This is a genomic window from Streptomyces sp. NPDC046805, from assembly GCF_040645355.1.
Taxonomy (GTDB): Bacteria; Actinomycetota; Actinomycetes; order Streptomycetales; family Streptomycetaceae; genus Streptomyces.
In genome coordinates this window covers 115344-160350 of record NZ_JBEYYC010000018.1, presented here as the reverse complement: position 1 = coordinate 160350, position 45007 = coordinate 115344, and the positions used below count along the sequence as shown (strand labels likewise).

At 70.5% G+C, this 45007-nt stretch carries 44 protein-coding genes, 1 tRNA gene and 2 pseudogenes (1 of these 47 running past the window's edge); 21 read left to right on the top strand and 26 right to left on the bottom strand.

Features of this window, described 5'->3' with window-relative positions; translation table 11 throughout:
- Nucleotides 1-142: 142 nt before the first annotated feature.
- Together ABZ910_RS21080 and ABZ910_RS21075 are read right to left on the bottom strand one after the other, a co-directional pair.
- Nucleotides 143-1819 (bottom strand): penicillin-binding transpeptidase domain-containing protein, encoded by a 1677-nt coding sequence (locus ABZ910_RS21080; protein ID WP_361367065.1) that lies wholly within the window; start codon nt 1817-1819, stop codon nt 143-145.
- 102 nt (nt 1820-1921) lie between these two features.
- The gene (locus tag ABZ910_RS21075; protein ID WP_361367063.1) at nt 1922-3547 is read right to left on the bottom strand and encodes a penicillin-binding transpeptidase domain-containing protein; all 1626 of its coding nucleotides are present in this window, start codon (nt 3545-3547) and stop codon (nt 1922-1924) included.
- Nucleotides 3548-3799: 252 nt separating this feature from the next.
- Between ABZ910_RS21075 and ABZ910_RS21070 the strand changes: the two are divergent.
- Nucleotides 3800-3907: pseudogene (locus ABZ910_RS21070) on the top strand (IS5/IS1182 family transposase); the annotation flags it as partial.
- Nucleotides 3908-3990: 83 nt separating this feature from the next.
- Here the strand turns inward: ABZ910_RS21070 and ABZ910_RS21065 are convergent.
- Genes ABZ910_RS21065 through ABZ910_RS21030 form a run of 8 tightly spaced genes read right to left on the bottom strand, consistent with a single transcriptional unit; the run spans nt 3991 to nt 7579 of the window.
- On the bottom strand, nt 3991-4269 hold the full coding sequence (locus ABZ910_RS21065) for a gas vesicle protein K (protein WP_361367060.1): 279 nt from the start codon (nt 4267-4269) through the stop codon (nt 3991-3993).
- Nucleotides 4266-4496, bottom strand: coding sequence for a gas vesicle protein (locus ABZ910_RS21060; RefSeq protein ID WP_361367057.1), 231 nt, complete (start codon nt 4494-4496; stop codon nt 4266-4268). Before ABZ910_RS21060 ends, ABZ910_RS21065 begins: the two co-directional genes overlap by 4 nt.
- The gene (locus ABZ910_RS21055) at nt 4483-5316 is read right to left on the bottom strand and encodes a GvpL/GvpF family gas vesicle protein (protein WP_361367054.1); all 834 of its coding nucleotides are present in this window, start codon (nt 5314-5316) and stop codon (nt 4483-4485) included. The genes ABZ910_RS21060 and ABZ910_RS21055 overlap by 14 nt, the downstream gene beginning before the upstream one ends.
- Nucleotides 5313-5714 carry a gas vesicle protein gene (locus tag ABZ910_RS21050; RefSeq protein WP_361367051.1) on the bottom strand — a complete coding sequence of 134 codons (402 nt, stop codon included), beginning with the start codon at nt 5712-5714 and terminating at the stop codon, nt 5313-5315. Before ABZ910_RS21050 ends, ABZ910_RS21055 begins: the two co-directional genes overlap by 4 nt.
- Nucleotides 5711-5956: a gas vesicle protein GvpG gene (locus tag ABZ910_RS21045; RefSeq protein WP_361367049.1), complete on the bottom strand. Its 246-nt coding sequence runs from the start codon at nt 5954-5956 to the stop codon at nt 5711-5713. Before ABZ910_RS21045 ends, ABZ910_RS21050 begins: the two co-directional genes overlap by 4 nt.
- Nucleotide 5957: 1 nt before the next feature.
- Complete coding sequence (locus tag ABZ910_RS21040; protein WP_361367047.1) at nt 5958-6713, bottom strand: GvpL/GvpF family gas vesicle protein; 756 nt, start codon at nt 6711-6713, stop codon at nt 5958-5960.
- Nucleotides 6710-7186 carry a gas vesicle protein GvpJ gene (gvpJ, locus tag ABZ910_RS21035; RefSeq protein ID WP_361367044.1) on the bottom strand — a complete coding sequence of 159 codons (477 nt, stop codon included), beginning with the start codon at nt 7184-7186 and terminating at the stop codon, nt 6710-6712. The genes ABZ910_RS21040 and gvpJ overlap by 4 nt, the downstream gene beginning before the upstream one ends.
- Before the next feature lie 48 nt (nt 7187-7234).
- On the bottom strand, nt 7235-7579 hold the full coding sequence (locus tag ABZ910_RS21030) for a gas vesicle protein (RefSeq protein WP_361367041.1): 345 nt from the start codon (nt 7577-7579) through the stop codon (nt 7235-7237).
- Nucleotides 7580-8071: 492 nt separating this feature from the next.
- Here ABZ910_RS21030 and ABZ910_RS21025 point away from each other — a divergent pair.
- Nucleotides 8072-8167: pseudogene (locus ABZ910_RS21025) on the top strand (hypothetical protein); the annotation flags it as partial.
- Between the two features lie 48 nt (nt 8168-8215).
- The gene (locus tag ABZ910_RS21020; RefSeq protein WP_361367087.1) at nt 8216-8341 is read left to right on the top strand and encodes a hypothetical protein; all 126 of its coding nucleotides are present in this window, start codon (nt 8216-8218) and stop codon (nt 8339-8341) included.
- Nucleotides 8342-9385: 1044 nt separating this feature from the next.
- Here ABZ910_RS21020 and ABZ910_RS21015 read toward each other — a convergent pair.
- Nucleotides 9386-11167, bottom strand: coding sequence for a phospholipid carrier-dependent glycosyltransferase (locus ABZ910_RS21015; protein WP_361367038.1), 1782 nt, complete (start codon nt 11165-11167; stop codon nt 9386-9388).
- A gap of 156 nt (nt 11168-11323) precedes the next feature.
- On the opposite strand from ABZ910_RS21015, the gene rsmI reads away from it, so the two are divergent.
- The 6 genes from rsmI to ABZ910_RS20985 all read left to right on the top strand — a co-directional run bounded on the left by rsmI (nt 11324) and on the right by ABZ910_RS20985 (nt 17057).
- A complete protein-coding gene (gene rsmI, locus ABZ910_RS21010; protein WP_361367036.1) occupies nt 11324-12172 on the top strand; it encodes a 16S rRNA (cytidine(1402)-2'-O)-methyltransferase in 849 nt (282 codons plus the stop codon).
- Nucleotides 12173-12422: 250 nt separating this feature from the next.
- The gene (locus ABZ910_RS21005; RefSeq protein WP_361367033.1) at nt 12423-12848 is read left to right on the top strand and encodes a hypothetical protein; all 426 of its coding nucleotides are present in this window, start codon (nt 12423-12425) and stop codon (nt 12846-12848) included.
- Nucleotides 12849-12892: 44 nt separating this feature from the next.
- The gene (locus tag ABZ910_RS21000; protein WP_361367029.1) at nt 12893-13771 is read left to right on the top strand and encodes a TatD family hydrolase; all 879 of its coding nucleotides are present in this window, start codon (nt 12893-12895) and stop codon (nt 13769-13771) included.
- A gap of 159 nt (nt 13772-13930) precedes the next feature.
- Nucleotides 13931-15250, top strand: a complete 1320-nt coding sequence (locus tag ABZ910_RS20995) for a ubiquitin-like domain-containing protein (RefSeq protein WP_361367026.1) — start codon at nt 13931-13933, stop codon at nt 15248-15250.
- Between the two features lie 47 nt (nt 15251-15297).
- Nucleotides 15298-16167 carry a 16S rRNA (adenine(1518)-N(6)/adenine(1519)-N(6))-dimethyltransferase RsmA gene (gene rsmA, locus ABZ910_RS20990; protein ID WP_361367024.1) on the top strand — a complete coding sequence of 290 codons (870 nt, stop codon included), beginning with the start codon at nt 15298-15300 and terminating at the stop codon, nt 16165-16167.
- Nucleotides 16164-17057, top strand: coding sequence for a 4-(cytidine 5'-diphospho)-2-C-methyl-D-erythritol kinase (locus tag ABZ910_RS20985; RefSeq protein ID WP_361367022.1), 894 nt, complete (start codon nt 16164-16166; stop codon nt 17055-17057). Before rsmA ends, ABZ910_RS20985 begins: the two co-directional genes overlap by 4 nt.
- Before the next feature lie 3 nt (nt 17058-17060).
- On the opposite strand, the gene ABZ910_RS20980 is transcribed toward ABZ910_RS20985, so the two are convergent.
- Nucleotides 17061-17654, bottom strand: coding sequence for a Uma2 family endonuclease (locus ABZ910_RS20980; protein WP_361367019.1), 594 nt, complete (start codon nt 17652-17654; stop codon nt 17061-17063).
- Nucleotides 17655-17811: 157 nt separating this feature from the next.
- Between ABZ910_RS20980 and ABZ910_RS20975 the strand changes: the two genes are divergently transcribed.
- From ABZ910_RS20975 to ABZ910_RS20960, 4 genes are all read left to right on the top strand, one after another.
- Nucleotides 17812-19617 carry an ABC-F family ATP-binding cassette domain-containing protein gene (locus ABZ910_RS20975; RefSeq protein ID WP_361367017.1) on the top strand — a complete coding sequence of 602 codons (1806 nt, stop codon included), beginning with the start codon at nt 17812-17814 and terminating at the stop codon, nt 19615-19617.
- Between the two features lie 266 nt (nt 19618-19883).
- Entirely contained in the window at nt 19884-22040 is a 2157-nt protein-coding gene (locus ABZ910_RS20970) for a PQQ-binding-like beta-propeller repeat protein (RefSeq protein WP_361367014.1), read from the top strand.
- Between the two features lie 204 nt (nt 22041-22244).
- Nucleotides 22245-22952, top strand: coding sequence for a response regulator transcription factor (locus ABZ910_RS20965; RefSeq protein ID WP_361367011.1), 708 nt, complete (start codon nt 22245-22247; stop codon nt 22950-22952).
- Nucleotides 22953-23031: 79 nt separating this feature from the next.
- Nucleotides 23032-23928, top strand: coding sequence for a hypothetical protein (locus ABZ910_RS20960; RefSeq protein WP_361367008.1), 897 nt, complete (start codon nt 23032-23034; stop codon nt 23926-23928).
- 53 nt (nt 23929-23981) lie between these two features.
- Here the strand turns inward: ABZ910_RS20960 and ABZ910_RS20955 are convergent, their stop codons facing one another.
- The gene (locus tag ABZ910_RS20955; RefSeq protein ID WP_361367005.1) at nt 23982-24320 is read right to left on the bottom strand and encodes a hypothetical protein; all 339 of its coding nucleotides are present in this window, start codon (nt 24318-24320) and stop codon (nt 23982-23984) included.
- A gap of 21 nt (nt 24321-24341) precedes the next feature.
- Entirely contained in the window at nt 24342-26048 is a 1707-nt protein-coding gene (locus ABZ910_RS20950) for a sodium:solute symporter family protein (protein WP_361367003.1), read from the bottom strand.
- Nucleotides 26049-26236: 188 nt separating this feature from the next.
- Here ABZ910_RS20950 and galT point away from each other — a divergent pair, with 188 nt between their 5' ends.
- Genes galT through galK form a run of 3 tightly spaced genes read left to right on the top strand, consistent with a single transcriptional unit; the run spans nt 26237 to nt 29433 of the window.
- The gene (gene galT / locus ABZ910_RS20945; protein ID WP_361367000.1) at nt 26237-27301 is read left to right on the top strand and encodes a galactose-1-phosphate uridylyltransferase; all 1065 of its coding nucleotides are present in this window, start codon (nt 26237-26239) and stop codon (nt 27299-27301) included.
- Nucleotides 27298-28260, top strand: a complete 963-nt coding sequence (gene galE / locus ABZ910_RS20940) for a UDP-glucose 4-epimerase GalE (protein WP_361366998.1) — start codon at nt 27298-27300, stop codon at nt 28258-28260. Before galT ends, galE begins: the two co-directional genes overlap by 4 nt.
- Nucleotides 28261-29433, top strand: a complete 1173-nt coding sequence (gene galK, locus ABZ910_RS20935; RefSeq protein ID WP_361366995.1) for a galactokinase — start codon at nt 28261-28263, stop codon at nt 29431-29433.
- Nucleotides 29434-29476: 43 nt separating this feature from the next.
- Here galK and ABZ910_RS20930 read toward each other — a convergent pair whose 3' ends face one another.
- Nucleotides 29477-29932, bottom strand: coding sequence for a GNAT family N-acetyltransferase (locus tag ABZ910_RS20930; RefSeq protein WP_361366992.1), 456 nt, complete (start codon nt 29930-29932; stop codon nt 29477-29479).
- A gap of 264 nt (nt 29933-30196) precedes the next feature.
- Between ABZ910_RS20930 and ABZ910_RS20925 the strand changes: the two genes are divergently transcribed.
- A complete protein-coding gene (locus tag ABZ910_RS20925; protein ID WP_361366989.1) occupies nt 30197-30994 on the top strand; it encodes a response regulator transcription factor in 798 nt (265 codons plus the stop codon).
- Here the strand turns inward: ABZ910_RS20925 and ABZ910_RS20920 are convergent.
- On the bottom strand, nt 30953-31450 hold the full coding sequence (locus ABZ910_RS20920; RefSeq protein WP_361366987.1) for a MarR family transcriptional regulator: 498 nt from the start codon (nt 31448-31450) through the stop codon (nt 30953-30955). The genes ABZ910_RS20925 and ABZ910_RS20920 overlap by 42 nt on opposite strands.
- Nucleotides 31451-31539: 89 nt before the next feature.
- On the opposite strand from ABZ910_RS20920, the gene ABZ910_RS20915 reads away from it, so the two are divergent.
- Nucleotides 31540-32349: a trans-aconitate 2-methyltransferase gene (locus ABZ910_RS20915; protein ID WP_361366984.1), complete on the top strand. Its 810-nt coding sequence runs from the start codon at nt 31540-31542 to the stop codon at nt 32347-32349.
- A 2-nt stretch (nt 32350-32351) separates the two neighbouring features.
- On the top strand, nt 32352-32717 hold the full coding sequence (locus ABZ910_RS20910; RefSeq protein ID WP_361367085.1) for a VOC family protein: 366 nt from the start codon (nt 32352-32354) through the stop codon (nt 32715-32717).
- On the opposite strand, the gene ABZ910_RS20905 is transcribed toward ABZ910_RS20910, so the two are convergent.
- Nucleotides 32714-33388, bottom strand: a complete 675-nt coding sequence (locus ABZ910_RS20905; protein WP_361366981.1) for a TetR/AcrR family transcriptional regulator — start codon at nt 33386-33388, stop codon at nt 32714-32716. The genes ABZ910_RS20910 and ABZ910_RS20905 overlap by 4 nt on opposite strands.
- Nucleotides 33385-34392, bottom strand: a complete 1008-nt coding sequence (locus tag ABZ910_RS20900) for an acyl-CoA desaturase (RefSeq protein WP_361366978.1) — start codon at nt 34390-34392, stop codon at nt 33385-33387. The genes ABZ910_RS20905 and ABZ910_RS20900 overlap by 4 nt, the downstream gene beginning before the upstream one ends.
- Before the next feature lie 322 nt (nt 34393-34714).
- On the opposite strand from ABZ910_RS20900, the gene ppc reads away from it, so the two are divergent.
- The gene (gene ppc / locus ABZ910_RS20895) at nt 34715-37447 is read left to right on the top strand and encodes a phosphoenolpyruvate carboxylase (protein WP_361366976.1); all 2733 of its coding nucleotides are present in this window, start codon (nt 34715-34717) and stop codon (nt 37445-37447) included.
- Nucleotides 37448-37511: 64 nt separating this feature from the next.
- Here ppc and ABZ910_RS20890 read toward each other — a convergent pair whose 3' ends face one another.
- The 7 genes from ABZ910_RS20890 to ABZ910_RS20860 all read right to left on the bottom strand — a co-directional run bounded on the left by ABZ910_RS20890 (nt 37512) and on the right by ABZ910_RS20860 (nt 43194).
- The gene (locus ABZ910_RS20890; protein WP_361366973.1) at nt 37512-38210 is read right to left on the bottom strand and encodes an LPXTG cell wall anchor domain-containing protein; all 699 of its coding nucleotides are present in this window, start codon (nt 38208-38210) and stop codon (nt 37512-37514) included.
- Nucleotides 38211-38364: 154 nt separating this feature from the next.
- On the bottom strand, nt 38365-38868 hold the full coding sequence (locus ABZ910_RS20885; protein WP_361366971.1) for a hypothetical protein: 504 nt from the start codon (nt 38866-38868) through the stop codon (nt 38365-38367).
- Nucleotides 38869-38920: 52 nt separating this feature from the next.
- Nucleotides 38921-39523, bottom strand: coding sequence for an aminoacyl-tRNA hydrolase (gene pth / locus ABZ910_RS20880; RefSeq protein WP_361366968.1), 603 nt, complete (start codon nt 39521-39523; stop codon nt 38921-38923).
- 118 nt (nt 39524-39641) lie between these two features.
- Nucleotides 39642-40235, bottom strand: coding sequence for a 50S ribosomal protein L25/general stress protein Ctc (locus tag ABZ910_RS20875; protein ID WP_361366965.1), 594 nt, complete (start codon nt 40233-40235; stop codon nt 39642-39644).
- Nucleotides 40236-40429: 194 nt separating this feature from the next.
- The gene (locus tag ABZ910_RS20870) at nt 40430-41410 is read right to left on the bottom strand and encodes a ribose-phosphate diphosphokinase (RefSeq protein WP_361366963.1); all 981 of its coding nucleotides are present in this window, start codon (nt 41408-41410) and stop codon (nt 40430-40432) included.
- A gap of 136 nt (nt 41411-41546) precedes the next feature.
- On the bottom strand, nt 41547-42995 hold the full coding sequence (glmU, locus tag ABZ910_RS20865) for a bifunctional UDP-N-acetylglucosamine diphosphorylase/glucosamine-1-phosphate N-acetyltransferase GlmU (protein WP_361366960.1): 1449 nt from the start codon (nt 42993-42995) through the stop codon (nt 41547-41549).
- Nucleotides 42996-43118: 123 nt separating this feature from the next.
- Nucleotides 43119-43194: transfer RNA gene (locus tag ABZ910_RS20860), tRNA-Gln, on the bottom strand.
- Between the two features lie 230 nt (nt 43195-43424).
- On the opposite strand from ABZ910_RS20860, the gene ABZ910_RS20855 reads away from it, so the two are divergent.
- A complete protein-coding gene (locus tag ABZ910_RS20855; RefSeq protein ID WP_361366958.1) occupies nt 43425-44738 on the top strand; it encodes a histidine kinase in 1314 nt (437 codons plus the stop codon).
- A 31-nt stretch (nt 44739-44769) separates the two neighbouring features.
- Here the strand turns inward: ABZ910_RS20855 and ABZ910_RS20850 are convergent, their stop codons facing one another.
- Nucleotides 44770-45007, bottom strand: the final stretch of a protein-coding gene (locus ABZ910_RS20850) for an SUKH-3 domain-containing protein (RefSeq protein ID WP_361366955.1). It continues 296 nt past the right edge of the window; 238 of the gene's 534 nt are visible here — the last part of the coding sequence; the start codon falls outside the window, past its right edge; the stop codon is at nt 44770-44772.

Below are 45007 nucleotides of genomic sequence, written 5' to 3'. Positions count from 1 at the left end.
TTTTTGTGGCCTTGTTAGCGTGCTTGGTGTGGGTCTAACCTCTGTGGTCCGCGGAAGTCCTTACGGGTGGTTGGGTTTCCACGACCTCACCCACCCCCCCACCGGCCGTTGAGCGGCGCTCAGCCGCTTATGTGCTCGACGCTCAGCCGCCCATCTTGAGCAGCGCCGCGATGATCGGCCCGGCCGTGTCGCCGCCGTGGCCGCCCGCCTGCACGACGCCCGCGCCCGCGAGGTCGCCGCGGAAGGCGGAGAACCAGCCGTTGGGCTTCTTCTGCCCGTCGACCTCCGCCGAGCCGGTCTTGGCGCCGACGTCGTCACCGCTCACGCCCGCCATCGCCTTGGCCGCCGTGCCGTACGCCGCCGTGAACCGCATGACGTCCTTGAGCTCGGCCTGCGTCTTCGGCGACATGGCGCGCGCGGCCTTCGCCAGGGTGCGGTGGTCCACCGAAGGGGACACCAGGTACGGCTGGTGGAAGGTGCCCGCCTCCACCGTCGCCGCCACCGAGGCCATGTTCAGCGGGTTCATGCGCACCCCGCCCTGCCCGATCAGCGAGGCGCCCATCTGCGCGCCGCTCTGCACCGGGACCGAGCCGTCGAAGGTCGGGACGCCGATGGCCCAGTTGTTCATGCCGAGGCCGTAGACCTGCTGGGCCTCCTTCGTCAGGTCGTCGTTGGACAGCTTCGGCGCGAAGTTGATGAAGGCGTTGTTGCAGGAGGCCCCGAAGCTCTGCTTGAACGTGCCCTTCTTGATCTCGGAGTCGGCGTCGTTGTGGAACGTCCAGCCGGCGAGCTTGTACGTCTTGGGGCAGGGGTGGGACGCGTCCGGGGTGGTGAGCTTCTTCTCGAACAGCGTCGTCGCCGTGATGATCTTCATCGTGGAGCCGGGGGCCAGCGAGCCCTGGAGGGCCGTGTTGAAGCCGTGGCTGGTGTTGGCCACCGCGAGGACCTCGCCGGTCGAGGGCCGGATCATGACGACCGAGGCCTTCTTCTGCTTGGCGACCCGCGTCTCGGCGGCCGACTGGAGGGCCGGGTTCAGCGTCGTCTTCACCGTGCCCGGTGTGCCCTGGGTCAGCGTCAGGAGGGTCTTGTCGGACAGCTTCTCCGCCGTCGACTTCTTGCCGCGGATCACCCGCAGCTCGATGCCCGCCCTGCCGCCCGCCGTCTTGCCGTACTTCTCACGCAGCCCGTCCAGTACCGAGCCCAGGGACGGGTACTTGGCAGCGGTCAGCTCGCCGCCGTCGCGGTCGAGCGCCTTGACCGGCGGGGTGCCCGACTCGCCGGTGACCAGGGTGTCGCCGTCGCGCAGATCAGGGTGGACGACCGCGGAGTGCCAGTCGACCAGCGCCTTGCCGTCGGTCGTGCGCCGGACGACGGTGAGCGAACTGGTGTAGGTCAAGGGCTTGGTGACCCCGTCGTCCGTCACCGTGGCCTTGACCGTGAAGGGGACCTTGGTGCCGGTGCGGGTGCCGGGGGTGAGTGTGACGTCCGTTACATGGGCGCCCTTGGTGTAGTCGGTGAGCAGCGCGGTGGCGGCGCCCGAGTCGTTCGTCACAGCCGCGGCCTGCGGGACGCTGCCCTTCTGCCAGGCCGTCAAGAAGTGCGTGGCGGTGGTCCGCACCTCGTCCGCGGTCAGCGGGCGGTGGTGCGCCGCCTTGAGGTCGGCGGCCGCCTGCCGGGCCCGTTCCTCGGGCGAGACGCCGCCGCCGGACAACGCGTAGGCGCCGAACCCGGCGCCGACGGCGACGACGGCGATCGTTCCGCCGATGACGACGGGAGTGGCCTTGCTGCGCCGCTCGGCAGCGATTCTTCTCTTGCCCACGTCCTCAGATCCTCCACGAATTCCCCAGGGTCCCCGTTGCCCTCGTAGCCTCATATCCTCAACGACGCCACCACCCTAGAGTCCCCTGCGGCGGAAGTGACTTCAGCCACCGGTCCGTAGCACGGCTGCGACAATCGGGCCGGCCGCGTCGATGCCGTGGCCGCCGTCCTGGGTCATCGCGGCAGCGGCGACGTCGTCCCGGTAACCGGTGAACCAGCTGTTGGACTTGGTCTGTCCGTCGACCTCCGCCGAGCCGGTCTTCGCGCCGATGCTGCCACTCAACCCGGACATCACACCGGCCGCGGTGCCGCTGACGGCGGTGCGGTTCATCATCGAGCGCAACTGCTGGACGGTACCGGACGACAGACCACGCGCGCGTGCGGGGGCACGGTCGTCGAGACTCAGTGGCACGATCACCGGCTGCCGGAAGGCGCCGGTCATCGCGGTCGCTGTGACCGATGCCATGTCCAGCGGGCTCATCTGGACCTGCCCCTGGCCGATCAGGTCGGCCGCGGTGTCCGGGCCGCCGGCGGCGGGGACCCGGCCGTCGAAGGACGGCACGCCCACCTTCCAGTCCTGGCCGAGGCCGAACCGCTCCTCGGCCTCCCTGGTCAGCGAGTCCACCTTCACCTCGTCGGCGTACTTCACGAACGCCGTGTTGCACGAACGGGCGAAGCTGTCGGCGAGGGTGGCGTGCGGATCCTCACGCATGCCGGCGAGGTTGTGGAAGGTCTGGCTCTGCCACACCGCCTGGTCGGGGCAGGGAGCCGGGCCGCTCATCGTCGTGATCCCGTTGTCGATGAGGGTGGCCGCGCTGAGGATCTTCATCGTGGAGCCGGGGGCCAGTTCGCCGAGGAAGGCCGCGTTGAAGCCGTCCTCACGGTGGTTGGCGACCGCCAGCACCTCACCGGTGCTCGGCTTCACGGCCACCACGGACGACTCGGCGTACTTCCGCACCGCCTGCTCGGCCGCGGCCTGGGCGCTCGCGCTGAGCGTCGTGTGCAGCCGGCCCGGGGTGCCCTTGGAGAGCGTGAGCAGCGGGATGTCGGCGGAGTCGTCCTCATGCCGGATCACCAGCTCCACGCCGGGCTTTCCGCCCGCCTTGTCGCCGTACCGCGTCCGCAGCTGATCCAGGATCGGCCCCAGCGACGGGTACGCCTCCTTCGTCAGCACGGTCCCGCTGCGGTCCACCGCCTCGATCGGCGGGGTCTGCGACTCACCGGTGTAGAGGGTCTCGCCCCGCTCCAGCTGCGGGTGGACGACGGACGGCTGCCAGTCGACGAGTGCCCGGTGCGTGGTCTGCCCGCGTACGACCGTCAACTCGCTCTCGTAGGCGAGCGGCTTGGACTTCCCGTCGTACGACACCGTCGCCTTCACCGTGAACGGCACGGTGGGGCCGCTCGTCGCCGACGGTGTGATCTTCACCTCGGTGATGTGAGCGTCCTTGCCGTACGCGGTCAGCAGTCGCTCGGCGCCCTCGGGGTAGTTGGTGTACGACGCCGCCGTCGAGGCCTGCCCCTTCTCCCAGGCGGCGAAGAACTTCCGTGTGGTCTCCCGCACTTCGGCACTACTGGGCGGCCCGGTCCTCACCACCGCCGACCCGCCGCCCGCCGCCCCCGTTCCCCCGCCGTTCAGCGCGGACACGACGTTGAAGGCCCCGTACCCGGCCCCGCTCACCAACACGACGGCCACACCGCCGACGACGGCGGCCCTGACTCCCCTGCGCATGGCGCGATCCCCCTCCCCGTGACCCCGACCCGCGTCTTGTGAACGCGTTCAAAAGCCGGTGGTGATCGCACTGTAAGCGCGAGGGGAACCGCTGGTACGGAAGTTTCCGATTGTTGTCCGAACGGAGATCAGACCCACGTGTCCAGCCACATCCGCGCCCGCCACGCGTCGATCGGGATCGCCGTGCCGGTGTAGATGGGCCAGAAGCCCCGACCAGCGCGTTTCCCTCTCTCCGGGGCCGGATCAGGCGGCCGCATGAAGGGCTGGGAGATCCTCCGGGACTGCCGCCTCAAAGGCGACGGTGTCCACCACGCCATGCTCGGCATTGCCCGCCTGCACAACCTCGCCCTCACCGGATAGAGCCAGTCGACCCGCGCGGCCGACCATGCCTCCACCAACTCGAAGATCATTTACGGGACAACCTTTAGATGCTGCAGAGGTGGTCAGTCGCGCGGCAGCAGGGTTCCCAGTGGCCCGAGATCCAAGTTGAGGTCCTCTGGCCGCAGCCCGTGCTGGTCGCACAGCTCGGTCATCCGCCGCTCCAGCATCATCAGCGTCACCCCGATCCGCTCAACCTGTTCGTCGTTCAGGTCGCCCTGCTCCACCCGGCGGACCGCCTGCCGTTCCATCAGTTGCCGGAGCAGTTCGACGATGGTCAGCACCAGTGCCAGCAGGTCGCGTCCGACAGTGTCGGGGTCCACGTCGAGTCGAGGGCCCGTCATAGTGGCCCCGAGTCAGCCCAGGGGGCGGGTACCCGCTCGTTCACGGATGACAGGAGGGCGTGGAGCGACAGTCGTACCAGTGGCACGTCTGCGATTGCGATCACCAGGTCCCCGCCGATCACGACGCCGGTGGCGAGGAGCCGGTCCAGCAGATCCACCAGCGGTACGCCGATCGGCCCTTCAAGCGGCTCGGGTTCCCTCCACGGCACGGGGTCAACGATCTCCATGGGCGCCGTCCTCTCCTGCGAAGGAGTAGGGCACCCACGGGCCGGACAGTTCGATCAGTGCTCCGGTGCGCTGCCCCAGCGTGGCTACCGCTTCCGTGAATCGTGCCGTCTGGTCCTCGTCCACCAGGTAGGCGCCGTTGAGGACCTGGGCTTGGCGGCAGTCGCTCAGCTGGGGGTCTTGGAGCCGGAGTCGGCGTGCTGCTACCGACAAGCCTCGCAGTGCCCTGTCCGTCTCCTCGGCGGCTTGCAGCGCGGCGCGCCGGCTTTGCTCCCGTGCCCGGTGTGTGCCTCGCACCCGCTCCAGATAGGCGCGTCCGGCACCCGACACCGGCGGTCCGGCCGGCACGCGAGCCGGGGCGACGGTGGTGCGGTCCGCCTCAGTCGCTGCGGACGCCGAGGACACATACACCTTTACGCCCCACTCGACCCGCCCGCCGACGCGGTCCAGCGCAGCGTGGAAGCGGGCTGCATCAGCGCCCAGCGCCTGCCGGGCGCGCTCCTCGCATCTGTAGAGAGTGGCCAGCGCCATCGGCACAGCCGGCCCGTGAGCGGCAACAGCCGTCACGACCTGGTGGTGGGCACGGACGCATCGCTCCAGCTCACCCGGGTCGGACAACCGCTCGGTCCAGGACCGGCGGTCGGCCTCGGCCGCCGGCACCGCCTGCACAACGGCGTGCAACCGCTCGAACGGCAGCGTCCGCACAGGGGCCGTGGTGATCCCTGGCAACCGCGAGAGGACACCCTCGTCCACGTGACGGCAGATGGCGAAGACATAGGTTGCCGCCATGGCGGGCGGTGCTGCGGGAACGGGACGCGTCATGACACCGGTCGCTCCTCGGCTCGTCCGGCCTGTTCGCTCGGCCGGCTCTTCGTGTTGTCCTCTTTTGCTTCGGGAGCGGCCGTGCCGTCACCGGGCAGCTCACCTTGCGAGGGCCGGGGTGCCGCAAGCTGCTCGCGCAGTCGCCGGTTCTCCTCCACCAGCTCTCGGTGCGCGGCGCGGGAGGAGAGCGCCGGATCGGTCTCCCACCAGTCGATGCCCGCCTTCTTCGCAGTGTCGACGGAAGCGACGAACAGGCGAAGCCGGATGGTGAGCAGCTCGATGTCCAGAAGGTCGATTTTGATGTCGCCGGCGATGACGATGCCCCTGTCCAGCACGCGTTCCAGGATGTCGGCGAGGTTGCTGGCGGAGGGGCCCGGCCGCTGCTCGACCTCTGTCACTGGGCCACCTCCGGGCCGGTTCTCGCTTCCAGCCGATCGAGCAGCCGATCCTCTTCCCGCTCGAAATAGGCCAAGTCGATCTCGCCGTCCTCCAGCGCCTGGTTCAGCACGGCAAGTTGGGCGCGGACCGCTGCCGGATCGTTGACCTCGCGATCGGCGGCTTCAGCAAGCTGGTCGGCGACCCAGACCACGCCTCTCACGGGAGCCAGCGGCGCGCTGAGCAGTGCGGTGAGCAACCCCATGTCAGCCCCCCGTCCGCACCGCAGCTGCCGCCGCGCTCTCGGGCACTGTGAAGCTGTAGCAGGGCAGCGGCCCGGCCACGCGCAGATCGACCCGGTCCTGGTACCTGCAGGACATGCGGTCGACAGCCGCCCGGAACGCCACGATGTCCTGCCGGGCGACAAGGAACGACATGTTTAGGATGGTTCCGGCGACCTGCGGCCCCGTCGAGCGGGCGACTGCCAGCGCCGCCAGTTCCGGCACGATCTCCTGTGCGGCGACAGCCGCGCGGCGCGCCAGGGTGTGGACCACCGCCTCGCCCAAGCGCACGTTCGCCTCATACCCCGGGCGGCGGTGTGCGGCGTCGCGCAGCTGCCGGATCCGAGGCTCCTCGGCGACCAGCGCTGCGAGCGCGCCGGTGGCGGGCAGTGCCTTGACGTTCATCTCCACGCGGCCCGCCAGCCGCTCGAGCGCGCGGAGATTCCGCTCGTGGCCGGCTTCCAGTTGTTCGCGGACCGCATCGGCGTCCGGCGCCAGCATTCCGAAGCGCATCGGCAGCACCGGTCCGTCGATGGCCAGCGTGAGCAGCACTTCCTGGTGGGCCAGCAAATCCCGCCGCCGGGCACGCAGAGGGACCGGTGCGGCACTGACCACGGCTGCGGTCGCGCCCATGGGCTGCAGCTCCAGGGCCGCCGGCGGCGTGCCCACCCCGCGCAGTTCCGCCGGCATGGGGTGGTCGCAGGCCACGACGCCATAGAGGTAGGGCCCAGCCGCGGTCATTGCTCACTCTCCCGCCTGCGGCGCCCCGCTCCGGACTTCCCCGGGGCTGGGCGGCGCGTCGGTCTCGCCTCGGGCTCCCTCTCCTCCGCGCCTTCGTCGCCTTCGTCGCCTTCTTCGGCACCGCCGACGACGTCGCGAAGCTTCTCGCCCACCGACTCGATGGTCTTCTTGACCTTGCGTTTGCCCAGGCTCTTGGCCGCCGTCCCGCTGAACATCTCGGGGATGGTGGTGCTGCGCGAGGTCGCCTCCAGGTCGAGCCGGTTGCACGCTTCGGCGAACTTCAGGTACGTGTCCACGCTGGCGACCACGATGCGCGCGTCTATCTTCAGGATCTCGATGCCGACCAGGGAGACCCGGACGAAGACATCGATGACCATGCCGCGGTCCAGGATGAGTTCGAGTGTGTCGTACAGCGTCCCGGCGCGTGGTGCGTACACGACCTCGCTGCTGGAGTAGGTGGTGGTCGTGGCCATGGTCACGTGATCCTCTCGGGAGGCTTCTGGTGGGCGCCAGTAGGCCCGTCAGTGGTTGGCGCTGCCTCTGTGGTAGCGGCAGACCCTGCGGTACTCGGCAGGCTGGCCGGATTCATCGAGTTCCACCTCATACGTGGCGAGCAGGCTGGTCGTGTCGGGGATGCGAGGCACTTCCAACACGTCGACGGCAACGCACCAACCGTCCTCGGTGTGCCGCACGGCGCACACGCTCTCGATGCGGTGGATGATGAAGCTCTGGAGCCAGTCGCAGGCGGTGCGGGCGGCCTTCTCAGGTCCGACCTGTGTGACCGCTTTCCGACCGTGCCCTGAGGTATCGCGGGCATGCGCGCCCTTGGAGGGTGTACTGGTACGGGCGCGGGGTTTCTCTGGCATGACGCCAGCGTCACCGGGGCGGCCCCTGTACGCATCTTCACGGCGGCCGATCCGGCGATGGCTGTGGGAACGCGCCCACGGTTCGGGGCGTTCTCACCGTTCCGGTGGACTACCGGCAAGCACATCCTGGAGGCGCTCGTGCACCGTCTCCCGCTCGGTCATGGGCTGGGGAAACCGTGCCGGGTGGTCACCTGCGACGGCCGACCGGTGCCGAAACCTTCCTCCGCGACGGTCGCGGTGCTGGGGCGGAAGCAGGTGTTCCGTCGCTTCGGTCATGCCGACGATGGGCCTCGCCGACGAGCAGCCAACCCGGCAGTGACAGGTAGCTGCTGGAAGTCCGTGGTGCGAAAGCGCACGGCAGCAGGCGCACGCGCGGTGCCATCACGGGGAACGAGACCCCGGAGCGCATCACCTCGACCGTGCAGCGCATTGTTCGGAGTAGCGCCGTGAAGCGGCAGGTGAAGGCGTGGCACGACAACCGGTGCCAGGCCTGTGACGCGGATCGACGTCCCCGGCGGTAGCTACAGCGAAGGCGCTCACATTCGAGCCCTCGGATCCCCTCATAACGGCCCGGACGCCACCGACAATGTCCTTTGCTTGTGCCCGAACTGCCATGTGATGCTCGACGCCGGCGCCATGGTTATCGAAGATGACCTCACGGTGATGCGCGGCGGCCAGCCTGTCGGCACCCTGAGGACCGACCCGCGGCACACGATCGACCTGGAGTGCGTCCGCCACCACCGCGATCGATGGCGTCAGTAGACCATCGTCGCGCGTCGCGCCCAAGCGCGGCGGGCACGATTTGACTTTGTTTCCCCCAGGGGTTCCCCAGGATCGAGTCCGCAGCGGAAAGTCGCAGGTCGCAGGGCGTGAGCTGAGCCCGCTGTAAATCTGCCACCCAGATCAGGAGCCTGGCGCTCCCCGGCGTTAAGTGTGGCGAACCCTGGCGAACAGTGGCGTCCGGTCGTGCGGGGCCGTGGCGCGCCGGTAAGTTGCCGTAGGTCCGGTGACGTCTCTCCTGGAACGCCTGCCAGTAGAGGGCAGGTCCCAACACCGTTGGGAAGGTAGAGAGATGGGAGATCGGACGAGATGGAGCGATCGACGACGCGGAAAAGGCGCCGCAGGCAACGCCGGCGGTCTGACTGGGTGCAGTTAGCGGCCCTGTTCCTCACGGCGGTCACTGCCATTGCGGGATGCGTCGAACACTTCTTGTGAGGCGTGAAGGGTGAGCCGGACGGCTGGTCAGGGCGAGTGAGCCCGACCGCTGCGTATTCGGCCGGGCGCACCCTGGCCCCGCGCGTCGGCCTGACTTCGGGAGGCACCCCGAAGTCAGGCCTTATGCATATGCGGGGAGACCGTAGCGCCGGGCGACTGTCTCGCTTGGCGTCACCAGATGAGATAACCGCAGTCAGCGGTATTGCTCAAGCATGCGTGCGCGGCCCCAAAATAATATGCCCCACTTTGGGTGGCGAAACCGGGGGTTGCGGGTGGGGTGGCGTTTTGGGTGGCGAATCAGGAAGCGCAGGTCACGGGCGTGCGGGGGTGGCGAAACCTGGCGTATGCGCGGGGGCTCCCGATGCCGGTGAGTAGGCCTTGGGCCGTGGCGGTGTACTGGCAAGTGTCACGTTGCCTCGTCACGGTTCCGGCGGAGAAGCAAGAGGTCACCTCACCATCGCCACGGGCGCTGATCGTCTTTGCTGGGCCGCCTCCGGGCCGTCCGAAGGGAACCGGCGACGGCCAGGGAGGACCAACAACGACCACGACGGCATGGCTGTCTGTCGGGCCGTTCGTGGCGCATCTATCCAGTTAGACCCACGTATCCAGCCACATCCGCGCCCGCCACGCGTCGATCGGGATCGCGGTGCCGGTGTAGATGGGCCAGAAGTAGATGAAGTTCCAGGCGATCAACAGCACCAGGACGCCCGCGCCCGCCGCGCCGATCACGCGCCGGGTGTCACGGGAGCCGGGCGGCCCGATGATCGCGCCGATCAGCATCGCCACCGCCAGGCAGAGGAACGGCACGAAGACGACGGCGTAGAAGAGGAAGATCGTGCGGTGCTGGTAGAGGAACCAGGGCAGATAGCCGGCCGCGATGCCGCAGGCGATGGCGCCCGCGCGCCAGTCGCGGCGGAACGCCCAGCGCCACAGGACGTACAGGATCGCGAAGCAGCCCACCCACCACAGCATCGGCGTGCCGAGGGCGAGGACCTCCCGGGCGCACTTCTGGCCCGCGTTCATCGGGCAACCGGCGGCGCCGGGGGACGGCGACTCGTAGAAGTACGACACCGGGCGGCCCAGCACGATCCAGCTCCACGGGTTGGACTGGTACGTGTGCGGTGAGGACAGCCCGACGTGGAACTGGTACACCTCGTGCTCGTAGTGCCACAGGCTGCGCAGCCAGTCGGGCAGGAACGTCCAGGAGCCGCCCTTGCCGTCGGTCGCCGCCCAGGTGCGGAAGTAGCCGCCGGAGCCGTCGGTCGGGGACAGGATCCAGCCGAGCCAGGACAGCACGTACACGGCGATCGCCACCGGGACCATGGCCGCGGCGAAGAGCGCGTCCCTGATGCTCGCGGTGTACGGGTGCAGGGCGCCGGCCACCTTGCGGGCGCCGACGTCCCAGAGGATCGCCATCACACAGAACGCGGCCAGGATGTACAGGCCGTTCCACTTGGTGCCGATGGCGAGGCCGAGCAGCAGTCCGGCCGCCCAGCGCCAGGGCCGCCAGCCGAGGAAGAGGCGGTCGGCGGTGTCCGCGTCCGGGCGGACCCGGCCGTCCGCGTCGGTGGGCAGCGCGGCGGCGAGCCTCGCCCGCGCCCTGTCCCGGTCGACGAGCAGGCAGCCGAAGGCCGCGACGACGAAGAACATCAGTACGCCGTCGAGCAGCGAGGTGCGGCTCATCACGAAGTGCAGCCCGTCCAGCGCCATCAGCGCCCCGGCCAGACAGCCGAGGAACGTGGACCGAAGCAGCCGGCGCCCGATGCGGCACAGCAGCAGCACGCTGAGCGTGCCGAGCAGCGCCGTCATGAAGCGCCAGCCGAAGGGGTCGAACCCGAAGATCAGCTCGCCGATGCCGATGACGTACTTGCCGACCGGCGGGTGCACGACGTACGCCGCGTCCGTGGGGATGGGCAGGTGGCCGTGCGTCTGCAGGACCAGGTCGTTGGCGTTCTTGTCCCAGTTGACCTCGAAGCCGCGGTGGACGAGCGCCCAGGCGTCCTTGGCGTAGTACGTCTCGTCGAATATCACCGCCCTCGGGCTGCCGAGGTTCCAGAACCGCATCACGCCCGCCATCAGCGTCACCAGCAGCGGGCCGACCCAGCCGGACCAGCGGGTGAGGCGCTCGGCCAGGGCCGGCGGCACCCCCAGGGCCAGCCACAGGCGCGGACTGGGCTCGGTGTACGGCGGCACGAGGCGGTCGACGACGCCGCCGGCGTCACGGCCGGTGTCGTCGCCTTCGCCTCTGGGTCCTGCCGTGCCCGGGGTGTCCGCCGTGTAGCCGAAGCGGCGCAGCCGCTGCTGCCACGACGGCCTCAGGTCGTCCGGGGCCTGGCCCTGCCGGGTGTCCATGGAGGACGCGGTACTGGTCACCGCGCCATCGTAGGGAACCGTTCTGTGTGAGTCCCGTGCATGGCCGGTAGCCGCCGTGATCCGTCCGGTCCGGGCGCCCGGAGCGGCCCGGGCCTCACGCGGCGGAGGGCGTCGGCCGTGGCGGAGGGCTCCCGCCGCGGCTGCGAGGATGGAGGCGTGACTGGAACCCTTGTTTTGGCGGGCACCCCCATCGGCGACACCGCGGACGCGCCGCCCCGGCTCGCCGAGGAGCTGGCTAGCGCCGACATCGTGGCCGCCGAGGACACGCGACGGCTGCGGCGGCTGACGCAGGCGCTGGGCGTCATGCCCAAGGGGCGCGTGGTGTCGTACTTCGAGGGCAACGAGTCCGCCCGCACGCCCGAGCTCGTCGAGGAGCTCCTCGGCGGGGCGCGCGTGCTGCTGGTGACCGACGCGGGGATGCCGTCGGTGTCGGACCCCGGGTACCGGCTGGTCGCCGCGGCCGTCGAGAAGGAGATCCGCGTCACCGCAGTCCCCGGCCCCTCCGCCGTGCTCACCGCCCTCGCGCTGTCCGGGCTGCCCGTCGACCGGTTCTGCTTCGAGGGGTTCCTGCCGCGCAAGGCGGGCGAGCGGCTGTCCCGGCTGCGGGAGGTCGCCGGGGAGCGGCGCACGCTCGTCTACTTCGAGGCCCCGCACCGCCTGGACGACACGCTCGCCGCGATGGCCGAGGTGTTCGGCGCGGAGCGGCGGGCCGCCGTGTGCCGGGAGCTGACCAAGACGTACGAGGAGGTACGGCGCGGTCCGCTCGCCGAGCTGGCCGAGTGGGCGGCCGAAGGCGTACGGGGCGAGATCACGATCGTCGTCGAGGGCGCCCCCGAACCCGGCCCCGAGGAGCTCGACGCCGAGGAACTCGTGCGCCGGGTCCGGGTGCGCGAGGAGGCCGGGGAGCGGCGCAAGGAGGCGATCGCGGCGGTGGCGGTCGAGGCCGGCCTGCCGAAGCGCGAGGTGTTCGACGCGGTCGTGGCGGCCAAACGCTCCGCTCCGTGAGCCGGTTCCCGGGAGCGCAGTTGTGGCGCGTGCCCCGGTGCGCGCCCCATGGGAGGGCAAACGCGGTGAAGCGGTAGGCAAAGCCCAGCACCCGCGTCCGGGCCGGTACGGCAAGCGGAGTCCAAATCGCCTCCAATACTCGACAGGCCTGCTGCGCCGGCTCCGGCGGAGGCGTCCACTGGTCGAAGGGACGCACCCGTCCCTCGCCCCTAGGGGGGTGCTTGTCCGGCGGACAAGAGGAGCAGCTGGCATGAGTGAGATCACAGGGCGGACCGGTCTGCGGGGCGCCGCGACAGCCGTCGTTCACGAGTCGTACTCCTTCGCGTGCATGCGCTGCGGGCACGGCTGGGAGCAGTCGTTCGAGATAGAGCACCACATCGACGCCGACGGCGGCGAATTCGTCATGTACGTGGCCGACGGCCGGGTCGTACCGTCCCCGCTGAGCCGTCCCACGTGCCACAACTGCGACGGCCACGTCGTACGGATCATGCGGCCGGGGCAGGTCTCGTCGGTGCGCGGCGCGGCGCCGCGGCCGCATGAGGCCCGGGAGGCCACCGAGACCTCCGACACATCCGAGGCGTCCGAGGGGGGCGAGACGTCCGCTCGGGCCGAGAAGCACCACCACCACTGGCATCTGTCCGATCTCCTCCATCCCTTCCAGCACAAGGCGAGCTGACGCGGGACCGGTTTCGTGCGACCGGGGTTTCGTAGGATCGGGCCATGCCTTCGCAAGCCGACAAGAACGCGGCACCGCCGCTCCCGGAGCCCCTCCGGGTGCCGGTCGCCGACTCCCACACCCACCTCGACATGCAGTCCGGCACGGTCGAGGAGGGCCTCGCCAAGGCCGCCTCGGTGGGAGTGACGACGGTCGTCCAGGTCGGCTGCGACATCAAGGGTTCGCGGTGGGCCGCCGAGACCGCGGCGGCGTACGACGCCGTCCACGCGACCGTCGCCCTGCACCCCAACGAGGCCCCGCGCATCGTCCACGGCGACCCCGACGGCTGGTCCCGGCAGGGCGCCCGCGTGCCGGGCGGGGACGCCGCGCTGGACGAGGCGCTCGCCGAGATCGACCGGCTGGCCGGGCTGCCCCAGGTGAAGGGCGTCGGCGAGACCGGCCTCGACCACTTCCGCACCGGGCCCGAGGGCAAGGCGGCGCAGGAGAAGTCCTTCCGCGCCCACATCGAGATCGCCAAGCGGCACGGCAAGGCCCTGGTCATCCACGACCGCGACGCCCACGCCGACGTGCTGCGCGTCCTCGAGGAGGAGGGCGCCCCCGAGCGCACCGTCTTCCACTGCTACTCGGGCGACGCGGAGATGGCCCGGGTGTGCGCCCGCGAGGGCTACTACATGTCCTTCGCCGGGAACGTCACCTTCAAGAACGCACAGAACCTGCGCGACGCCCTCGCCGTGGCCCCGCTGGAGCTGGTCCTGGTGGAGACCGACGCGCCCTTCCTGACCCCGGCGCCCTACCGCGGGCGCCCCAACGCGCCGTATCTCGTCCCCGTCACGGTGCGCGCGATGGCCGCCGTACGCGGGATCGACGAGGTCACGCTCGCGACGGCCCTGGGGGAGAACACGGCCCGCGCCTTCGATTACTGACGGGATCGATTACGGACCGTATCGACGCGCCGGAAAACGACGGGTCGACGTACGGTTCGCGCAACCGTGCGTGGTCGTGTTGCTTTGGAGAGTGACAGACGCTCGGCTAGGTTCTGGGGGCCCGATCCGGACCCCTGTGGACCCCTGGAGCGTGTCGGCGTGAGCAAGTCGCAGTACGAGACGGACGAGACGTGCAGGGACACGTACCGGACCGCCTACGAGGTGCGGGCCGACCGTGTGTCCGAGCCGGTGCCGGTGACCGTGCCGATACTTCCGCGTCAGACCGGTTCCGTGCAGGAGAAGGGGGCGGAGGCGGAGGCCGGCAGGCGCGCCGGGGCGGGGCGGCGTGCCGCGCGTCGGCGCAGGGCGCGCTCCGTCTTCGAGCGTCCCGAGGCCGTCGTGCGCCGTCTGCTGCCGCGGGCGCTGATCGTCGCGTTCCTCGCCGGCGGCACCACCGCCTTCGTCGCCGAGGACAAGGCGATCGAGCTGACCGTCGACGGGAAGCCGCGCACGCTGCACACCTTCGCCGACGACGTGACCGAGCTGCTCACCGAGGAGGGCGTGGCGGTGGGGCCCCACGACGTGGTGGCGCCCGCCCCGGGTACGGCCCTCGCCAGCGGCGACGAGGTCGCCGTGCGCTACGGACGTCCCATGCGGCTCACCCTCGACGGCCGGCAGCGCGAGGTGTGGACGACGGCACACACGGTGGACGAGGCGCTCGCGCAGCTGGGGGTGCGCGCGGAAGGCGCGTACATGTCGGTCTCCCGTTCCCGGCCCATCGGGCGCGCCGGTCTCGCGCTCGACGTACGCACCGAGCGTGCCGTCACGGTGATGGCGGACGGACGCGCGCGCGTCATCCGCACCAACGCGGCGACCGTCCGCGAGGCGATCGAGGAGGCCGGGATCACCCTGCACGGCCAGGACACCACCTCTGTGCCGCCCGGCAGCTTCCCCCGGGACGGGCAGACGGTGACCGTGCTGCGGGTGACCGGCACCCGGGAGGTCCGCGAGGAGGCGATCCCGTTCCGGGTGCGGCGCACGTACGACCCCACGCTGTTCAAGGGCACGGAGGTCGTCGAACAGGCCGGACAGCCCGGGGTGCGCCGGGTCACCTACCTCCTGCGGACCGTCAACGGGGTCGGCCAGCGACCGCGCCGGGAGCGGGGCGACGTGATGCGAGAGCCGCGCACGCAGGTCGTGAGGATCGGCACGCAGTCCCCGCCGGCCTCCGTGGACGCCGCCGGCGGCCTGGACTGGCGGGGCCTGGCGGCCTGCGAGTCCGGCGGCCGGGCGGGCGCCGTGGACCCCTCGGGCACCTACGGCGGCCTCTACCAGTTCGACACGGACACCTGGCAGAGCCTCGGTGGCGCGGGACGCCCGCAGGACGCATCGGCATCGGAACAGACGTACCGGGCGAAGAGGCTGTACCTGCGGCGCGGGACGAGCGCCTGGCCGCACTGCGGGGCGCGCCTGCAGTGAGGAGTGGCCGGGCAAGGGGCCCGGTCGGCGCCCCGTACCCTTGTCCCGTGAGCAGCCCCACCCCCGACGCCCTCCTCGGCCCCGCCGACATCCGCGAGCTCGCGGCAGCGCTAGGCGTGCGCCCCACCAAGCAGCGCGGCCAGAACTTCGTGATCGACGCGAACACGGTCCGCCGTATCGTCCGCACCGCCGGCGTCCGGCCCGACGACGTGGTCGTCGAGATCGGGCCGGGGCTCGGCTCCCTCACCCTCGCGCTGCTGGAGGCCGCCGACCGGGTCACCGCCGTCGAGATCGACGACGTCCTGGCCGCCGCGCTGCCCGCGACCGTCGCCGCCCGCATGCCGGAGCGCGCCGACCGGTTCGCGCTGGTCCACTCCGACGCGATGCACGTCACCGAGCTGCCCGGCCCGCCTCCCACGGCGCTGGTCGCGAACCTGCCGTACAACGTGGCCGTGCCCGTGCTGCTGCACATGCTCGACACCTTCCCCAGCATCGAGCGGACGCTGGTCATGGTGCAGGCGGAGGTCGCCGACCGGCTCGCCGCCGCGCCCGGTTCGAAGGTGTACGGCGTCCCGTCCGTGAAGGCCAACTGGTACGCCGAGGTGAAGCGGGCCGGGGCCATCGGGCGCAATGTCTTCTGGCCCGCCCCGAACGTGGACAGCGGGCTCGTCTCCCTCGTCCGCCGGACCGAACCGATCCGTACGACGGCCTCGAAGGCGGAGGTGTTCGCGGTCGTCGACGCGGCGTTCGCGCAGCGCCGCAAGACCCTGCGGGCGGCGCTCGCGGGCTGGGCCGGCTCCGCCGCGGCCGCCGAGGCCGCGCTGGTCGCCGCCGGGATCTCGCCGCAGGCGCGCGGGGAGTCCCTGACGGTGGAGGAGTTCGCGCGGATCGCAGAGAACAAGGAGACCGGTAAGTGAGCGTCACGGTACGTGTCCCGGCCAAGGTCAATGTCCAGCTCGCGGTGGGCGCGGCCCGCCCCGACGGCTTCCACGACCTCGCCAACGTCTTCCTCGCCGTCGGCCTCCACGACGAGGTCACGGTGACCCCGGCCGACGAACTCCGCATCACCTGCGAGGGACCGGACGCCGACCAGGTCCCCCTGGACCGCACCAACCTCGCCGCGCGCGCCGCGATCGCGCTCGCCGAGCGGCGCGGCATCGAGCCGGCCGTGCACATCCACATCGCCAAGGACATCCCGGTCGCCGGCGGCATGGCGGGCGGCAGCGCGGACGGCGCGGGCGCGCTGCTCGCGTGCAACACGCTGTGGGAGACCGGCGCCTCCAGGGCCGAACTCCTCGCGATCTGCGCCGAGTTGGGCAGCGACGTACCGTTCAGCCTGGTCGGCGGGGCGGCCCTGGGCGTCGGTCGCGGCGAGCAGCTGACGACGCTCGACGTCGGCGGCACCTTCCACTGGGTGTTCGCGATGGCCGAGCGCGGCCTGTCGACCCCGGCCGTCTTCCGCGAGTTCGACCGACTCGGCGAAGGCCTCGACATCCCCGAGCCCGCCGCCTCGCAGCCGCTGCTCGACGCCCTGGCCAAGGGCGACCCGGACGCGCTGGCGTCCGCCGTGTCCAACGACCTCCAGCCCGCGGCGCTCTCCCTCTTCCCGGAGCTGGCGGACACGTTGGAGGCGGGCCGCGGGGCCGGGGCACTGGCCGCGCTGGTGTCCGGTTCGGGGCCGACGACGGCGTTCCTCGCGCGTGACGCGGAGTCGGCGGAGAAGGTGGCGGAGGTGCTGCGGGGGTCGGGTACGTGCAGGTCGGTGCGTACGGCCTGCGGCCCGGCGGCCGGGGCGACGGTGGTCTGAGGCTCAGAAGGCGTCGGTTGCGGTCAGGTCGATGTCGATGGAGTACGGCCTGTCCACCTTGATGCGGTCGCGGTGCATGCCCATGTGCACGTAGGACTTGGTGAGTGGGTCGAGCTCATAGACATGGATGACCGGCCCACCGGTGGTTCCGTTCTGCTCGACGCGCCAGAAGCTGGGGATCCCTGCGGCGGCGTACTTCTGCGGTTTGGTCGTGAGGTCGCGGGATTCCGAGTCGGGGGAGACGACCTCGACGGCGAGCAGGACGTCCTCGGCCTGAACCCTGGTCTGGTCCAGCCCGGTGACGGTGTCGGCTCGGACAACGCTGACATCGGGCTCGGGGCCGTTGCGGTTGTCGAGGACGACCGTCATCTCCCGTTCGACACTGAACTCCGGGGCGAGAGAACTGCGCAGTCCGTTGACCAACAGGTCGATCACAAGGAAGTGGAAGCGGCGCGGCGGACTCACGAAAACCAGACTCCCGTCGATCAGCTCCGTGTGCGGTGGGAGATCCGGCAGCGTGAACAGGTCGTCCACGGTATAGCCGTCCTGCGGCGGCACCGGCCAGTGATGGCGGTGCTCTACGGACTCGGCGGTCATGGCTCCTCCCATGGACGGGATCCTGCTGCCTGTCCTCCACGGTAGCGGCCGGATCCCGCTCGCGTCGTCACAAAGAGTGACCGTCACCTCGCGCCCCGCCGCCACCCCCGCAGGCCCTACGCTTGAAGGCTGATCGACCCCCGCGCACAGGAGTGAAATGGCCGTCAACCTGGTCAATGTCGAGAACGTCAGCAAGGTGTACGGCACCCGTGCCCTGCTGGACGGCGTCTCGCTCGGCGTGTCGGAAGGGGACCGGATCGGGGTCGTCGGACGCAACGGCGACGGCAAGACCACCCTGATCCGGATGCTCGCCAAGCTGGAGGAGGCCGACACCGGCCGGGTCACCCACTCCGGTGGCCTGCGGCTCGGCGTGCTCACGCAGCACGACTCCCTCGACCCGGAGGCCACCGTCCGCCACGAGGTGATCGGCGACATGGCCGACCACGAGTGGGCGGGCAACGCCAAGGTCAGGGACGTACTGACCGGCCTGTTCGGCGGGCTCGACCTGCCGGGCTTCCCCAAGGGGCTCGACACCGTCATCGGACCGCTGTCGGGTGGCGAGCGGCGCCGTATCGCGCTCGCCAAGCTGCTCATCGAGGAGCAGGACCTGGTCATCCTCGACGAGCCCACCAACCACCTCGACGTCGAGGGCATCGCCTGGCTGGCCCGGCACCTGCAGAACCGCCGCTCGGCGCTCGTCTGCGTGACGCACGACCGCTGGTTCCTGGACCAGGTGTCCACGCGGATGTGGGACGTGCAGCGCGGCGCGGTCTACGAGTACGAGGGCGGCTACTCCGACTACGTCTTCGCGCGCGCGGAGCGCGAGCGCATCGCCGCCACCGAGGAGGCCAAGCGGCAGAACCTGGTCAGGAAGGAGCTGGCCTGGCTGCGCCGCGGCGCCCCGGCCCGTACGTCCAAGCCGCGCTTCCGCGTCGAGGCCGCCAACGAGCTGATCAAGGACGTACCGCCGCCGCGGGACAGCAGCGAGCTGATGAAGTTCGCGTCGTCGCGGCTCGGCAAGACGGTCTTCGACCTCGAGAACGTCAGCGTGAACGCCGGCCCCAAGGAGCTGCTCAAGCACGTCACCTGGCAGCTCGGCCCCGGCGACCGCATCGGCCTCGTCGGCGTCAACGGCGCCGGCAAGACCTCCCTGTTGCGGGCCATGGCGGACGCGGCCCGTACGGAGGGCGAGGCGCAGCCGGCCGGTGGCCGTATCGCCGTCGGCAAGACCGTCAAGCTCGCCTACCTCTCCCAGGAGGTCGCCGAACTCGACCCGAACACCCGGGTCCTGGAGGCCGTGCAGCAGGTCCGCGAGCGCGTCGACCTCGGCAAGGGCCGCGAGATGACCGCCGGGCAGCTGTGCGAGACGTTCGGCTTCACCAAGGAGAAGCAGTGGACGCCGGTGGGCGACCTGTCCGGCGGTGAGCGGCGGCGGTTGCAGCTGCTGCGGCTGCTGATGGACGAGCCCAACGTGCTCTTCCTCGACGAGCCCACCAACGACCTCGACATCGAGACCCTGACCCAGCTGGAGGACGTCCTCGACGGCTGGCCCGGCTCGATGATCGTCATCTCCCACGACCGGTTCTTCGTCGAGCGCACCACCGACCGGGTCTTCGCCCTCCTCGGCGACCACGCCCTGCGGATGCTGCCGCGCGGCATCGACGAGTACCTGGAGCGCCGTCAGCGGATGGAGGAGGCGGTGGCCGCCTCGGCCGCGTCCCCCAAGGCGGCTGCCGCGCCGGAGAAGAGCGCCGCCGACCAGCGCGCCGCCAAGAAGGAACTCCAGAAGATCGAGCGCCAGTTGGACAAGGTCTCCGAGAAGGAGGCCAAGCTGCACGCCCAAATCGCCGAGAACGCCACGGACTTCGCGAAGGTGGCCGAACTCGACGCCCAGTTGCGGGACTTGGCGGGCGAGCGCGAGGAACTGGAGATGCGCTGGCTGGAGTTGGCGGAGGACGCGTAGGGCGCGGAGGGGCGCGGAGGCGTACGAACGCGCACGAAGCGGTACGGACGAGTACCGAGCGCGTACGGGCGTGAAGGCGGCGTGAAGAGGGCTTTTTCCGGTGATAGAAAGGGCCCTCTGAGAACTCGAAGAGCCGTCTGAGTGCCACTTGAGCAGGACCTTCGGTCTGGCGCGAACCTCACGGCGGGGCTGTCACCACTGAACGAGGGGGAAGAGCGCTGACGACTCAGCCGCCCAAGGAGCCGCCGCAGCAAGGCGATTTCACCTTGCCTCAGCCCCTCAGGGCGCCGTTGCCCCCGCCGGCCGCGCCGCCCTCTCCGGCCACCTCGTCGCGTCCGGTCGACTCGTCCCGTCCGGCTGCCCCTTCTCGTCCGGCCGCTCCGGCCCCGCAGGCCCCGCCGCCCGCGGGGCAGCCGACCCCGACGAGGTGGCCGGAGCCGAGGAACGGCCACGCGCAGCAGCGCCCGCAGACTCAACTGCCCCCGCAGGCCCAGCAACCGCCCCGGACGCCGCTGCCGCCGCAGGCCCAGCAGCCTCAGCGGACGCCCTCGCCCTCGCAGGCTCGGCAACCCCTGCGTACGCCGCTGCCCCCGCAGGCCCAGCAGCCTCCCCGCACGCCGGTGCCCCCGCCGCCCGCCTACGGCTCCCCCGGCCGTCAGCCGAACCCGTACGTCCAGGCGAACCCCTACGCCCAGCCGAGCCGGCCCGCCCAGCCTCAGCCCAACGCGCCCGACCGGCCGAGCCCGACCCCGTACGGTCGGCAGCCCGGTCACGTACAGCCCAACGCGCCCGCCCAGCAGCCCGGTCACGTACAGCCCAACGCGCCCGCCCAGCAGCCCGGTTACGCCCAGCAGCAGCCAGGCTCCGGCTACCAGGGGCCGCCCCCCGCCACTCACACTCCCCTCCAGTCGCTCCAGCCGCAACCGGCCGCCCAGCCCACCGGCGGAAAGCGCAGGCGACCCCCGCTGGTCGTCCTCGTCTCGGCCCTCGTCGCGATCGTCCTGATCGCCGGGGGCGGTGTCTGGTACGCCGTCTGGTCGCGCGGTGGGTCGGGCAGTGCCGTCGGGTCCGGCGGCCAGGACGCTCTCGGCGACGCGTCCTCCGGCAAGGAGAAGGTGCCCGCCGACCCCGCCTCGCACGTCCTCTTCCAGGTCCCGCTGCCCAAGACGGCCGCCACGGTCGCCACCGAGGGCTCGTGGCTCACCGACAAGGTGTACGCCAAGACCGGCGTCGCCCGGATCGTCGGCTACGACCCCGACACGGGCGGCGAGTCGTGGACGATCCCGCTGCCCGGCCCGGTGTGCGCGGTCACCGACCACGTCACGCCGGACCACAGGACGGCGGTCCTCTTCGAGCCGGGGAAGCCGAAGGGGAACGCCTCCGCCGGATGCAGCCAGATCGCCGCGATCGACCTCGACGCGGGGAAGACGCTGTGGACGAAGACGGTCGCCTACGGCCCGCGCGCGATCAACTTCGAGAACATCACGATCGCCCGGAAGGCCGTCGCCGTGGGCGGCACCAGCGGCGGCGCCGCCTTCGACCTCGACTCCGCCGCCCCGCTGTGGCAGCCGAGGCCGGGCGACACCTGTTACGACGCCGGGTACGGCGGAGGCGACAAGCTGGTGGCGGTGCGCAAGTGCCGCGGGGCCGCGGATCGCCGGCTGCGCGTGCAGACCATCGACCCGAAGTCGGGGAAGGTGATCTCCGAGTACACGATGGCCGCGGGCATCGAGTACGCCGGGATCGTGTCGACCGACCCGCTGGTGGTGGCCGCCGACGTCGGCCGCCGGGCCGGTGGCGGCAGCGGCGTCTCGGACTACTTCTCCATCGACAACAGGACGGGCAGGCTGCGCGCGACGATCCCGGCGGCGGGTGCTGCGTACGGCGGCCGCTGCGACGGCATCCGCCGTATCGAGTCCTGCAGGCAGGTCGTGGTCGGCGACGACAAGCTGTACGTGCCGACCGAGGGCCGAGCAGGCACCGCTGCGGGCAGCGGCAGCGGCACCAACATGGGCGTCGGCAAGGGCGTCGGCAAGGGCGTCGGCAAGTACAGCAAGAGCAACGAGATCGTCGCCTTCGACCTGGCCACCGGAAGGCGGACCGGCAAGCGCGCCGAGGCGGGCGACGGCTACACGCTCTCCCCGCTGCGGATGGACGGCGGCGACCTGATCGCGTACCGGCGTGCGCCGTACGGCAGGGGCAGCCAGATCGTCCGCCTCGACGGCGGCACCTTCAAGGAGACCAGGCTGCTTCAGAACCCGGCCTCCAGGGCGGTGCACGAGGCGGAGGCCGGTATGTCGCCGGACTACGCGGAGATCCTCTACGCGCAGGGCCATCTGTACCTGTCGGCCGCCCTCGCGCCCAAGCCGGTCAGCCCGTACCAGCAACCGCTGGTGGTCGCCTTCGGCACGGGCGGCGGCTGACCTGACGAGCCGTCATCGCGGAATTCACGGAATGCCGGAAATTCCGCCGATCCGGGGCACTTCTCATCGGTAGGGGCAGCGCAACGTCGAACAAGCGTGTAGCTTCCGGGGGCATGAAGGGCGGGGTGTCGGGGGGCCCTCTGTCCATGCGGACCGGTGCGGATTCATAGTGGGGCATCCATTGGGGGACTGGGGGGTTGCTCTATGGGAGTGCGGCTCATGGTGGTCGACGACCACCGCTTGCTCGCCGAGGCCCTGGCCTCGGCACTGAAGCTGCGGGGGCACCGGGTGCTCGCCGCGGCGGCGCCGTCCGCGGGCGCGGCGGACCTGGTGATCGCCCGTGCGCCCGAGGTGTGCCTGCTGGGTACGGCGGCACCGGCGGAGCCCGGCGTCTTCGACCCGGTGACGAAGATCAAGCGGGAGCGGCCGCAGGTCGCGGTCCTGGTGCTGGGCCCGGTCCCGTCCCCGCGCGGCATCGCGGCCGCCTTCGCCGCCGGTGCGTCGGGGTACGTACGGCACGACGAGCGCATAGAGGGCGTCGAGCGGGCGATCATGAAGGCGAGGGCGGGCGAGTCGGCGGTCGCTCCGACCCTGCTGCAGGGCGCGTTCAGCGAACTCCTCAACCCGGCGGCCCAGCCCGACGACGAGGGCCAGCGCCTGCTTCAGATGCTCACCCCGCGCGAGGTGGAGGTCCTGGTCCGCGTCGCCGACGGCGAGGACACCCGCGTCATCGCGGCAGGCATGGGCATCGCCCCCTCCACGGCCCGCACCCACGTCCAACGCGTCCTGATGAAACTGGGCGTGGGCTCCCGCCTGGAGGCCGCCGCCCTGGCCGCCCGGACGGGTCTGTTGGACCGGGCAAGCCAGCCTCCCGTGGACCGGGCAAGCCACCCTCCCGGCGCCTCGCGATAGGAATCCGGGAACCGGACCCAAGTGCATGTGACCTCAGTGCCGCGTAGCTCGTTGATCACGCGGATGGAAAGGAGGTCCGATGGTCAGCTCGTCGCATGAGGCGATGCATCACTTCGGCCAGAAGGGCACGGCCGGGTTGATCCGCAACTTCCAGAGGCTGTTCCATGTGCCGTTCCCGGAGCCGCGCGGCTTCACGGTGGTCAACACCGACCTGACCGAGATCGAGCCGGTCGAGCGGCGCGCGGACAGCGTGGTGCGGGTCAACACCGAGCACGGCGACTTCCTGCTGGTGCTGGAGTCGCAGGGCAAGAAGGACGAGCGAAAACGGGGGAGTTGGCCGTACTACTTGTCGTATCTCTACGAGAAGTACGGCTGTGAGCCGGTGCTGATCGTCATGACACAGAGCAGTTCCACCGCGCGCTGGGCCGCACAGCCCATCCGGTTCGGTCTGCCCGGTTGGGCCTCGCTGCTCGTACGGCCGATGGTTCTCGGGCCGGACAACGTGCCGGTGATCGCCGACGAGAAGGAGGCTGCCGAGGATGTGTCACTCGCGGTGCTTTCGGCTATTACGCATGGGAGAGGGCCGGGTGTCGCTGCGATACTGGCACCACTCGCGGCGGCCCTGGACACCATCGACCCGGCAAGCGCGGCCCTGCTGGCCCAACTCGTGACGTCTGGCCTGGTGGACCCCCAGGCGAAGGAGATTTGGAGGGACTTGATGGCTCCGGTGAACTACTTCTTCCAGAACCCGGTCGCGGACCAGCTGAGGGACGAGGGGCGTACCGAAGGGCGCGTCGAGGGGCGTGTCGAAGACCGTATCGAGATGACCTTGAGGATCTTGGAGTTGCGGGGTGTCCCGGTGTCGGACTCCGTGCGACTTCGGGTGCAGGCGTGCTCGGACCTGGAGCTGCTCAAGGGCCTGTCGGAGCGGGCCGTTCATGTGGCTTGTGCGGAGGAGCTGTTCGACGACCAGTGATCCGGTCGGGGGCCGCAGTCCCCGGGAAAGCCGCGGCCCCGCCCTCACGGCTCTCACTGCGACGGAGGCCGCTCCCCTTCCGTTTCCGGCGGAGCCGTCGGGGTCATCGGGCGCAGCCACAGCCATGCCAGGAAGAAGAGCCCCAGCGCCAGCATCCCGATCCCGGTCCACAGGTTGATGTTGACGCCCTCGGCCTTGTCGATGGCTGCCTGGGAGTCGGTCAGGCCGGTGATCGTGACGATGACGCCGTAGAGGACGAACAGGGCGCCGATGATGCGGCGGAGGTCGAAGATGCGGGCGGCGGTCGCGGACTTCTGCTGCAGCTCGGTGACTTCGCGCTGGACGTCCGCTTCGGAGTACCCGTACTCGGGGTGCTCGGAGTGGTCAGACATGGTCTCTCAATCCTCTCGCGGTCAAAGCGAGAACGAGAACGGGATGTAGCAGGCGGCCGCGATGATCACCGCACCCCAGCCCAGCAGGGCCGGCTTGCGGTACCAGGCGTCGTCGCCCGCGGCGGGGGGCTCGGCCATGCCCGGGGAGCGGCTGCCGTAGACCAGGCCCGCCAGTTCCTCGGTCGGCTTCGGCTTCGTGAACAGGGAGACCGCGACCATGACCACCGCGCCGGCCACGAAGCCCGCGATCGCCGACACGAAGTTGGCGCCCTGGTCGGTCGGGATGCTGATGATGCCCTGCTTGTAGAGGACGAAGTAGTTGACCATCGCGGTCACGGTGCCGGCCAGCAGGCCCCAGAAGCCGGACTTCCCGGACGCGCGCTTCCAGAACATGCCGACGATGAAGACGACGAACATCGGCACGTTGAAGAAGGAGAACAGCGTCTGGAGGTAGGCCATGATGTTCGAGAACGAGGAGGCCAGGAACGCGGTGCCGATCGACGCCATCACGCCGAGTGCCGTGATCAGGCGGCCGAAGCGGACGTAGTAGGCGTCCTCGCGGTTCTTGACCACGTACCTCGCCCAGATGTCGTTCGTGAACACCGTGTTGAAGGACGACACGTTGGCCGCCATGCCCGCCATGAACGCGGCGAGCAGGCCGGTCACCGCGATGCCCAGCACGCCGTTGGGCAGCAGCTCCTGCATGAGGTACGGGATCGCGTCGTTGTACTGGAGGCCGGAGGCAGGGGTGCCGATCTTCGGGACCAGGGCGGCGGCCACCAGGCCCGGGATCATCACCAGGAAGACGATGAAGATCTTCGGGTACGCGGCGATCAGCGGCGTGCGCTGCGCGGCCGAGAGGTTCTTCGCGGACAGGGCGCGCTGCACCTCGGCGAAGTTGGTCGTCCAGTAGCCGAAGGAGAGGACGAAGCCGAGGCCGAGGACGATGGTCAGCCAGTTCGCTCCCAGCGGGTTGGCCTCACCGATGCCGGTGCCGCCCCAGGCGGTGACGAAGTCGTGTCCGTGGGACTTGGTGAGGGTGTCGGTCAGGCCGTTCCAGCCGCCGGCCTTCTTCAGGCCGAGCACGACGATCGGGATGAGCGCCGCCAGGATCACGAAGAACTGGAGTACCTCGTTGTAGATGGCCGAGGACAGGCCGCCCAGCGTGATGTACGCCAGGACGAAGAAGCCCGCGACCACGATGGCCACCCACTGCGGCCAGCCCAGCAGCGCCTGGACGACGATCGCGAGGGCGTAGAGGTTCACCCCGGCGATCAGGATCGCGGCGAAGGCGAACAGGATCGAACTCAGCAGATGCGCCGCCTTGTCGAAGCGCAGCAGCAGGAACTCGGGGACCGAGCGGACCTTGGAGCCGTAGTAGAACGGCATCATCACCAGGCCGAGGAAGACCATGGCGGGGATGGCGCCGATCCAGTACCAGTGGACGGTGTAGGCGCCGTACTGGGCGCTGTTGGCGGCCATGCCCAGGATCTCGGTGGCGGCCAGGTTCGCCGAGATGAAGGCGAGGCCGGTGATCCAGGCGGGCAGGGAGCGTCCGGAGAGGAAGAAGTCGAGGCTGGTCTTCACCGAGCGGCGGGCCGCGAAACCGATGCCGAGGACCACGACGAAGTAGATCGCCATGATCGCGTAGTCGAGGCCGTTGGTGGGGAGTCGTAGTCCTGCCGCCAGATTCACGGCGCCACTGGCGCCGGATGTGGGGGTTTCCATGAGTACTCGATTCGTCGCGCGAACTGAATCCAGGAGCGGAACCTACGCCTGCGGGTTGAGTTATTGAACACTTCTGTTGATGTTCTTTGTTTGATTGTGATCGAAGGAGGCGTGGTGGGTTGTGTTTTGGTATGTTGAGTTCTGTTTGAAGCTACGGTGACTCGACCGGGGAGTCAGGGGAGTCCGACGTGAAGAAGACCGCGACCCGACTGGCCGACGGGCGTGAACTCGTCTACTACGACCTGCGCGACGACACCGTGCGCGACGCGACCGACCGGCGCCCCCTGGAGCGGACCCTCACGACCTCCGAGATCCGCCGCGACCCTCTTCTCGGCGACGCCGTCGCCGTCGCCTCCCACCGGCAGGGCCGCACCTACCACCCGCCCGCCGACGAGTGCCCCCTGTGCCCCTCCCGGGGTGAGCGGCTGAGCGAGATCCCGGACTCGTCGTACGACGTCGTCGTCTTCGAGAACCGCTTCCCCTCGCTGGCCGGGGACTCGGGCCGCTGCGAGGTCGTCTGCTTCACCGCCGACCACACCGCGTCCTTCGCCGACCTGAGCGAGGAGCAGGCGCGGCTCGTGCTGGACGCCTGGACCGATCGGACGTCGGAATTGTCCCCCCTCCCCTCCGTCGAGCAGGTGTTCTGCTTCGAGAACCGCGGCCAGGAGATCGGCGTGACGCTGGGCCACCCGCACGGCCAGATCTACGCCTACCCCTTCACCACCCCGCGCACCGCCCTGATGCTGCGCTCGCTGGCGGCCCACAAGGAGGCGACCGGCGGGGAGAACCTCTTCGACGCCGTCCTGGAGCGCGAACTCGCCGGTGAGCGGGTCGTCCTTGCGAGTGAACACTGGGTGGCCTTCGTGCCGTACGCGGCGCACTGGCCGTACGAGGTCCACCTCTACCCCAGGCGCCGCGTCCCCGACCTGCTCGCCCTCGACGAGGCGGCGCGCGCGGAGTTTCCCGCCGTCTACCTGGAGCTTCTCCGGCGCTTCGACCGGATCTTCGGGCCGGACGAGCCGCCGACGCCGTACATCGCGGCCTGGCACCAGGCGCCGTTCGGCGGCCGGACCGCCGAGTCCTACGGCGTGGAACGGGACGATTTCGCCCTGCACCTCGAGCTTTTCACCATTCGCCGCACTTCCGGCAAGCTGAAGTTTCTCGCGGGTTCCGAATCCGGCATGAACGTGTTCATCAACGACGTGCCGCCGGAGCGCGCGGCCGAGCGACTGCGAGAGGTAGCGACTTCATGAAGTACCTGGTGACGGGTGGCGCGGGTTACGTCGGCAGTGTCGTGGCCCAGCACCTGCTGGAGGCCGGCCACGAGGTCACCGTCCTCGACAACCTCTCCACCGGCTTTCGCGCGGGCGTGCCCGCCGGGGCGGCCTTCGTCGAGGGCGACATCCGCGACGCCGCGAAGTGGCTGGACTCCTCCTACGACGGCGTGCTGCACTTCGCCGCCTTCTCCCAGGTCGGCGAGTCGGTCGTGAAGCCCGAGAAGTACTGGGACAACAACGTCGGCGGCACCATGGCGCTGCTCGCCGCGATGCGCGAGGCGGGCGTCCGCACGCTGGTCTTCTCCTCCACGGCGGCGACGTACGGCGAGCCGGAGGAGGTCCCGATCGTCGAGACGGCCCCGACCAGGCCCACCAACCCCTACGGCGCCTCCAAGCTCGCCGTCGACCACATGATCACCGGCGAGGCGGTCGCGCACGGCCTGGGCGCGGTCTCGCTGCGCTACTTCAACGTGGCGGGCGCCTACGGCGCCTGCGGCGAGCGGCACGACCCCGAGTCGCATCTGATCCCGCTGGTCCTCCAGGTCGCCCGGGGTCGCCGCGACGCGATCTCCGTCTTCGGCGACGACTACCCGACCCCCGACGGCACCTGCGTCCGCGACTACATCCACGTCGCCGATCTCGCCGAGGCCCACCTGCTGGCACTCGGCGCCGCACGGCCCGGCGAGCACCTGATCTGCAACCTCGGCAACGGCAACGGCTTCTCCGTGCGCGAGGTCATCGAGACCGTCCGCAAGGTCACCGGCCACCCCATCCCCGAGATCGTGGCCCCGCGCCGCGGCGGCGACCCGGCCGTCCTGGTCGCCTCGGCCGACGCCGCCCGCGAGCGCCTCGGCTGGCGCCCGTCGCGCGCCGACCTGGCCGGTATCGTCGCGGACGCGTGGACGTTCGCGCAGGAGAGCGCAGAGGAGCGGTAAGTGGGGGCACAGCAGGTGCGGGACGTGCTGGGCGTACGGGACGGCTTCGCCGAGCTGTACGGGGCCGGGCCGGAGGGCGTCTGGTCGGCGCCGGGCCGGGTCAACCTGATCGGCGAGCACACCGACTACAACGACGGCTTCGTCATGCCGTTCGCGCTGCCGCACACGACGGTGGCGGCGGTGTCCCGCCGCACGGACGGCCGGCTGCGCCTGCACTCGGCGGACGTCGAGGGCCCGGCCGTGGAACTCGGGCTGGAGGGCCTCGCGCCCGGGACCGACCGCACCTGGACCGCGTACCCGGCGGGTGTCGTCTGGGCGCTGCGCGAGGCGGGCCACCCGGTCACCGGCGCCGACATCCACCTGGCCTCGGCGGTCCCGGCGGGCGCGGGCCTGTCGTCCTCGGCCGCGCTGGAGGTCGTGATCGCCCTGGCTCTCGACGACCTGTACGAACTCGGCCTGCAGCGCTGGCAGTTGGCCCGCCTGTGCCAGCGCGCCGAGAATGTCTACGTCGGCGCCCCGACCGGCATCATGGACCAGACCGCGTCCGCCTGCTGCGCGGAGGGCCACGCCCTGTTCCTCGACACCCGCGACCTGTCCCAGCGGCAGATCCCCTTCGACCTGGCCGCCGAGGGCCTGCGCCTGCTGGTCGTCGACACCCGTGTGCAGCACGCCCACAGCGGCGGCGAGTACGGCAGGCGGCGCGCCGGCTGCGAGAAGGGCGCGGCGCTGCTCGGCCTGGACGCGCTGCGCGACGTGCCGCAGGGCGGACTCGACGCGGCGCTCGCCGAGTTGGGCGACGAGGAGGAGGTGCGCCGTCTGGTGCGCCACGTCGTCACCGAGGACGCGCGGGTGGAGCGGGTGGTGGCCCTGCTGGAGTCGGGCGACACCCGCGCCATCGGCCCGGTGCTGACCGAGGGCCACGCCTCCCTGCGCGACGACTTCCGCGTCTCCTGCCCCGAACTGGACCTGGTGGTCGACACCGCATTGACCGCGGGGGCTCTCGGTGCCCGCATGACGGGCGGCGGCTTCGGCGGCTCGGCGATCGTGCTCGCGGAGGCCGCGGACACCGACACCATCACCAAGGCCGTCGAGGCGGCCTTCGCCGCGGCCGGCCTCACGGCGCCGCGGGTGTTCGAGGCGGTGCCGGGGGCGGGGGCACGGCGGATCGGCTGAGCGACCCGGCCAGTCGAGCGAACCGGCCAGCCGAGCGTCCTGGTCAGTCGAGCGTTTTGGTCAGCGTGTACTCCGTGATCCCCGGCGGATAGTCGGGGATCACGCACACCACCTCGTACCCCTGCTTCTTGTAGAACTCCGGTGCCTGGAAGTCCCAGGTCTCCAACCGGGCCGCCCGGCAGCCCCGTTCGCCGCGGGCCAGCTCCTCCGCCGTCGCGAGCAGCCGCGAACCCAGGCCCGCGCCGCGATGGCGTTCGTCGACCCACAGGTACGTCACGTGCAGCCATGTCGTCCAGGTGTGGCCGACGAGCCCGCCCGCCATCTCCCCGTCGTGTTCCGACGCCCACACGTGAAGCGGGAGTTCCCGCTCGCCCGCGGTTCCGCGCAGGGCGTGCAGGACCGGGGACGCCGCCGTATTGGTGTCCCGCAGCCGGGAGTGGAGAAGATCGCGCCTCGCCCTGTCTACTTCCGCCTCAATACGAAACATGCGGCACACCATAAACGCGCTCGGCGGCCAGTTCTGCAAATCGCCTTCCGCTCACGGCTTCCCTCCGTACTCTGAGGAGCAGCGCCGGTGGGGGCCGGTGCTGATCAGGGGGCGAGACAGTCGGGTACGGCGCCCGCGGTGGGGGGTCATCAGTTTCCGCGCGGCGGCGGCCGGGCGGTCCCGTCCTTCCTTCGCGGGTGTCGTGCCCGCGCCGGCTCCTCGTCCTCCGGACCTTGGGTATCCCCTGCTCGCCGAGAGCGTGGGGAAGGGGGTTTCATGGTTCGCATCCGCGTCCTCGTCGTCGACGACCACCGCATCTTCGCCGAGTCGCTCGCCGCGGCCCTGGCGGCCGAGCCCGACGTCGACGTCTCCGCCGCCGGCAGCGGTCCGGCCGCGCTGCGCTGCCTGGATCGGGCGGCCACCGAGGGCCGCCGCTTCGACGTCCTGCTCGTCGACGCCGACCTGGGCGGCGCCCATGTGCCGAACGGCCATGGTCCCGGCGTGCGGCCGGCCGTGCCGGTGCCGGAGGGCGGCGAGGACGGGCTGGTCGACGGGATCTCGCTGGTCGCGGGCGTCCGTTCGGCACAGCCCGGCGTACGAATCGTCGTGCTCGCCGCGAAGGACGATCCGCGGCGGGCCGCCCTCGCACTGCAGGCCGGCGCCTCCGGATGGGTCGCCAAGGACTGCTCGCTGTCCAGGCTGCTCACCGTCATACGGGGCGTCCTGCGCGACGAGACCCATCTTCCGCCCGCCCTGCTCACCGGCGTCCTGCGGGAATTGACCGCCGCCCGCAAGCACCGCACCGAGAGCGAGCGCCTGGTCGAGTCCCTCACCCCGCGCGAGCGCGAGGTGCTGCGCTGCATGGTGGCCGGCCTGGGCCGCAAGGCCGTAGCCGACCGCCTGTTCCTCTCCCCGCACACCGTCCGCACCCATATGCAGAACGTCCTCGGCAAACTGGGCGTCCACTCCACCCTGGCCGCGGTCGCGCTGGCGCGCCGGGCGGGGGTGGGGCCGGTGGACCTGGGGCAGGCCCTATCCGGGGATGTTGTCGAACGGGGCGGTCAACTGGCGTAGCAGGTTCGCTAGTTCGTACTGCTGGGCGCCGGTGAGCTCGACGAGGATCGCCCGCTCCTGGTCCAGCAGTCCGGCCAGGGCCTGGTCCGCGCGGTCGCGGCCCTCGTCCGTCAGCCGGACCAGCACGCCCCGCCGGTCGCTCGGGTCGGGCAGCCGCTCCACCAGGCCCTTCTTCGCCAGGCGGTCGATGCGGTTCGTCATCGTGCCCGAGGTGACCAGGGTCTGCGTCAGCAGCTGTCCCGGCGAGAGCTGGTACGGCGTGCCCGCGCGCCTGAGCGCGGTCAGGACGTCGAACTCCCAGGGCTCCAGATGGTGCTCGGCGAAGGCCAGTCGACGGGCCCGGTCCAGGTGCCGGGCCAGCCTGCTCACGCGGCTGAGCACCTCGAGCGGTTCCACGTCGAGGTCAGGGCGCTCCCGGCGCCACGCAGCCACCAGCCGATCGACCTCGTCCTCCATGGGATCAAGTGTAGTGGTTGTGTCGACATGAAGTCTCTTGATGTGGAGTCTCTTGACATCGAGATACTTACCCGGGAACAGTGAAGTCCATGACCAAGCCCACCTGGGACCCGGCCCAGTACCTCCGTCACGCCGGCCACCGCGCACGCCCCTTCGCGGACCTCCTCGCCCGCGTCCCCGGCCTGCCCGGCGACCCGCCCCGCATCGCCGACCTCGGCTGCGGCCCCGGCAACGTCACCGCCGTCCTCGCCGACCGCTGGCCCACCGCCCGCATCACCGGGTACGACAGCTCGCCCGCGATGCTGGAGAAGGCCCAGGAGTACGCCGGTCCCACGCCCGGCGGCGGCCGCCTCGACTTCGCTCACGCGGACGCCGCCGTATGGGTGCCCGAGGAGCCGTACGACCTGATCGTGTCGAATGCCACCCTGCACTGGGTCGAGGGGCATCTCGACGCCTTCCCGGCCTGGCTGGACGGCGTCGCCCCCGGCGGCACCTTCGCCTTCCAGGTCCCCGACAACATCGACGCGCCCCTGCACGCCCTGATGCGCGAACTCGCCCACAGCGCCCGCTGGAAGAACCGGCTCGGTCACGTCCTGCGCCGCGAGGACTCCGTGCACACCCCGGGCGTCTACCTCGACCGGCTCGCCCGCCTCGGCTGCGCGGCGGACGTGTGGCAGACCACGTACTTCCACGTCCTGCAGGGCGAGGATCCCGTCCTCGACTGGGTCAAGGGCACCGGACTGCGGCCCGCCCTGACCGCGCTGGCCGACGACCCCGAGGCGCGCGAGGCCTTCGTGACCGAATACCGGGACCTGCTGCGGGAGGCCTACCCGAGCGCGCCGTACGGCACGGTCCTGCCGTTCCGCCGGTTGTTCGCCGTCGCCACGAAGGAGGCGTGACGATGCTCGCCGCCCTCGACCACGTCCAGCTCGCCGTCCCGCCCGGCTCCGAGGACCGGCTGCGGGCCTACTACGTGGACGCCCTCGGCATGACCGAGATCCGCAAGCCGCCGGTCCTCGCCGCGCGCGGCGGCTGCTGGTTCCAGGCGGGACCCGTGCACCTGCACCTGGGCATCGAGAAGGACTTCCGCCCCTCGAAGAAGGCCCATCCGGGGCTCAGGGTCACCGGCATCGAGGCGTACGCCGCCCGGCTCGCCGCCCACGGGGCCCCGGTCACCTGGGACGACGACCTTCCGGGCCACCGCCGCTTCTTCTCCGAGGACCCGGTCGGCAACCGCCTGGAGTTCCTGGAGCCGGACGGAATCTAGTTCTTCCGGTGCCCTATCAGCCGCGGCTTCTGCTCCAGCCCGTCCAGCCCGTGCCATGCCAGGTTCACCAGGTGCGCGGCGACCTCCGCCTTCTTCGGGCGGCGCACGTCCAGCCACCACTGGCCGGTCAGCGCGACCATGCCGACCAGGGCCTGGGCGTACAGCGGGGCCAGCTTCGGGTCGAAGCCGCGGCTCTTGAACTCGCGGCCCAGGATGTCCTCCACCTGCGTGGCGATGTCCGAGATGAGCGACGCGAAGGAGCCCGTGGACTGGGGGATGGGGGAGTCGCGGACCAGGATGCGGAAGCCGTCCGTGTACTCCTCGATGTAGTCGAGGAGCGCGAAGGCAGCCTGCTCGCACAGCTCGCGCGGGTGGCCGGCGGTCAGGGAGCCCGTGACCATGTCCAGCAGGCGCCGCATCTCGCGGTCCACCACCACCGCGTACAGCCCCTCCTTGCCGCCGAAGTGCTCGTACACCACCGGCTTGGACACCCCGGCCTTCGCCGCGATCTCCTCCACCGACGTGCCCTCGAAGCCCTTCGCCGCGAAGAGCGTGCGACCGATCTCCAGCAACTGCTGGCGGCGCTCGGCACCGGTCATCCGGGTGCGACGCGCGCGCCGCGGCTTCTCATTGCTGGGGGTGCTGGAGTCGGTCGCCACGGCGTCAATCATGCCGCCTTCGCCGATTCCGCCCCCCGCCGGGAGCCGCCTTCCGCGGACTTACGGCGCGAATCGATACGCGAGCGTGACGGCCAGCGCACGTCGTACGCCCAGCCGAGCCGCTCGAACCAGCGGATGAACCGGGCCGAGGAGTCCAGCTGCCCGCGCTCCACACCGTGCCGCGCCGAGGTCGGGTCGGCGTGGTGCAGGTTGTGCCAGGACTCGCCGCACGACAGGACCGCCAGCCACCACACGTTGCCCGAGCGGTCCCGCGACTTGAACGGCCGCTTGCCGACCGCGTGGCAGATCGAGTTGATCGACCACGTCACGTGATGCAGCAGAGCCACCCGGACGAGTGAACCCCAGAAGAACGCGGTGAACGCGCCCCACCAGGACATCGTGACCAGCCCGCCGATCAGCGGCGGCAGGAGCAGCGACACCGACGTCCACAGCACGAACTGCCGGGAGACCGCCCGGATCGCCGGGTCCTTGATCAGGTCCGGCGCGTACTTGTCCTGAGGCGTCTGCTCCTCGTCGAACATCCAGGCGAGGTGCGCCCACCACAGGCCCTTCATCAACGCCGGGATCGTCTCCCCGAACCGCCACGGCGAGTGCGGGTCGCCCTCCGCGTCCGAGAACTTGTGATGCCTGCGGTGGTCGGCCACCCAGCGCACCAGCGGACCCTCGACCGCCATCGACCCCATGATCGCCAGCGCGATCCGCAGGGGCCGTCTGGCCTTGAAGGACCCGTGGGTGAAGTAGCGGTGGAAGCCGATCGTGATGCCGTGGCAGCCCAGGAAGTAGAAGAAGACCAGCAGGCCGAGATCCAGCCAGCTCACCCCCCAGCCCCACGCCAGCGGCACCGCCGCGAGCAGTGCGAGGAACGGCACGATGATGAACATCAGCAGCGCGATCTGCTCGACCGAACGCTTCTGCTCACCGCCCAGCGTCGCGGACGAGGACGGGGGGTCGGTCGACTTCGGGGCGTCGTCGATCACATCGGAACTCGTGGTCATGGGCGTCCTCTGTGCGGTTCGAGGGTCGAGAGGGTCCATAAGGTCGAGACGGGTGCCGGGTCGCCGGAAATCCCGGAGGACTCGGACAATGATTTCCTACGGTTCCGTAACCTACGGCTTCGTAAGTATGGCAGTGCGTCTCACGGCGGCAAGAGCCCATAGGTCAGCGCGTCCGGACGGACACCTATCCTTGGAATCGGTCGGACAGCGCGGTCCGCTCTGATTTCTTCCCGGATGTCCGGTTCGTGTGCGGCGCCCTCTGCGTCGCAGACTGGCCGGGTTCCCTCCCAGAGAAGCTTCAACACTCCAAGGAGCCGCACCTGTGAGCAGTGCCGACGACCAGACCACCACGACCGGCAGCCAGCTGCGCGCGGACATCCGGCGACTGGGTGACCTCCTCGGCGAGACGCTGGTACGGCAGGAGGGCCCTGAACTGCTCGAACTCGTGGAAAAGGTCCGCCGCCTCACCCGCGAGGACGGCGAGGCCGCCGCCGAGCTGCTGCGTGACACCGAACTGGAGACCGCCGCCAAGCTGGTGCGCGCCTTCTCCACCTACTTCCACCTCGCCAACGTCACCGAGCAGGTCCACCGCGGCCGCGAGCTGCGCGCCCACCGCGCCGCCGAGGGCAGCCTCCTCGCCCGTACCGCCGACCGCCTCAAGGACGCCGATCCCGAGCACCTGCGGCAGACCGTCCAGCATCTGAACGTTCGCCCCGTGTTCACGGCCCACCCCACCGAGGCCGCGCGCCGGTCGGTCCTGGGCAAGCTCCGGCGCATCGCCGAGCTCCTCGAGACCCCCGTCATCGAGTCCGACCGCCGCCGCCACGACACCCGGCTCGCCGAGAACATCGACCTCGTCTGGCAGACCGACGAGCTGCGCGTCGTACGCCCCGAGCCCACCGACGAGGCCCGCAACGCCATCTACTACCTCGACGAACTCCACGCCGGCGCCGTCGGCGACGTCCTGGAGGACCTCACCGCCGAGCTGGAGCGCGTCGGCGTCCACCTCCCCGACGCCACCCGCCCCCTCACCTTCGGCACCTGGATCGGCGGCGACCGCGACGGCAACCCCAACGTCACCCCGCAGGTGACCTGGGACGTCCTCATCCTCCAGCACGAACACGGCATCAACGACGCCCTGGAGATGATCGACGAGCTGCGCGGGCTGCTCTCCAACTCCATCCGCTACACCGGCGCCACCGAGGAACTCCTGGAGTCGCTGCGCGCCGACCTCGAGGTCCTCCCCGAGATCAGCCCCCGCTACAAGCGCCTCAACGCCGAGGAGCCCTACCGCCTCAAGGCCACCTGCATCCGGCAGAAGCTGGAGAACACCAAGCAGCGCCTCGCCAAGGGCATCCCCCACGAGCCGGGCCGCGACTACCTCGGCACCGCCGAGCTGCTGGGCGACCTGCGCATCATCCAGACCTCCCTCAGGGAACACCGCGGCGCCCTCTTCGCCGACGGCCGGCTGACCCGCACCATCCGCACCCTCGCCGCCTTCGGCCTCCAGCTCGCCACCATGGACGTACGCGAACACGCGGACGCCCACCACCACGCCCTCGGCCAGCTCTTCGACCGGCTCGGTGAGGAGTCCTGGCGCTACACCGACATGCCGCGCGAGTACCGGGCCAAGCTCCTCGCCAAGGAGCTGCGGTCCAGGAGGCCGCTGGCCCCCACCCCGGCCCCGGTCGACGCCGCCGGTGAGAAGACCCTCGGCACGTTCCAGACCGTCAAGCGGGCCCTGGAGGTGTTCGGACCCGAGGTCATCGAGTCGTACATCATCTCCATGTGCCAGGGCGCCGACGACGTCTTCGCCGCCGCCGTCCTGGCCCGCGAGGCCGGCCTCATCGACCTGCACGCCGGCTGGGCCAAGATCGGCATCGTGCCGCTCCTGGAGACCACCGACGAGCTCAAGGCCGCCGACACGATCCTGGAGGACATGCTCTCCGACCCCTCCTACCGGCGCCTCGTCGCGCTGCGCGGGGACGTCCAGGAGGTCATGCTCGGCTACTCCGACTCCTCCAAGTTCGGCGGCATCACCACCTCCCAGTGGGAGATCCACCGTGCCCAGCGCCGCCTGCGCGACGTCGCCCACCGCTACGGCGTACGGCTCCGGCTCTTCCACGGCCGCGGCGGCACCGTCGGCCGCGGCGGCGGCCCCTCGCACGACGCGATCCTCGCCCAGCCCTGGGGCACCCTCGAAGGCGAGATCAAGGTCACCGAGCAGGGCGAGGTCATCTCCGACAAGTACCTGGTCCCCTCGCTGGCCCGCGAGAACCTGGAACTGACCGTCGCCGCCACCCTGCAGGCCTCCGCCCTGCACACGGCACCTCGTCAGTCCGTCGAGGCCCTCGCCCGCTGGGACGCCGCCATGGACGTCGTCTCCGACGCCGCCCACGACGCCTACCGCCGCCTGGTGGAGGACCCCGACCTCCCGGCGTACTTCTTCGCCTCCACCCCCGTCGACCAGCTCGCCGACCTGCACCTCGGCTCGCGGCCCTCGCGGCGGCCCGACTCCGGCGCCGGACTCGACGGACTGCGCGCCATCCCCTGGGTGTTCGGCTGGACCCAGTCACGGCAGATCGTGCCCGGCTGGTTCGGCGTCGGTTCCGGCCTCAAGGCCCTGCGCGAGGCCGGCCTCGACGGCGTCCTCGACGAGATGCACGAACAGTGGCACTTCTTCCGCAACTTCATGTCCAACGTGGAGATGACGCTCGCGAAGACGGACCTCAGGATCGCCGAGCACTACGTCGACACGCTCGTCCCCGACGAGCTCAAGCACGTCTTCGAACGCATCCGCGCCGAGCACGAGCTGACCGTGCGCGAGGTGCTCCGCATCACCGGCGAGAGCGAACTCCTCGACGCCCAGCCCGTGCTGAGGCAGACCTTCGCCATCCGCGACGCCTACCTGGACCCCATCTCCTACCTCCAGGTCGCGCTCCTCAAGCGCCAGCGCGACGCCGCCGCCGCGGACGAGCCGGCCGACCCGCTGCTGTCCCGGGCCCTGCTCCTGACCGTCAACGGTGTGGCGGCGGGCCTGCGCAACACCGGCTGATCGCCTCGGACATGAGGGTGCCCCCGCGCTTCGCAGCGAAGCACGGGGGCACCCTCATGTGCGGTCAGCCCTGGGCGGCCTTCCGGCGGCGGAACATCAGGTAACCGCCCGCGCCGACCAGCGCCGCGGCGACGCCCGACAGCACGCCCAGCGGCGCACCGTTACCCGTCTCGGCCAGGTCGCCCGAGCCGCCCTGCGCCGACGGCGACGAGGGCGACGACGCGGACGACGATGCGGACGGGGCGGCGGTCGGGGCATCGGACGCGTCCGAGCCGACCGTCACACCGGCGGCCACGGACACACCCGAACCCGACACGCCCGCGGACGCCGACACGGACACGCCGCCCGACTTCGCGCCCTGGCAGTTCGTCCAGAACACCTTCTGCTTCGCGGCACCGTGCTCGCCGGCGAAGTTCCAGAAGAGCTTGTAGTGCCCGTCGGGCAGCGACAGTTCGGCCGTACGGCCGTGACCGTCGGCGTCCAGGGTGAGCGAGCCGGACTTCACGGTCTCGCCCTTCGTGGCGCCCGTCGGCGCCCAGGCCTCGATGTGCCAGTCGACCTGCTGGGCGGTGTCGAAACCGAAGCCGTCCAGGTAGAACGTGCACGCGTGCGGCTCGTTCCGGCGGGCGTCGTCGCCGGTCGTCGAGGCGTGGATCTTCACGGTGCCGTTGTCACCGGAAGCGGATGCGTGCGCGGCCGGCGCGAGCAGAAGCGCGGCCGACAGGCCGGCGCTGAGCGCGCCGGCGCGAAGGAGGGTACGCATGGGGACGATCTCTCTACGAGATGCGAACGGGAAAGAAAAAGATGTGGGGGGAGTCGGATCAGCTTGCAACTCGGGCCACGTGTTGGTCAATTACGAACAGGCCACACACATTTCTTCCACAGTTCGGGCAAGTCCCAGACCCCCGCGCACCCCCTCACAGCGCCACGAAAGCCGCCGTGAGCAGCACCGCCCCCGACCCCGCCAGCACCCACCCCGTCCGCGCCATCCGCAGCCCGCCCGCCACCACGACCGAGGCCAGCAACAGCGCACCCCCCAGCGGAACCCAGGCATACAGCACGCCGCCCGGCCCGGACCGTACGACCTCGTCCCCGCCCGGCTTCACGACCACCGTGTACGTCTGCCCCTGCCGTACCGCGACCGTCCGCGCGATGACGACCTTCTTGCGCGCCATCGCCCCCGCCGACAGCGGCGTGAACGGCCCCGAACACGTGGCCGCACCGCAGCGCGCCACCTCGATCGTGCCGCTCTCCCGCCCCTTCGTCAGCATCACGTGCTGCGCCGTCCCCCACGAACCCCACACCCCCGCGACCAGGATCAGCACGGCGACGGCACCCATCACCGCGAGCCGGCCGAACCGCAGGGCGGTGACCGAGGCCTGACGGGACGGGGATGCGGAGGCAGGCATGGCCGGGATCATTGGCCATGGCCCTCGGGTCGGTCAACTCCCGCCCGCCCCAAGCCCGGACAAATCAGGAGTTGTACGAGCCCTGCGCCCGCTCCAGCCCCTCGATCACCAGACACTCCACCGCGTCCGCCGTCCGGTCCACGAAGTAGTCCAGCTCCTTGCGCTCCGACGACGAGAAGTCCTTCAGCACGAAATCGGCCACCTGCATCCGCCCCGGAGGCCGCCCGATCCCGAACCGCACCCGGTGGTAGTCCGACCCCATCGCCTTCGTCATCGACTTCAGCCCGTTGTGCCCGTTGTCGCCCCCGCCCAGCTTCAGCCGCAGGACGCCGTAGTCGATGTCCAGCTCGTCATGCACCGCGACGATGTTCTCCACCGGCACCTTGTAGAAGTCCCGCAGCGCGTTCACCGGCCCGCCCGACAGGTTCATGTACGACATCGGCTTCGCCAGGATCACCCGCCGGCTCGCCGGACCCGGCGGCCCGATACGGCCCTCCACGACCTGAGCCTGCGCCTTCCCGGCCCGCTTGAACCTCCCCCCGATCCGCTCGGCCAGCAGATCGGCCACCATGAACCCCACGTTGTGACGGTTCATCGCGTAGTCCGGCCCCGGATTCCCCAGGCCGACGATCAGCCAGGGGGCGCCTGCGGGAGTGCTCACGTCCATAACTCCTTGATACGCGCTGGAACGCGCCGACGCGCGTCCTCGGGCACGCCGGCCACTGATGCACGTCAGCCGCTGCCCCCACCGGGGGCAGCGGCTGACGAAACGACGATCGCGAGGATCAGGCCTCGGCGGCCTCTTCGCCCTCGGCCTCGCCCTCGGGGGCCTCCTCGACCTGCGCGGCCAGGACCTGCAGGACGACCGCGTCCTCGTCGGTGGCCAGCGTCACGCCGGACGGCAGAGCGATGTCCTTGGCGTGGATCGAGGCACCGGCCTCCAGACCCTGGACGGAGACGGTGACCGACTCGGGGATGTGCGTGGCCTCGGCCTCGACCGGCAGCGCGTCCAGGACGTGCTCCAGCAGGTTGCCGCCCGGGGCCAGCTCGCCCTCGGTGCGGACCGGGATCTCGACCGTGACCTTCTCGCCGCGCTTGACCAGCAGCAGGTCGACGTGCTCCAGGAAGCCCTTCAGTGGGTCACGCTGCACGGCCTTCGGGATCGCCAGCTCGTTGGACTTGCCGTCGATGTCCAGGGAGATCAGAACGTTCGGCGTACGCAGCGCCATCTGCAGGTCGTGAGCCGGCAGCGTCAGGTGCAGCGGGTCGGAACCGTGGCCGTACAGGACACCCGGAACCTTGTTCTCGCGGCGGACGCGACGCGCGGCACCCTTGCCGAACTCGGTGCGCGTCTCGGCGGTGAGCTTCACCTCGGACATGATGATCACTCCTCGTAGAGGTAGATACGGACGGGGTCACCCGGCCACGAACGGCCTGCTACGAAGAGCGCGTCGATAACGGAGCACCAGACCCGTAAGAGAAACGGGCACGGCCTCCCTCGCCGAGCAACTGCCACAGTCTACTCGGAGGGGGAGGCCGTACCCAAAAGGATCTTCAGGCGGTCGCCCGCGGCTTACTGCTCGTCGAACAGGCTCGTCACCGAACCGTCCTCGAACACCTCACGCACCGCGCTCGCGATCGTCGGCGCGATCGACAGCACCGTCAGCTTGTCCAGGTCGCGGCCCAGCTCGCCCGGCGTCGGCAGGGTGTTGGTGAACACGAACTCGCTCACGCGCGAGTTCTTCAGACGGTCCGCCGCCGGACCCGACAGCACACCGTGCGTCGCCGTCACGATGACGTCCTCCGCGCCGTGCGCGAACAGCGCGTCGGCGGCGGCGCAGATCGTGCCACCCGTGTCGATCATGTCGTCGACCAGAACGCACACCCGGCCCTTGACCTCACCCACGACCTCGTGGACCGTCACCTGGTTCGCGACGTCCTTGTCACGGCGCTTGTGCACGATGGCGAGCGGCGCACCGAGGCGGTCGCACCAGCGGTCGGCCACCCGCACCCGGCCCGCGTCCGGAGACACCACGGTCAGCTTCTCGCGGTCCACCTTGTCGCCCACGTAGTCCGCCAGCAGCGGAAGCGCGAACAGGTGGTCCACCGGGCCGTCGAAGAAACCCTGGATCTGGTCCGTGTGCAGATCCACCGTCAGGATGCGGTCCGCACCCGCCGTCTTCATCAGGTCCGCGATCAGACGCGCCGAGATCGGTTCACGACCACGGTGCTTCTTGTCCTGCCGCGCGTAACCGTAGAACGGCACGATCACCGTGATGGAGCGGGCCGACGCACGCTTCAGCGCGTCGATCATGATCAGCTGCTCCATGATCCACTTGTTGATCGGAGCCGTGTGGCTCTGGATCAGGAAGCAGTCCGCACCACGAGCCGACTCCTGGTAGCGGACGTAGATCTCACCGTTCGCGAAGTCGAAGGCCTTCGTCGGGACGACCCCGACACCGAGTTCGCGGGCGACCTCCTCGGCAAGCTCGGGGTGGGCGCGGCCGGAGAAGAACATCATCTTCTTTTCGCCGGTCGTCTTGAACCCGGTCACAGCACAGTCTCCTCAGAGGTGTCTCAGCTGGGCGTCGAGAGCTCTCGGCTGGGGGCGAGAGGGCCGATACAGCTAGGTGGGGGTGCGTGGATGTGCACTTATCACGGTACGCCGAGTTTGAGGCGACCGTTTCCAGTCAGTCCTCGCGAACGCCCTGCCGGGACGCCGCCTCCGCCGCCTTCGCGGCCGCGCTGCCGGGACGCTTCCGAGCCACCCAGCCCTCGATATTCCGCTGCTGACCGCGGGCCACGGCCAGTGAACCGGGCGGCACATCCTTCGTGATCACGGACCCGGCGGCGGTGTACGCACCGTCCCCAATCGTGACAGGAGCCACAAACATATTGTCCGAACCGGTCTTGCAATGCGACCCCACCGTGGTGTGGTGCTTGCTCTCCCCGTCGTAGTTCACGAACACGCTCGCCGCCCCGATGTTCGTCTGCTCGCCGATCGTCGCGTCCCCGACGTACGACAGATGCGGAACCTTCGTCCCGTCACCGATGGAGGAGTTCTTCGTCTCCACGTACGTACCGATCTTCGACTTCACGCCGAGCCGGGTGCCCGGACGCAGGTACGCGTACGGCCCCACGGACGCCTGCGCACCGATGCGCGCACCGTCCGACACCGTGTTGTCCACCCGCGCCCCCGCGCCCACGCGCGTGTCCTTCAGCCGGCTGTTCGGCCCGACCTCGGCGCCCTCACCGAGATGCGTCGAGCCCTGCAGCTGCGTCCCCGGATGCACGAGGGCGTCCTGCTCGAACGTGACCGTGACATCCACCCACGTGGTCGCCGGATCCACGACCGTCACGCCGGCCAGCATCGCCCGCTCCAGCAGTCGGTCGTTGAGGCTGCGGCGCGCCTCGGCAAGCTGCACACGGTTGTTGATCCCGGCGATCTCACGGTGATCGGCGGCGACGGAGGCGCCGACGCGGTGCCCGGCCTCGCGCAGGATGCCGAGGACGTCGGTCAGATACTCCTCGCCCTGGCTGTTGTTCGTCCGCAGCTTGCCGATGGCGTCGGCGAGGAGTTGCCCGTGGAAGGCGAACACACCGGAGTTGATCTCCAGGATCGCCCGCTGAGAGTCGGTGGCGTCCTTGTGCTCGACGATCGCGGTGACGGCACCGGAGGCGTCGTCGCGCACGATACGGCCGTAACCGGTCGCGTCCGGGACCTCCGCGGTGAGCACGGTCACGGCGTTGCCGTCGGTGTGATGGGTGGCGGCGAGCTGCTTGAGGGTGTCGGCGGTCAGCAGCGGGGTGTCCCCGCAGACGACGACCACGGTCCCGTCGACGCCGCCGCCCAGCTCCTCCAGAGCCATCCGCACGGCGTGCCCGGTGCCGTTCTGCCGCTCCTGCACGGCCGTACGCACCTGCGGGTCGACCTCACCGAGGTGCGTGGTCACCTGCTCACGGGCGTGCCCCACGACGACGACCAGGTTCTCGGGGTCCAACTCACGCGCTGCGGCGAGTACATGACCGACGAGACTGCGACCGCAGATCTCGTGCAGAACCTTGGGTGTGGACGACTTCATACGGGTGCCCTCACCCGCTGCGAGAACGACGACGGCGGCCGGGCGAATGGCGCTCACGGGGTTGCCCTTCGGCTTTGGACGGCGGGGTGACATCCGCAGGATACCGGGGGGTTTCGTGGGGGATATGAGAGCGGGCCCCGACTGTGCTGTCAGGGCCCGAACTCAGGTCATGTGGTGCTGTGGCTCCCCCGCAAGGATTCGAACCTTGTCCTGCTGGTACCAAAAACCAGTGTGCTGCCAGTTACACCACGGGGGACAGCGCTCCAGACCTTACCCGAGACGTGCCTGCGCATGGGCCACGATTCCGCTCCATCGGCCATCGGCATACGGTCCGGCTGGAATGCCCAATTCCGGGGTCAGGTGGGCATGGTTCGGCAGTTCGACGGATACCAGTGGGTTTCGCCGCGATTCGATTACGGAGTGTGGTGTACGGCAGTCCGCGAAACTCACCGGAAAAGCGACCCCGGCCGCCCGTACGCTTGGCGCATGACCACGACGGGGGAAGAGGGCTCCGCGGCCGTGACCGGGCCGTGGTGGTGGGCCCGCTGGCGTAGCGCGGTACTGGACGGGGCGCTTGCGCTGGCGTCGGCGGCGGAGTGCGGTGCGGAGGGTGTTCCGTTCGCGCGGGACGCGGGGATTTTGGTGCCGGCGGGGATCGTGTTCGGGTTGCTGGCCGGTTCGGTGCTCGTGCTCCGCCGCAAGTGGCCCATCGCCGTCGTGCTGGTGTCGATCGCGATCACCCCGGCCCAGATGGGCTTCCTGATGGGGATCGTGGGGCTGTACACCCTCGCCGCCGCCGAGCTGCCGCGCCGGATCATCGTGGCGCTCGCGGGGATGTCGCTCGTCGGGACGCTGATCGTGACCTTCGTGCGCGTGCGGCAGGACATGGCGCGGGGGGATCTGACGCTCGGGAACTGGTTCGTCCCGTTCGCCTCGATCACGACGTCGCTCGGTCTGACCGCTCCTCCGCTGCTGCTCGGGTTGTACGTGGGGGCCCGGCGGCGGTTGATGGAGAGCCTGCGGGAGCGGGCGGACAGCCTGGAGCGCGAGCTGCAGTTGCTCGCGGAGCGCGCGGAGGAGCGGGCCGAGTGGGCGCGGGGCGAGGAGCGGACGCGGATCGCGCGGGAGATGCATGACGTCGTCGCGCATCGGGTGAGTCTGATGGTGGTGCACGCCGCCGCGCTGCAGGCGGTGGCGCGGAAGGATCCCGAGAAGGCGGTGCGCAACGCGGCGCTGGTCGGGGACATGGGCCGGCAGGCGCTGACCGAGCTGCGGGAGATGCTGGGGGTGCTGCGCGCCGGGGACGCGGCGGACCGGCGTGAGGCGTCGGTGCCGCTCGCCGCCGTCGGGGCGGCGGCCGCCGCGGCCGCTTCCCGGGCCGTCGTCGACGACGGTGCGGCCGACGGTCCCTGTCTGTCGGAGCTGGACGAGTTGGTGGGGCAGTCGGCCGCCGCGGGGATGGCGGTGGACCTGTCGGTGCAGGGCGCCGTGCGGACGTACGCGGTGGAGGTGGAGCAGACCGCGTACCGCGTGGTGCAGGAGGCGCTGACGAACGTGCACAAGCACGCGGCGGGTGCGAAGACGTACGTACGGCTCGCGCATCGGGTGTCGGAGATCGCGATGCAGGTGGAGAACGAGCCGCCGCCGGAGCCGGGGTCGGCGTCGGCGGCGCGGCTGCCGTCGGGCGGCAATGGGCTGCTCGGGATGCGCGAGCGGGTGCTGGCGCTGGGCGGGGTGTTCGTGTCGGGGCCGACGGATGCGGGGGGTTTTCGGGTTTCGGCGGTGATCCCGGCGGGGTAGGCGCGCTGCCGGTCGAGGGTGACCGGTGGCGTCAGCCGGTGCTCAGGCGTGCGGGCTGGACGCCGGTGATGAGTGTGGTGAGGGCGTGGTCGATGCCGGGGCCGAGGTACCAGTCGCCGGTGTGGTCGAGGGTGTAGACGCGGCCCTCGCTGTCGATGGCGAGCAGGGATTGGGTGTCGGTCTCCTCGCCGAGGGGGCAGACGTGGGTGTCGAGCGTGCGGCCGAGGTCGCCGAGGGTGCGGGCGAGGTGGAGGCCGTGGAGGGGGTCG

Excerpts from the sequence above, each read along its gene's own strand:
- ABZ910_RS21075 (WP_361367063.1), bottom strand. The coding sequence starts at position 3,547 with ATGCGCAGGGGAGTCAGGGCCGCCGTCGTCGGCGGTGTGGCCGTCGTG.
- ABZ910_RS21065 (WP_361367060.1), bottom strand. The coding sequence starts at position 4,269 with ATGACGGGCCCTCGACTCGACGTGGACCCCGACACTGTCGGACGCGAC.
- ABZ910_RS21060 (WP_361367057.1), bottom strand. The coding sequence starts at position 4,496 with ATGGAGATCGTTGACCCCGTGCCGTGGAGGGAACCCGAGCCGCTTGAA.
- ABZ910_RS21055 (WP_361367054.1), bottom strand. The coding sequence starts at position 5,316 with ATGACGCGTCCCGTTCCCGCAGCACCGCCCGCCATGGCGGCAACCTAT.
- ABZ910_RS21045 (WP_361367049.1), bottom strand. The coding sequence starts at position 5,956 with ATGGGGTTGCTCACCGCACTGCTCAGCGCGCCGCTGGCTCCCGTGAGA.
- ABZ910_RS21040 (WP_361367047.1), bottom strand. The coding sequence starts at position 6,713 with ATGACCGCGGCTGGGCCCTACCTCTATGGCGTCGTGGCCTGCGACCAC.
- gvpJ (WP_361367044.1), bottom strand. The coding sequence starts at position 7,186 with ATGGCCACGACCACCACCTACTCCAGCAGCGAGGTCGTGTACGCACCA.
- ABZ910_RS21030 (WP_361367041.1), bottom strand. The coding sequence starts at position 7,579 with ATGCCAGAGAAACCCCGCGCCCGTACCAGTACACCCTCCAAGGGCGCG.
- ABZ910_RS21020 (WP_361367087.1), top strand. The coding sequence starts at position 8,216 with ATGGTTATCGAAGATGACCTCACGGTGATGCGCGGCGGCCAGCCTGTC.
- ABZ910_RS21005 (WP_361367033.1), top strand. The coding sequence starts at position 12,423 with ATGAGTGAGATCACAGGGCGGACCGGTCTGCGGGGCGCCGCGACAGCC.
- ABZ910_RS21000 (WP_361367029.1), top strand. The coding sequence starts at position 12,893 with ATGCCTTCGCAAGCCGACAAGAACGCGGCACCGCCGCTCCCGGAGCCC.
- ABZ910_RS20980 (WP_361367019.1), bottom strand. The coding sequence starts at position 17,654 with ATGACCGCCGAGTCCGTAGAGCACCGCCATCACTGGCCGGTGCCGCCG.
- ABZ910_RS20975 (WP_361367017.1), top strand. The coding sequence starts at position 17,812 with ATGGCCGTCAACCTGGTCAATGTCGAGAACGTCAGCAAGGTGTACGGC.
- ABZ910_RS20965 (WP_361367011.1), top strand. The coding sequence starts at position 22,245 with ATGGGAGTGCGGCTCATGGTGGTCGACGACCACCGCTTGCTCGCCGAG.
- ABZ910_RS20960 (WP_361367008.1), top strand. The coding sequence starts at position 23,032 with ATGGTCAGCTCGTCGCATGAGGCGATGCATCACTTCGGCCAGAAGGGC.
- ABZ910_RS20955 (WP_361367005.1), bottom strand. The coding sequence starts at position 24,320 with ATGTCTGACCACTCCGAGCACCCCGAGTACGGGTACTCCGAAGCGGAC.
- ABZ910_RS20950 (WP_361367003.1), bottom strand. The coding sequence starts at position 26,048 with ATGGAAACCCCCACATCCGGCGCCAGTGGCGCCGTGAATCTGGCGGCA.
- galE (WP_361366998.1), top strand. The coding sequence starts at position 27,298 with ATGAAGTACCTGGTGACGGGTGGCGCGGGTTACGTCGGCAGTGTCGTG.
- ABZ910_RS20930 (WP_361366992.1), bottom strand. The coding sequence starts at position 29,932 with ATGGTGTGCCGCATGTTTCGTATTGAGGCGGAAGTAGACAGGGCGAGG.
- ABZ910_RS20925 (WP_361366989.1), top strand. The coding sequence starts at position 30,197 with ATGGTTCGCATCCGCGTCCTCGTCGTCGACGACCACCGCATCTTCGCC.
- ABZ910_RS20920 (WP_361366987.1), bottom strand. The coding sequence starts at position 31,450 with ATGGAGGACGAGGTCGATCGGCTGGTGGCTGCGTGGCGCCGGGAGCGC.
- ABZ910_RS20915 (WP_361366984.1), top strand. The coding sequence starts at position 31,540 with ATGACCAAGCCCACCTGGGACCCGGCCCAGTACCTCCGTCACGCCGGC.
- ABZ910_RS20910 (WP_361367085.1), top strand. The coding sequence starts at position 32,352 with ATGCTCGCCGCCCTCGACCACGTCCAGCTCGCCGTCCCGCCCGGCTCC.
- ABZ910_RS20905 (WP_361366981.1), bottom strand. The coding sequence starts at position 33,388 with ATGATTGACGCCGTGGCGACCGACTCCAGCACCCCCAGCAATGAGAAG.
- ABZ910_RS20900 (WP_361366978.1), bottom strand. The coding sequence starts at position 34,392 with ATGACCACGAGTTCCGATGTGATCGACGACGCCCCGAAGTCGACCGAC.
- ABZ910_RS20890 (WP_361366973.1), bottom strand. The coding sequence starts at position 38,210 with ATGCGTACCCTCCTTCGCGCCGGCGCGCTCAGCGCCGGCCTGTCGGCC.
- ABZ910_RS20885 (WP_361366971.1), bottom strand. The coding sequence starts at position 38,868 with ATGATCCCGGCCATGCCTGCCTCCGCATCCCCGTCCCGTCAGGCCTCG.
- pth (WP_361366968.1), bottom strand. The coding sequence starts at position 39,523 with ATGGACGTGAGCACTCCCGCAGGCGCCCCCTGGCTGATCGTCGGCCTG.
- ABZ910_RS20875 (WP_361366965.1), bottom strand. The coding sequence starts at position 40,235 with ATGTCCGAGGTGAAGCTCACCGCCGAGACGCGCACCGAGTTCGGCAAG.
- ABZ910_RS20855 (WP_361366958.1), top strand. The coding sequence starts at position 43,425 with ATGACCACGACGGGGGAAGAGGGCTCCGCGGCCGTGACCGGGCCGTGG.